General features: G+C 69.7%; 48 protein-coding genes and 1 pseudogene. 27 read left to right on the top strand and 22 right to left on the bottom strand.

Features of this window, described 5'->3' with window-relative positions; genetic code table 11:
* From ACFU5M_RS19795 to ACFU5M_RS19785, 3 genes are all read right to left on the bottom strand, one after another.
* Positions 1 to 2,497: DUF5682 family protein (locus ACFU5M_RS19795; RefSeq protein WP_379051101.1), on the bottom strand; the 2,497-nt coding region annotated here is incomplete at its 3' end.
* The gene (locus tag ACFU5M_RS19790) at positions 2,494 to 3,594 is read right to left on the bottom strand and encodes an AAA family ATPase (RefSeq protein WP_379051100.1); all 1,101 of its coding nucleotides are present in this window, start codon (positions 3,592 to 3,594) and stop codon (positions 2,494 to 2,496) included. The genes ACFU5M_RS19790 and ACFU5M_RS19795, both read right to left, overlap by 4 nt.
* Positions 3,591 to 6,461: a DUF5691 domain-containing protein gene (locus ACFU5M_RS19785; RefSeq protein ID WP_379051097.1), complete on the bottom strand. Its 2,871-nt coding sequence runs from the start codon at positions 6,459 to 6,461 to the stop codon at positions 3,591 to 3,593. Before ACFU5M_RS19785 ends, ACFU5M_RS19790 begins: the two co-directional genes overlap by 4 nt.
* A gap of 286 nt (positions 6,462 to 6,747) precedes the next feature.
* Here ACFU5M_RS19785 and ACFU5M_RS19780 point away from each other — a divergent pair, with 286 nt between their 5' ends.
* The 4 genes from ACFU5M_RS19780 to ACFU5M_RS19765 all read left to right on the top strand — a co-directional run bounded on the left by ACFU5M_RS19780 (position 6,748) and on the right by ACFU5M_RS19765 (position 10,760).
* Positions 6,748 to 9,339: an AAA family ATPase gene (locus tag ACFU5M_RS19780; protein ID WP_379051095.1), complete on the top strand. Its 2,592-nt coding sequence runs from the start codon at positions 6,748 to 6,750 to the stop codon at positions 9,337 to 9,339.
* A 130-nt stretch (positions 9,340 to 9,469) separates the two neighbouring features.
* Complete coding sequence (locus ACFU5M_RS19775) at positions 9,470 to 9,835, top strand: hypothetical protein (protein WP_379051093.1); 366 nt, start codon at positions 9,470 to 9,472, stop codon at positions 9,833 to 9,835.
* Between the two features lie 241 nt (positions 9,836 to 10,076).
* Positions 10,077 to 10,466: a YchJ family protein gene (locus tag ACFU5M_RS19770; protein ID WP_379051091.1), complete on the top strand. Its 390-nt coding sequence runs from the start codon at positions 10,077 to 10,079 to the stop codon at positions 10,464 to 10,466.
* An 18-nt stretch (positions 10,467 to 10,484) separates the two neighbouring features.
* Positions 10,485 to 10,760, top strand: coding sequence for a SelT/SelW/SelH family protein (locus ACFU5M_RS19765; RefSeq protein ID WP_379051088.1), 276 nt, complete (start codon positions 10,485 to 10,487; stop codon positions 10,758 to 10,760).
* Between the two features lie 15 nt (positions 10,761 to 10,775).
* Here the strand turns inward: ACFU5M_RS19765 and ACFU5M_RS19760 are convergent, their stop codons facing one another.
* A complete protein-coding gene (locus tag ACFU5M_RS19760) occupies positions 10,776 to 11,003 on the bottom strand; it encodes a zinc ribbon domain-containing protein (protein ID WP_379051087.1) in 228 nt (75 codons plus the stop codon).
* A gap of 118 nt (positions 11,004 to 11,121) precedes the next feature.
* Here ACFU5M_RS19760 and ACFU5M_RS19755 point away from each other — a divergent pair.
* The 3 genes and pseudogenes from ACFU5M_RS19755 to ACFU5M_RS19745 form a co-directional block, all read left to right on the top strand.
* Positions 11,122 to 11,256: pseudogene (locus ACFU5M_RS19755) on the top strand (winged helix-turn-helix transcriptional regulator); the annotation flags it as partial.
* A gap of 298 nt (positions 11,257 to 11,554) precedes the next feature.
* The gene (locus tag ACFU5M_RS19750; RefSeq protein ID WP_379051113.1) at positions 11,555 to 11,812 is read left to right on the top strand and encodes a hypothetical protein; all 258 of its coding nucleotides are present in this window, start codon (positions 11,555 to 11,557) and stop codon (positions 11,810 to 11,812) included.
* 91 nt (positions 11,813 to 11,903) lie between these two features.
* Positions 11,904 to 13,499: a carboxylesterase/lipase family protein gene (locus tag ACFU5M_RS19745; RefSeq protein WP_379051086.1), complete on the top strand. Its 1,596-nt coding sequence runs from the start codon at positions 11,904 to 11,906 to the stop codon at positions 13,497 to 13,499.
* Between the two features lie 186 nt (positions 13,500 to 13,685).
* Here the strand turns inward: ACFU5M_RS19745 and ACFU5M_RS19740 are convergent, their stop codons facing one another.
* The 3 genes from ACFU5M_RS19740 to rfbD all read right to left on the bottom strand — a co-directional run bounded on the left by ACFU5M_RS19740 (position 13,686) and on the right by rfbD (position 16,658).
* Positions 13,686 to 14,765, bottom strand: a complete 1,080-nt coding sequence (locus ACFU5M_RS19740; RefSeq protein ID WP_379051083.1) for a sugar phosphate nucleotidyltransferase — start codon at positions 14,763 to 14,765, stop codon at positions 13,686 to 13,688.
* A 45-nt stretch (positions 14,766 to 14,810) separates the two neighbouring features.
* Positions 14,811 to 15,707: a glycosyltransferase family 2 protein gene (locus ACFU5M_RS19735; RefSeq protein WP_379051081.1), complete on the bottom strand. Its 897-nt coding sequence runs from the start codon at positions 15,705 to 15,707 to the stop codon at positions 14,811 to 14,813.
* Positions 15,708 to 15,788: 81 nt separating this feature from the next.
* Positions 15,789 to 16,658, bottom strand: coding sequence for a dTDP-4-dehydrorhamnose reductase (gene rfbD / locus ACFU5M_RS19730; protein WP_379051078.1), 870 nt, complete (start codon positions 16,656 to 16,658; stop codon positions 15,789 to 15,791).
* A gap of 241 nt (positions 16,659 to 16,899) precedes the next feature.
* Between rfbD and ACFU5M_RS19725 the strand changes: the two genes are divergently transcribed.
* The 3 genes from ACFU5M_RS19725 to ACFU5M_RS19715 all read left to right on the top strand — a co-directional run bounded on the left by ACFU5M_RS19725 (position 16,900) and on the right by ACFU5M_RS19715 (position 20,454).
* Positions 16,900 to 18,324: an LCP family protein gene (locus ACFU5M_RS19725; protein ID WP_379051111.1), complete on the top strand. Its 1,425-nt coding sequence runs from the start codon at positions 16,900 to 16,902 to the stop codon at positions 18,322 to 18,324.
* A gap of 3 nt (positions 18,325 to 18,327) precedes the next feature.
* Entirely contained in the window at positions 18,328 to 19,050 is a 723-nt protein-coding gene (locus ACFU5M_RS19720; RefSeq protein WP_379051077.1) for a TIGR03089 family protein, read from the top strand.
* A 102-nt stretch (positions 19,051 to 19,152) separates the two neighbouring features.
* The gene (locus tag ACFU5M_RS19715) at positions 19,153 to 20,454 is read left to right on the top strand and encodes a cytochrome P450 (RefSeq protein WP_379051075.1); all 1,302 of its coding nucleotides are present in this window, start codon (positions 19,153 to 19,155) and stop codon (positions 20,452 to 20,454) included.
* On the opposite strand, the gene ACFU5M_RS19710 is transcribed toward ACFU5M_RS19715, so the two are convergent.
* Together ACFU5M_RS19710 and ACFU5M_RS19705 are read right to left on the bottom strand one after the other, a co-directional pair.
* Positions 20,455 to 21,159 (bottom strand): response regulator, encoded by a 705-nt coding sequence (locus ACFU5M_RS19710; protein WP_379051074.1) that lies wholly within the window; start codon positions 21,157 to 21,159, stop codon positions 20,455 to 20,457.
* Positions 21,156 to 22,661: an ATP-binding protein gene (locus ACFU5M_RS19705; protein ID WP_379051108.1), complete on the bottom strand. Its 1,506-nt coding sequence runs from the start codon at positions 22,659 to 22,661 to the stop codon at positions 21,156 to 21,158. The genes ACFU5M_RS19710 and ACFU5M_RS19705 overlap by 4 nt, the downstream gene beginning before the upstream one ends.
* A 188-nt stretch (positions 22,662 to 22,849) precedes the next feature.
* On the opposite strand from ACFU5M_RS19705, the gene ACFU5M_RS19700 reads away from it, so the two are divergent.
* Positions 22,850 to 24,214 (top strand): cation:dicarboxylate symporter family transporter, encoded by a 1,365-nt coding sequence (locus tag ACFU5M_RS19700; RefSeq protein WP_379051071.1) that lies wholly within the window; start codon positions 22,850 to 22,852, stop codon positions 24,212 to 24,214.
* Between the two features lie 171 nt (positions 24,215 to 24,385).
* Here ACFU5M_RS19700 and ACFU5M_RS19695 read toward each other — a convergent pair whose 3' ends face one another.
* The gene (locus tag ACFU5M_RS19695) at positions 24,386 to 24,622 is read right to left on the bottom strand and encodes a hypothetical protein (protein WP_379051070.1); all 237 of its coding nucleotides are present in this window, start codon (positions 24,620 to 24,622) and stop codon (positions 24,386 to 24,388) included.
* 130 nt (positions 24,623 to 24,752) lie between these two features.
* Positions 24,753 to 25,178 carry a DUF4267 domain-containing protein gene (locus tag ACFU5M_RS19690; protein ID WP_379051067.1) on the bottom strand — a complete coding sequence of 142 codons (426 nt, stop codon included), beginning with the start codon at positions 25,176 to 25,178 and terminating at the stop codon, positions 24,753 to 24,755.
* Positions 25,179 to 25,485: 307 nt separating this feature from the next.
* Between ACFU5M_RS19690 and ACFU5M_RS19685 the strand changes: the two genes are divergently transcribed.
* Positions 25,486 to 26,955 carry a phytoene desaturase family protein gene (locus ACFU5M_RS19685; RefSeq protein ID WP_379051066.1) on the top strand — a complete coding sequence of 490 codons (1,470 nt, stop codon included), beginning with the start codon at positions 25,486 to 25,488 and terminating at the stop codon, positions 26,953 to 26,955.
* Positions 26,956 to 27,020: 65 nt separating this feature from the next.
* On the opposite strand, the gene ACFU5M_RS19680 is transcribed toward ACFU5M_RS19685, so the two are convergent.
* The 7 genes from ACFU5M_RS19680 to ACFU5M_RS19650 all read right to left on the bottom strand — a co-directional run bounded on the left by ACFU5M_RS19680 (position 27,021) and on the right by ACFU5M_RS19650 (position 33,515).
* Positions 27,021 to 27,947 carry a cation diffusion facilitator family transporter gene (locus tag ACFU5M_RS19680; RefSeq protein ID WP_379051063.1) on the bottom strand — a complete coding sequence of 309 codons (927 nt, stop codon included), beginning with the start codon at positions 27,945 to 27,947 and terminating at the stop codon, positions 27,021 to 27,023.
* Positions 27,948 to 28,021: 74 nt separating this feature from the next.
* Entirely contained in the window at positions 28,022 to 29,242 is a 1,221-nt protein-coding gene (manA, locus tag ACFU5M_RS19675) for a mannose-6-phosphate isomerase, class I (protein ID WP_379051060.1), read from the bottom strand.
* Positions 29,242 to 30,444, bottom strand: coding sequence for a tobH protein (locus ACFU5M_RS19670; RefSeq protein ID WP_379051057.1), 1,203 nt, complete (start codon positions 30,442 to 30,444; stop codon positions 29,242 to 29,244). The genes manA and ACFU5M_RS19670 overlap by 1 nt, the downstream gene beginning before the upstream one ends.
* A 118-nt stretch (positions 30,445 to 30,562) precedes the next feature.
* On the bottom strand, positions 30,563 to 31,939 hold the full coding sequence (locus tag ACFU5M_RS19665; RefSeq protein WP_379051055.1) for a phosphomannomutase/phosphoglucomutase: 1,377 nt from the start codon (positions 31,937 to 31,939) through the stop codon (positions 30,563 to 30,565).
* Positions 31,940 to 31,990: 51 nt separating this feature from the next.
* Complete coding sequence (locus ACFU5M_RS19660) at positions 31,991 to 32,371, bottom strand: DUF3499 domain-containing protein (protein ID WP_040869368.1); 381 nt, start codon at positions 32,369 to 32,371, stop codon at positions 31,991 to 31,993.
* Positions 32,372 to 32,678: 307 nt separating this feature from the next.
* On the bottom strand, positions 32,679 to 33,158 hold the full coding sequence (locus ACFU5M_RS19655) for a metallopeptidase family protein (protein ID WP_168434228.1): 480 nt from the start codon (positions 33,156 to 33,158) through the stop codon (positions 32,679 to 32,681).
* 123 nt (positions 33,159 to 33,281) lie between these two features.
* Positions 33,282 to 33,515 (bottom strand): WhiB family transcriptional regulator, encoded by a 234-nt coding sequence (locus tag ACFU5M_RS19650; RefSeq protein WP_029901515.1) that lies wholly within the window; start codon positions 33,513 to 33,515, stop codon positions 33,282 to 33,284.
* A 492-nt stretch (positions 33,516 to 34,007) separates the two neighbouring features.
* On the opposite strand from ACFU5M_RS19650, the gene cofD reads away from it, so the two are divergent.
* The 15 genes from cofD (at position 34,008) to hpf (ending at position 49,832) form a co-directional block, all read left to right on the top strand.
* Entirely contained in the window at positions 34,008 to 35,006 is a 999-nt protein-coding gene (gene cofD, locus ACFU5M_RS19645) for a 2-phospho-L-lactate transferase (protein WP_379051053.1), read from the top strand.
* Positions 35,003 to 36,349, top strand: coding sequence for a coenzyme F420-0:L-glutamate ligase (locus ACFU5M_RS19640; RefSeq protein ID WP_379051050.1), 1,347 nt, complete (start codon positions 35,003 to 35,005; stop codon positions 36,347 to 36,349). The genes cofD and ACFU5M_RS19640 overlap by 4 nt, the downstream gene beginning before the upstream one ends.
* Positions 36,350 to 36,386: 37 nt before the next feature.
* Positions 36,387 to 36,905 (top strand): NUDIX hydrolase, encoded by a 519-nt coding sequence (locus tag ACFU5M_RS19635; RefSeq protein ID WP_379051048.1) that lies wholly within the window; start codon positions 36,387 to 36,389, stop codon positions 36,903 to 36,905.
* A 183-nt stretch (positions 36,906 to 37,088) separates the two neighbouring features.
* Positions 37,089 to 38,336: an alkane 1-monooxygenase gene (locus ACFU5M_RS19630; protein ID WP_379051046.1), complete on the top strand. Its 1,248-nt coding sequence runs from the start codon at positions 37,089 to 37,091 to the stop codon at positions 38,334 to 38,336.
* 70 nt (positions 38,337 to 38,406) lie between these two features.
* Positions 38,407 to 38,580: a rubredoxin gene (locus ACFU5M_RS19625; protein ID WP_379051043.1), complete on the top strand. Its 174-nt coding sequence runs from the start codon at positions 38,407 to 38,409 to the stop codon at positions 38,578 to 38,580.
* A 23-nt stretch (positions 38,581 to 38,603) separates the two neighbouring features.
* On the top strand, positions 38,604 to 38,813 hold the full coding sequence (locus ACFU5M_RS19620; RefSeq protein WP_379051106.1) for a rubredoxin: 210 nt from the start codon (positions 38,604 to 38,606) through the stop codon (positions 38,811 to 38,813).
* Between the two features lie 40 nt (positions 38,814 to 38,853).
* Positions 38,854 to 39,474, top strand: a complete 621-nt coding sequence (locus ACFU5M_RS19615; RefSeq protein ID WP_379051041.1) for a TetR/AcrR family transcriptional regulator — start codon at positions 38,854 to 38,856, stop codon at positions 39,472 to 39,474.
* 170 nt (positions 39,475 to 39,644) lie between these two features.
* Positions 39,645 to 40,802 carry an alkane 1-monooxygenase gene (locus ACFU5M_RS19610; protein WP_379051040.1) on the top strand — a complete coding sequence of 386 codons (1,158 nt, stop codon included), beginning with the start codon at positions 39,645 to 39,647 and terminating at the stop codon, positions 40,800 to 40,802.
* Between the two features lie 117 nt (positions 40,803 to 40,919).
* On the top strand, positions 40,920 to 42,404 hold the full coding sequence (gene ahcY, locus ACFU5M_RS19605; protein ID WP_379051037.1) for an adenosylhomocysteinase: 1,485 nt from the start codon (positions 40,920 to 40,922) through the stop codon (positions 42,402 to 42,404).
* Between the two features lie 323 nt (positions 42,405 to 42,727).
* A complete protein-coding gene (locus tag ACFU5M_RS19600; protein WP_379051034.1) occupies positions 42,728 to 43,375 on the top strand; it encodes a dTMP kinase in 648 nt (215 codons plus the stop codon).
* 78 nt (positions 43,376 to 43,453) lie between these two features.
* Entirely contained in the window at positions 43,454 to 44,131 is a 678-nt protein-coding gene (gene mtrA / locus ACFU5M_RS19595; RefSeq protein ID WP_039800350.1) for an MtrAB system response regulator MtrA, read from the top strand.
* 44 nt (positions 44,132 to 44,175) lie between these two features.
* Positions 44,176 to 46,188 (top strand): MtrAB system histidine kinase MtrB, encoded by a 2,013-nt coding sequence (gene mtrB, locus ACFU5M_RS19590; RefSeq protein WP_379051104.1) that lies wholly within the window; start codon positions 44,176 to 44,178, stop codon positions 46,186 to 46,188.
* Positions 46,185 to 48,008, top strand: coding sequence for an MtrAB system accessory lipoprotein LpqB (gene lpqB, locus ACFU5M_RS19585; RefSeq protein WP_379051031.1), 1,824 nt, complete (start codon positions 46,185 to 46,187; stop codon positions 48,006 to 48,008). Before mtrB ends, lpqB begins: the two co-directional genes overlap by 4 nt.
* Before the next feature lie 264 nt (positions 48,009 to 48,272).
* Positions 48,273 to 48,917: a ComF family protein gene (locus tag ACFU5M_RS19580; RefSeq protein WP_379051028.1), complete on the top strand. Its 645-nt coding sequence runs from the start codon at positions 48,273 to 48,275 to the stop codon at positions 48,915 to 48,917.
* 183 nt (positions 48,918 to 49,100) lie between these two features.
* Positions 49,101 to 49,832, top strand: coding sequence for a ribosome hibernation-promoting factor, HPF/YfiA family (gene hpf / locus ACFU5M_RS19575; RefSeq protein WP_379051025.1), 732 nt, complete (start codon positions 49,101 to 49,103; stop codon positions 49,830 to 49,832).
* Between the two features lie 65 nt (positions 49,833 to 49,897).
* Here the strand turns inward: hpf and ACFU5M_RS19570 are convergent, their stop codons facing one another.
* The 4 genes from ACFU5M_RS19570 to ACFU5M_RS19555 are packed head-to-tail and all read right to left on the bottom strand — an operon-like array spanning position 49,898 to position 52,691.
* The gene (locus tag ACFU5M_RS19570; protein WP_379051022.1) at positions 49,898 to 50,974 is read right to left on the bottom strand and encodes an MAB_1171c family putative transporter; all 1,077 of its coding nucleotides are present in this window, start codon (positions 50,972 to 50,974) and stop codon (positions 49,898 to 49,900) included.
* On the bottom strand, positions 50,971 to 51,495 hold the full coding sequence (locus ACFU5M_RS19565) for a hypothetical protein (protein ID WP_379051019.1): 525 nt from the start codon (positions 51,493 to 51,495) through the stop codon (positions 50,971 to 50,973). Before ACFU5M_RS19565 ends, ACFU5M_RS19570 begins: the two co-directional genes overlap by 4 nt.
* 46 nt (positions 51,496 to 51,541) lie before the next feature.
* Positions 51,542 to 51,979, bottom strand: coding sequence for a hypothetical protein (locus ACFU5M_RS19560; RefSeq protein ID WP_379051016.1), 438 nt, complete (start codon positions 51,977 to 51,979; stop codon positions 51,542 to 51,544).
* A 10-nt stretch (positions 51,980 to 51,989) separates the two neighbouring features.
* Entirely contained in the window at positions 51,990 to 52,691 is a 702-nt protein-coding gene (locus ACFU5M_RS19555) for a multiprotein-bridging factor 1 family protein (RefSeq protein ID WP_379051014.1), read from the bottom strand.
* Positions 52,692 to 52,822: the final 131 nt, after the last annotated feature.

Genomic DNA, 52,822 nt, shown 5'->3' with positions numbered 1-52,822 from the left:
GCCGCAACAGTTCCCGGACGTGCACCACCAACAGACCGCGACCGCCGAGGAACCCGTCGATCCACGCCGCCTTGGCCGCGGCGGTCGCGCCAACCGACAGGGCCGCGGAGAGCCTGCGCGCGGATTCGGCGTCATCGATGCGGCCGGCGTCGGCGAGCAAACGGACGGCACGCCCCACCAGCGCGCCGTGCACGTCGTCGCGGTCGGCGACGCGGCGCAGCGCGGCCAGCCACTCGCCGGTGGCCCAGCCGTCGTCCCTGATGTGGATGGCGGTGTGCGCCGCGTCCAGCAGACCGCGCAGCTCGGTGGCGGCGTCGGTGTCCAATCCGGTGACCGCCGCGGGCAGGCCCGCGCAGATACGCACCAGCAGCCCGTCGGCGACGTGGGCCAGCGCCTTGGTGTCGGTGCCGCGCACGTCGCCGTAACGCAGCGTCCGGATCAGGCCGGGCAGTGCGGACAGCAGATGGGTGACGTCGTGGTCGAGCGCCGCGGTGGATTCCAGCCGCGCGATCAATCCGTCGGTGGCGCCGCCGAGGTCGGCGAGCAGTGCGACTTCCAGCGCGGCGGTAAGTTCGCCGACCGAGCGGTCGGCGTTGCTCGCGGTGTCGAGGATCTTCGCCTCCGCCGCGCCGCGGATGGTGGTGCCCCAGCGGGAGGCCTCGATGATCGAGATCGCGTACTCGGGCTGCCATTGCAGCGTCCAGGTCTCCCGGAAGGTGCCGGTGCTGCGCACCTCGCTGGTGGTGAGCGTGCCCCACGCGATGTCCAGTACCCGCAGCCGGTGCAACAGCCGCGACCGCTCGACCTCGCGTTCCTTGCGCAGATCCAGGTCGACGGTGCGGATCGAGGGCTCCTGCTTCATCCGCAGCGATCGGATGGTGGCGCGTAGGTCCGCGTCCAGCGGCACGGTAGGCGTCTGCTCCGGAACGGCGCCGAGCGCCTCTCCGACCACGAGTTCGCCGATCACCAACCGCAGCATCGTCTCGTCTCCGCCGCACAGCACCGCCCGGGTGGCCTCCGTGACCTCCGACAAACCGGCGAGCGGCCGACCGCGCAGCGCGGCGAGGGTATCGGCGAGCCGGACGGCTTCGATGACGTGTGCGCTGGAAACGGGCAGATCATGGGCGCGCAGCACACCCGCCACCTTGGTCAGCCACCGCGCGATCGGTCGCTCGGTCGCGGTGAACAGGTGGTGATACCAGCCAGGGGACGTGACGCCCGCGCCGTACCCGGAGGACGTGGACAGCCGCGAATGCGTCCACGGCACCCAGGTCAGCCGCGCTTTGGTCTTCGGCAGACCCTTGAGCAACCGGGTGTCCGGCGCGGCGGGACCCAGCGCTCCGGTGAGCGCGGGCGCGTGCCACGCACCGCACACCACCGCCAGCCGCCGCGCTCCGTCCTTGAGCGCCTTGCGCATCGTCTGGCGCATATAGGCTTCACGCCGCAGCGTGTGGGCGTCGACCACGAGTGGCTCGGGGGGTGGTTCGCGCACCGGGGTCGATTCGGCGACAGCCTCCGCGACCGAGTCCAACTCCGGCGCCGAGTCATCCGCGGATCCACCGTGCGCCGGTTGGGTGGCTGCGGGGTAGGCAGGCTCGGATCGACCGCGCCCCGAATCGGCGGCCGCCGATCGGTCGTCAGCGGGTTCCGTCCCTGCGAGTGCGCGTTGGGCTCGCCGGCAATCTGTGGGTTCGGCGAGTGCCGTTGTGTGTTCCGCGGATTCAGGGTCTTCTGGTCCCTGCTGTGCGCGCCGACCGGCCGTGCGTTCGGTGGAAGCCGTTGAGCCGTATGCGTCTCGGTCTTCTGGTTCGAGGTGGGCTCGCCGGTCTCCCGTGTGTTCGCCGGTCACCGGTATGTGTTGTGCGGAGCGGTCCCCGGTGGACTCGGCCGTTGGCGAGTTGTGGACGGTTCCGGCGTCCGTGGGCTCGCCGTTCGACGGGTTCTGGCTCGCGCCTGACGAGCCGGTGCCCGGCGTCATGTCGCCTGTGCGCTCGGCGGACTCGCGCAACGCGCCCATCGCCTCGGTGATCGCCTCGAACGCTTCGGCGTCCGGCACGGTCTCGACGACGGCGTCCCACCAGCGTTCGGCGTCGTCGTAGCCGCCTGCCTCGGCGAGCGCGGCCAGCGGATCGAACCGATCGCCGGGCTCCTCCTCCGCCGCCAGGGTGACGGTCGCGGGCAGATCACAGAACCGGACGGGCACGTCGTTGTCCACGGCGTAGCGCAGCGCCTGCCATTCGGGGGAGAACACCGCGTACGGCCAGAACGCGGCCTTCGCGGGTGCGTCGGGGACGTAGGCCAGCAGCGCGACCGGCGGGGACATCCCCTCGGCGGCGACGAAGCCCACCAGCGGATCGGCGTCCGCGGGCCCCTCGATGAGGATCATGTCGGGCTCGAAGGCCGCCAGCGCCAACCGCAGCGAACGCGCCGACCCCGGACCATGGTGGCGGATGCCGAAAACCTTGGTTACCGCGTCGGTATCGGCGCCGGAGGTCACCCGGTGACCTCACGGCAGGCGCGGTAGAAATCCGCCCAGTCGGGTCGCTCGCGGACCACGGCCTCCAGGTACTCGGTCCACACCACCGCATCGGCCACCGGATCCTTGATCACCGATCCGAGCACCGCGCCCGCGATGTCGGAGGCACGCAGCACGCCGTCGCCGAAGTGCGCCGATAGCGCGATCCCGTTGGTGATCACCGAGATCGCCTCGGCCGTGGACAGTGTTCCGGATGGCGACTTGAGCTTGGTCCGACCGTCGGCGGTGCTGCCGGAGCGCAGCTCGCGGAAGACCCGCACCACCCGCCGCACCTCTTCGGCCGCCGCGGGCACGGCGGGCAGTTCCAATGCGGCGCCGAGTTGCTCGACCCGCCTGCTGACGATGGCGACCTCCTCGTCCTCGCTCGCGGGCAGCGGCAGCACCACCGTGTTGAACCGGCGGCGCAACGCGGAGGACAGCTCGTTCACCCCGCGGTCGCGATCGTTGGCGGTGGCGATGACGTTGAAGCCCTTGGCGGCCTGCACCTCCATGCCGAGTTCGGGCACCGGCAGGGTTTTCTCGGACAGAATGGTGATCAGCGCGTCCTGCACGTCCGAAGGGATGCGGGTGAGTTCTTCGAGCCGGGCGATGGCACCGGCTCGCATGGCGGTGAGCACCGGTGACGGCACCAGTGCCGCCTCGCTGGGCCCCTCCGCGAGCAGCCGCGCGTAGTTCCAGCCGTAGCGGATCGCCTCCTCGGCCGTGCCCGAGGTGCCCTGCACCAGCAGCGTCGACGCACCGCTGATGGCAGCGGAGAGATGTTCCGACACCCAGGTTTTGGCGGTACCCGGCACACCGAGCAGCAGCAATGCCCGGTCGGTGGCCAGCGTCGCGACGGCGACTTCTATGAGCCTGCGCGGTCCGACGTACTTCGGGGTGATCACGGTGCCGTCGGGAAGGGAGCCGCCGAGCAGGTAGGTGACCACCGCCCATGGCGACAGTCGCCAGGACGGCGGTCGGAGCCGGTCGTCGGCGGCGGCGAGGGCGCGCAGCTCGTCGGCGTAAGCCTGTTCGGCATGGGGGCGCAGCAGATCGGGCGCCGGGTCGGTGGTGGTCACTGCAGCTCCTCGAGCATCATCGAGCGGTGGTTGAGGTCGTGGGTGAGCTGGTCGAAGGCCCGCTCCCAGGCGGGATCGTCGCATCGGCGGGCCACCGCGGACAGTGTGCCCGCGGCGGCGACGGGAAGGTGGACCGCGGCCGCGGCGAGCAGCGACCGGTGCGCGTTCGGTGCGGCGCCGTGCGCCTCGGGGCGCCGCGCCGCCGCCCGCGCCCGCTCGAACAGCAGCAGGACCACGTGCTTGGCCAGCGCTTCCGGCCACGGATGGCCCATCGCGGGCAGCAACGCCTCGATCTCGGAGAGCCAGGAGCCGTCCAGTCGCGTCAGGTGCGCGGTCCGATCCGGCAGCGGCAGCAACGCGAACAGCTCTCGCCTGCGCAGCATCGCCAGGTCGGTGGGCACACCAGTTTCGAACAGCGCTCGTGCCCACGCCGAATCACGTTGCGCCAGAGCGGCATCCACCCATCCGTCGAAGATCGGCTGGCGGAACCGGTCTTCGATCGTGGCGCGCACCGCCTGCTGTGGCGTGCCGAGCACACCGGCCCAGTGCGTCAGCGGGGTGGCGGCGACCACCTGCCGGAGCCGGGCCGCGGACACGTCGGGTGCGCCGTTCCAGCGGTAGGCGAATTCGGTCGTGCGGTCGGTGATCCCGTCCCGCTGCGCGGTAGCGTCGAGCGTATCCGGTAATGCGAGCGCCACATTCGTGTGCAGCATCCGGTGCTCGGCGCGGATCCACGCGCTCGCCCGCTCGCGCATCCGCTGGGTGAACGCCGATTCCGGCAGCAGGGCGAGCAGTCCGGCGGCGGTGCGGCGCACATCCGCGCGCCGGTCGTCCAGCGCTGTTTCCAGCAGGGGCTCGTCGTCGGGGCCGAGTCCGTCGGCCAGCACGGCCAGCAGTTCGGCTTTCAGCGGCCCGGTTTCCTTCGGCCACGCCGCGGTGAGCGCCGCCCTGGCCGCGCCCCCGTCACTACGCCGGAGTTCGGCGAGCCAGTCGCGCCGATCGGGTGGCCGGCCGAACAGCCAGGTGTCCGCGGAGTGCTCGGATGCGGCGGACGGCGACCGGACCAGGCCGCGCCAGTCGGGGTGCCGGGCGGCCAGCCAGCTGCCGCGGGCGCCCGCGAGCCGTAGCAGCGGCTCGCGCATGGTGGCATTGATCTCGGCGTGCTCGAGTAGTTGCTCGCAGAGCGCGTCCGGCGCCCGGTAATCGTGCGGCCGCGCCGCCTCGAACCATTCGGGGAGGAATGCCGAACGCTCCCGCAGCATGCGCGACAGGCGTGCCGCCGCGGGGCGCGGCAGCGATGGGCGGGGATCGTCCGCCGCGGGCTCGGGTGCCGCCGCGGTGGCCGGTGTGAACCCGCCACGGAGGAAGAGGTCATGCAGCGCGGCGGTTTCGAGCAGCCGCACCGCGGGATCGCTCGGCAATCGATCCGCCCCGCGCGCGATCGACGGCGCGAGCGCGGCGAGATCCGGCGTACGGCGTGCGGTGCCCAGCAGTGCGACGGACGTGAGGTCCGCACTGCCGGCCGACCCGGCAGGCGGATGCGGCGCTTCGGCTCCGAAGGTCTCGGTGCGCACCAGATCGATGACCTCACCGGCGGTGAACACCGAGATCGGCTCCAGCCCGTCGGCGCTCCACTCGCCGACCACGGTCACCGGATGACCGCCGGAGACGGCCAGCAGCGTCCACGGTTGCTCGCCCGGCCGGATCGGCAGCGCCGTACCGTCGGATTCGGTGACGTACCAGCCTTCTTCGGCCCTGGTGGGCACCACGTCGGCCAGCAGCATCGGCCAGGAACGCAGCCACGGATCGGCGCCGAGCGCCGACGCGTGCTCGGTCAGCGCGGCGGCGATCGTGGCGGGCTTGCCTGCGTCGGCGGGCAGCGTGGTGAAAGGTTCGGCGACGCTGTGCCGTTCCCCCCACAGCGCACGCAGCGGCGCGGCGCCCGGATAGAAATGCAGCTGCGCGTCGGCCAGCTGCCCGAGCGCGGGAACGTCGGCGGGGAAGCCGGGGGAACCGAAGGAATGGTCGACCACCAGCGCCCAGCGCCTGCTTTCGCGCCCGTACAACCAGGTTCGGCGGGTATAGAGGCGCTCGTCCTCGGTGATCCGCGACCCGAACACCATCCATCGGTCGCGCACCGGAGGTTCGCCGCGTACCGCCTCGGCCGGGTTGGGATAGCCGACGTGGGTTCGGATGCAGGCGCGCAGCGCGGGCGTCGCCGTGTCGAGCTGCCGGTGCGCGGCGATCAGCAGATGCATCCGCGCGAACTCGCGCAGCACCACGTCGGGCCAGTCGGTCCTGGTGGCTATGGTGGCCGGGAGCCTGCGCAGGGCGGAGGCGAGGCCGGGGGCCTGCGCGTCGACCATTCTGGCGGCCACGGCCTCGAAGGCGCGATACGAGCGATCGGCCTGTGCGAGCCCGGTGCGAACCTGATCACCGAGCCAGACGTCGAGTTCCTCCAAGCCGGCTGTCACCCGCACCCGCCGTTGTTCGGCGGTGGCCGGGTTCGCGGTGCGCGGCCGGTCCGCGGTCGCGGCGGCCCGCGCCGCACGGCCGCCGATCCACGACACCGCGTAGTCCGCGGTCTCGGGAACGACAGCCACCTCGCCCGCGGCCCAGCGCAGCAACAGCGACAGCGCGTGTTTACAGGGGAACTTGCGGCTCGGGCAGGAGCACCGATACGCAGGCCCGGACAGGTCGATGATCGTCTGATACGGCGTGGCGCCGCTGCCCTCGCACTGCCCCCACAGGGCCGTGCCGTGTTGCCCGCACTCGCGCCAGCGGTTCACCAGCTTGCGCGCCGCCGACAGCGAATTCGCGTCCGGTGCCAGCGCCGTGACCTGGTCTTCCGTCCACGGTGTCGTCATCGAGGGGCTCCAGCTCGGTGGTGGCTCATCGCCTTCCTTCGTTGCTCGGTTGACCGGATTTCTACCGCAGCGCACCGACAAGTGCGGCCACCGGTGCGGCGCCGCGCGCGGAACGGCTTGTCCCCGCGCCGTATTCGACCCAGGGACAAACCTTGCGCCGATCTTGGCGCTCTGGCATTCTGTTCTGTTCGGCTCGACCGAGCCACCCGGAACGGGTGTTGACACCATCGAGCTGCCCGCCGGGGTTGGCGAGGGGTGGACATCGAGACGCGGCGCAGGCGTTTCGATGACCATATCCATCCCCGCGGGCAGATTCGCATGGGCCCGGTGGGCGATCCCGGTGCCATCGGGTAGCGTTTCGCGCAGCTTCGACAAGGCGCCGCTCACGGGGTCGGAGGCGTGTGGCGGCTCGATGGTGGAGGGGATTTTTCGCATGCGCCTGGATCCCGACGCTGTCCAGGCCGACGGATCCGCGGACGCGCCGCCCAGGCTCTCGGAGGTGGTCACCCGGCGCCTCGCCGAGGATCCGGCGGTCACGCCCTCGGTCACGCGGACCGTGCTGCGCGCTCTCGGCACCGCCGAATCGGATGACGCGGCAACGGCATTCGATCACTCCGGGATCTTCCTGAGCGCCATCCGGGTGTGTGGTTTCCGCGGCATCGGTCCCGAGACGACGCTGCGACTGCCGCCCGGTCCCGGTCTCACCCTCGTGGTCGGCCGCAACGGCAGCGGCAAATCCAGTTTCGCCGAGGCCGCGGAAATGGCCCTGACCGGCGGTAACCGCCGGTGGGACGGTCGATCGGCGGCCTGGCGGGAAGGCTGGCGCAACCTGCACGACGGCACCGCGGCCCGCATCGAGCTGGAGTTGCTCACCGCCGGTGACGCGCCCCGGCTCACCATCGCCAAGGAATGGGCGGCCGACGCCGACCTGCCGGACGCGCACTGGACCCAGCGGTATCCGCCCGCGGCGCCGACGGATTTCGACATGGACCGGTGGGCGGCTCAGCTCGAGCTCTACCGCCCCTTCCTGTCCTACAGCGAACTCGGCGCGCTGGTGGACGGAAAGCCGAGTGATCTGTTCGACGCGCTGCACCAGCTGCTGGGCCTGGACGAACTCACCCTGGCACAGGAGCGGATCCGGATGCGCCGCCTGGAACTGGAACGCGCCGTGCGTGATTCGCGCCAGGAACGACTGGAACTGCTGGAACTGCTCGCGTCGGTAGCCGACGACCGCGCGGTCCGGGTGGCCGGGTTGCTGCGGCCCGCCCAGCCGGATCTCGCCGCGGTGGGTCGCGAAGTGCTCGGCGTGGTGGACGATCCGGCCGGAACCGATGGACTGCGCGCGATCGTGCGGCTCGCGCTGCCCGACGACGCCGAAGTCGAGGCGGTGGCCACCCGGCTCGAGGCGTGTGGCGCGGCCCTCGCCGAGGGCGCCACCGACGACGCCGAAGCCGATCTGCGCCTGCTCGAACTGCTGCGGAAAGCGCGCGAGCACCAGGCGGCGAGCGGTGCTTGTCCCTGCCCGGTGTGCGGCCGCGGCGCACTGGACGAGACCTGGGTGCGCGAAACCGATGCCGCGATCGAGCAACTCGCCGCCCGGGTGGACGCGCTCACTACCGCCCGCCTCGAACTCGGCAACGCCGTGCTGGCCGCCCGTGCGCTTCCCGACCTCGTTCCCGCCGAACTGGATTTCGACCCGCGCAACCCTCCGTCGGTCGACACCACGGCGGTGCGCGACGCCTGGGCCGAATGGGCCGCGCTGACCACCACCGAATACACCCCCGACCTGCCCGGCCGGTTGCGCAGCGCGCACACGCGGCTGGTCGAGGAACTCGACCAGCTGCAGAAGGGCACCCGCAAGGAACTCGACCGCTTGGACGAGGTGTGGACGCCGCTGGTGCCGCGGATCGTGGCCTGGCTGGAGGGGGCTCGCGAGGTGGCCGCGCACGCGGCGGAGCTGCGCACGGTGAAGAAGGCCGAGGACTGGCTGAAGTCGGCCACCGCGGGCCTGCGTGGCGAGCGCATGACGCCGCTGGAGACGACGGCCCGGTGGGTGTGGCGCACGCTGCGGCAGCAGAGCAACGTCGAACTGGGCGCGATCCGTTTGCAGGGCAACGCAGGCACCGCGCGCCGTGTGCTGCTCGATGTGACCGTCGACGAGGTGGACGGGGCCGCACTGGGCGTGATGAGCCAAGGCGAGCTGCACGCGCTCGGTCTCTCGCTGTTCCTGCCGCGGGCCACGGTGGAGCAGAGCCCGTTCCGTTTCGTCATGATCGACGACCCGGTGCAGGCGATGGATCCGGCCAAGGTGGACGGCTTGGCCCAAGTGCTCGCCACGGTGGCCTGGACTCGTCAGGTGGTGGTCTTCACCCATGACGAGCGCCTCGCCGAGGCGGTGCGGCGTATGCAACTGGACGCGACTGTGCTCGAAGTGCAGCGGCGCGACCGCTCGGTGGTCGAGGTGCGGGTGTCCAGCGATCCGATCCGCCGCTATCTGGACGACGCCCGCGCCTTGGTGCGCACTCCGCAGTTGCCCGCGGCGATCGCCGACGAACTGGTGGCCACGTGCTGCCGTTCCGCGGTGGAGGCGGCCAGCCTGGCCAGGGCGCGGCGCACCCTGCTCGACGCGGGCATGAATCACCGTGAGGTGGAACGCCATATCGATGCCGCGCAGTCCACCAGGGCGAAGGTGGCGCTGGCGGTCTTCGGGGTCGGCAGCAAGGTCGACGATCTGAACAAGAACCTCATCGCGCTGGAAGGACGGTGGGTGGTGGACGCACTGCGGGACGCCACGGCGGGCGCGCACGTGCCGATCGGGCGCGACATGCGCGAGCTGATCGGTGAGACCGAGAAATTCGTCGCGTGGCTGGCCCGGTGAAGCGCCGATGAGCGGGCGGCGCCGGGCGGTCGGCGCACGCCGCGGCCCCGCGGGTGGCGAGCGCGCGCCCCGGCCCGGGCAGCGTGGGCGGAACAGCAGCGCGCACCGGTCGCGCGCGAATCGGCCGTCGGTGGCCGAGCGACTGGAGACCGTCGATCTGCTGCTCGCCGGATCGGTGACCGACGCCGGCGGCCTGTGGTCCCGGGCGACGGCCTGGATTCTGCGGATCGCCCTCGAACAAGCCGTGGACGAATTGTGGCTGCGGCTGGCGCCCCCGCTGGTCCGGTGTCCGATGCGGGCGCAACTGATCGCGCTGCGCGCCTTCGCTGGTCCGGAGGTGGCGGCGCGCGTGGCCGTGCTCTGGGCGGCGCTGTCGCGCGCCGCCCACCATCACGATTACGAGCTCGCGCCGAGCGTCACCGATCTGCGGCGTTGGCGGGAGCAGACGGTCGCCCTGGCCACCGACCTGTCGGTGGTGGAGGCACGCCGGGACTGACCCGGTGATCGACCGGTACGCCCCGTCTGTGAGACACAGGCGTGGCGGATCGGGGTCGGAAGTGCCCATCAAGGGTGCCGTCGCGGCCGGACGGCCCTCGGTGCGTGCGGGATCGGGATCGGAGATGGCAGTGGGTGTGGAGTGCACCGCTCGGGCGGAAGGGAAACGATATGAGCGGATCGGAAACGGCGGTAGGGCCTGTGGTCGTGCAGGGCGCCGTGCGAGCAGGGAAGGACGCGGCATGAGTGGTGCACGGCGCTGCCCGTGTGGGCGTGGTGACGCCTTCGACGACTGCTGCGGTCCGGTGCTGAGCGGCGAGCGCCCGGCTCCCACCGCCGAAGCGCTGATGCGCTCGCGCTACACCGCCTTCGCGGTGGGCGACGAGGACTATCTGCTGCGTTCCTGGCATCCGCGCACCCGCCCCACCGGCCTGACCCTCGATCCCGCCCAGCGCTGGCTCTTACTGGAGATCACCCGGACCCACCGTGGCGGCCTGTTCGACGACACCGGCACGGTGGAGTTCGTCGCGCACTACCGGGACGCGGGCGGTCGCGGCGCGCTGCACGAGACCAGCCGATTCGCCCGGTCCGATGGCGCCTGGGTCTACCTGGACGGCACACACGCCGACTGACCGGTAGCGTCAGCGGGCATGGCACGCGTCGCGATCGAGTACTGCACTCAATGCCGCTGGTTGCTGCGGGCGAGCTGGATGGCGCAGGAATTGCTCAGCACGTTCGCCACCGACCTGGACGAAGTCGCGCTCCTCCCGGGGTCGGGCGGGGTCTTCCGGATCACCGTCGACGGCGAGCAGATCTGGGAACGCAAGACCGATGGCGGCTTTCCCGACATCGCGGTACTGAAGCAGCGAGTGCGCGACCGGGTCGCGCCGGAGCGCGACCTCGGTCACGTCGACCGGCGCGACTGAAACCGCGCGGGGGAGTCAGCCGCAGCAGCCGCCACCGCAGCAGCCGCCACCCGCCGGAGGCGCCGCCGGGCCAGGCGCGGGCGCGCTCCCGCCGCTCCGGGAGACGGTGGCGAAGGTGGTCAGCAGTTTGACCGTGTCGTCGTGGCCGATCGGGCAGGTCGCCGACGCCGACGATTCGGCCATCGGGCGGGAAACCTCGAACGTGTCGCCGCAGCTGCGGCACCGGTAGCTGTAACTCGGCATCCGCTCAGTTTAAGTGCCGCGCCGCGATGCGTTCGGATCGGACTGCGCCGAAATCTTCGCAGCCGCCCACCGCGTCCGTACCGTGGCTGGGCAGCGCGGCGATGAAGAGGTGACGGCGATGGCGGACGGCAGCGCGGGAGCGGTACTTCGGGCATTGCTCGAGCTGGGACCGGCTCCGCGAAGCTCGATCGCCAGACACGCGGGAATCTCACCCGCCACGGTGACCTGGCAGACCCGCGCGCTGCTGGAGGCCGGCCTGATCGTCGAGCTGCCCGAGACCGCGGGGGCCTCCGGAATCGGGCGGCCACACAGCCCGTTGGCGCTCGACACCGCCGACAACGTGGCCATAGCGGTGCACATCGCCTCCACCCACACCACCATCGCCGTGGTGGATATCGGCGGCACGCTCCGGCACACGACAAAGGTGCCGCACCCCACCCACGCCCCTTACGACATCCTGGCCACCGCCGCCGCCGATGCGGTGACCGCGACCTACCGCACCCAGGACATCCGGTGCACCGCCGAAGCGCCCGTACAACACAGGAGTCGCCATGACCATCGCACTGACTCGTCCCGTGGCGGTGCCGCCGTCGCGGACCGACGGCTTCGTCGAACGCAGGCAGTTGCGCAGGCTGGGGCTACGCAAGTCCGTGCCGTTCGCCCGGATGCTCGGGGTGGTGGTGGTTGACCTGATCGTGGAGAGCTGCTGCGCCGGGAGAACGGAGCGTTCCGCTGGCTATCGGGGCGGCGACCGGCGCAGTGACCGATTCGACACCGCGGTCCGGGACAGGGGCCTGAACAGCGGATGAATCGGAGGCGACGCGGTGATGTCCCGGCAACGCGACGCTGACGTGCTGATCTTCGACGTACCCTCGAAAAATAAGTTCGAGGAGGTCGGCGATGCGTGCTCAATTCTCCGAGGCGGTGCCCGGTGCCGATGGTTCCGCCGAGCCCATCGCGCGAACGGCTTACGGCGACGTGCGTGGCGTGCGCGAGGGTTCGGTATCCGTCTGGCGCAGCATCCCGTATGCCGCGGCACCCGCCGGACCGGCCAGGTTCGCGCCACCCGAGCCCCCGCAGCCCTGGGACGGAGCGCGCGACTGCACCTCTTTCGGGCAGATCGCGCCCCAGACGATGGGCACCATGGTCCCCGTCGACTCCGGCCTGACCATGGGCGAGGACTGTCTGTGGCTCAATGTCTGGTCACCGCGCCCCGAGACCGGTGATCCCGCCCGCGTCCCACAGACCGAACCGCGCCCGGTGCTGGTCTGGCTGCACGGCGGAGCGTACTGCCTCGGCACTGCCGCGCAGCAGATCTACGACGGGCGCAAACTGGCCGCGACCGGCGAGGTCGTAGTCGTGAGCGTCAACTATCGGCTCGGCGCGCTCGGCTTCCTCGATCTGTCCTCGCTCGGTGACGACTTCTCGCCGAATCTGGGGCTGCACGACCAGATCGCCGGGCTGGAGTGGGTGCGCGACAACATCGCCGCGTTCGGCGGCGATCCCGGCAACGTCACGCTGTTCGGCGAGTCCTCCGGCGCGGGTTGCGTCACCGCGCTGCTCACCGCCCCGCGCGCGGCCGGCTTGTTCCACAAGGCGATCGCGCAGAGCCCACCCGCGACCACGGTGTTCGGGCCGGAGCGGGCCGCGACGGTGGCGCAGCGCTTCCTGGAACTGATCGAACTGCCCGCGGCCAGAGCCGAGGAACTGCTGGAATGCCCGATCGACCGGATCGTGGCGGCCGCGGGCGTCCTGCTCGACGAGATACCGCTGAAGGAGCCCGGCAGGCTGGCGGCCGCGCCCGTGGTCGACGGCGATCTGCTGCCGACCTACCCGATCGACCGGTTCCAGCGCGGACGATCGCACCGGGTGCCGTTGATCATCGGCACCAACAAGGACGAGGCGTCGCTGTTCCGGCTGCTGCGCTCGCCGATCATGCCGGTGACGCCGGATGCGGTGAACGCGATGCTGCGTGACGTCGCCGCGGGCCACCCGGAGATGTCCGCGGAGCGTATCGCCGAGATCACCTCGGCCTACCCGGACCTGAACAAGGCGCGCGGGGCACTGGCGATGTCCACCGACGCGGCGTTCCGGATGCCCGCGCACTGGGTGGCCGACGGGCACGCCGAGCACTCGCCCACCTGGATGTACCGCTTCGACTACGCCACCCCGATGCTGCGGGCGGCCCGGGTCGGCGCGGGCCACGCCACCGAATTGCCATATGTCTTCGGCAATTTCGGCACGATCAACCGCGACCCCACCTTCTGGCTCGGTGGCCGCAAAGCGGCTACGGAGGTCTCCGGGCGCATGATGCGCCGCTGGCTGGCCTTCGCCAACCACGGCGTCCCCGCAGCGCTCGACGGCTCCAAACACTGGCCGCCCTACCGCCTCGCGGACCGCGCCACCCTGCTCATCGACAGCGTCGACCGCGTGGTCGAGGACCCCGACCGGGACCTGCACACCGCCTGGGGTCAACAGGCCGTCGGCTTCTCCTGACCGGCGCTTCCCGCACCGCCGCGTGCGGGGAGGCAGGACGGCGTGTGCAGTCCGTGGAAAGCGGGCTGCGAGGTCGTCCTGGTCGCCCCTCGCGAGCCATGCGTTCGGTCGACCGCCGCCTCCCCGGAGCCGCACGCCTGCGGCCCGGATGCGTCGATGACGTGCGCGCGGCGAGCGAAACGCGCCTCAGACGTCGGTGGAGAAGCGGATGCCGCCGTCGGGAATTTGCACGCCGGGCCAGACGCGGGCTCCGCGCAGCAGTTCGCAGCGGGCGCCGATGTGCGCGCCGTCCCCGATCACGCCGTCGCGGACGAGCGCGCGCGGGCCGATGCGCGCCCCGAACCCGATGATGGTGCGCTCGACCGTGGCGCCCGCCTCGATCACCGCGCCGTCGAACACCACAGCGCCGTCCAGGCGCGCGCCCGCGCCGATCTCGGCGCCGCGGCCGACGACCGTCCCGCCGATGAGCACCGCCCCCGGCGCGACGCCCGCGCCGGGATGGACCAGCGATTCGCCGCGCTGACCGGGCAGGGCGGGGGAGGGCGCGATGCCGCGGACCAGGTCGGCGGAGCCGCGGACGAAGTCCTCGGGCGTGCCCATGTCGCGCCAGTAGGAGGCGTCGACGTACCCCTGAAGGCGGGCGCCCTCGGTCAGCAGGGCGGGGAACACCTCGCGCTCCACCGACACCGGGCGCCCGGCCGGGATCTTCTCGATGTACTCGCGGCGGAAGACGTAGCATCCGGCGTTGATCTGGTCGGTCGGCGGATCCTGAGCCTTCTCCAGGAACGCCGTGACCCGGCCGTCCTCGTCGGTGGGCACGCAGCCGAACGCGCGTGGATCGCTGACCCGGACCAGATGCAGCGTCACATCGGCGCGGGTCGACTCGTGGGTGTCGAGCACCGCGCCGAGATCGGTGCCGCCGAGCACGTCGCCGTTGAACACCATCACGTTGTCCGCGCGCAGCTTGGGCAGCACGTTGCGGATGGCGCCGCCGGTGCCGAGCGGCTCGGTCTCGGTGACGTACTCGATCTCCAAGCCGAGGTCGGAGCCGTCGCCGAAGTGCTCCTCGAACACCTCGGCCTTGAACGACGTGCCGAGCACCACATGGGTGATCCCGGCCTCCGCGATGCGGGCGAGCAGGTGGGTCAGGAACGGCAGCCCGGCCGTCGGCAGCATCGGCTTGGGCGCCGAAAGGGTCAGCGGACGCAGCCGCGTGCCCTGCCCGCCGACCAGGATCACCGCGTCGGTGCCTGTATTTCCTGCCATCAAGCTTCCCCTGTTCACAAGGTCGTTTCTCGCGTGCGCCGCCGGTTACCCGGCTTCGCGCGCCTGCTGGCGCAGGGCAGATCGAACCGCAATCCGCGAGCGGATCGCAAGTCCGGCCCGCAACGCCAGCCGCAACGGAGCCTGCCACCAGTGCGGATGCCGGTCGGCCTGGAACCGGTAGGCGCTGGCGTGATGGGCGGGCAGCATGACCTCGGGATGGCGGCCCGCCGCGTGGCCCTTGGCGTGGGTCACCTCGGCGTCCGGCACGAACACGTTGTGCCAGCCCGCCTTGCCCATCCGGTCGCCGAAGTCGACGTCCTCCATGTACATGAAGTAGCGCGAGTCGAAGCCGTCGATCGAGTCGAACGCCGCGCGCCGGACCAGCAGGCATGAGCCCGACAGCCAGCCGACGGCCCGCTCGGAGATCTCCTCGTTCTCCTGCCGGTACCGGCGGGTCCACGGGTTGGACTTCCACACCGTGCCCAGGATCGCGTGTCCGGCGCCGTCGAGCAGGCCGGGCACCCGGCGGGCCGACGGGTACACGCTGCCGTCCGGTTCGAGCACCAGCGGCCCGAGCGCGCCCGCGCGCGGCCAGCGCTTGGCGGCGGCGAGCAGTTTGTCGATGGAATCGGTGCCCCAGCGGATGTCCGGGTTGGCGATCACGATGAACTCGATGCCCGGATCGATCTCCGCGACCGCCCGGTTGATCGCGCCGCCGTAGCCGATGTTGCCGCCGGTGCGCAGCAGTCGCACGTGCGAATTGGCCTCGGCGACCAGCTCCGGTACACCGTCCACCGACCCGTTGTCGGCGAGGATCACCTGCGGTTTGTCCGCGGTGGCCCCGGCTAGGGTGCTGATGAAGTGCTCGAGGTGCTCACCCGGCGAGTAGGTCACCGTGACGACGGCCAGGCCCGCGGGCGCCGCGGAATCGGAATCACTCACGACAGTTCACTCTAGTGGGCGCAGCCGGACCGCGTCCGTCGATGGCCCGTCCCACGTCCGGGGCGACGACGGAGCTACGCCCTAGTCGGCCCGTCGCGCCAGCGCGTCCCCCAGTGCGGTCCGCCAATCCCGCAGCGGCCGCAGCCCGGCATCGTTCCAGGCCCGCGGCGACAACACCGAATACGCCGGGCGCCGTGCGGGTCTGGGAAAAGCGGACGAGTCACACGGGCGGACGCGCCCTGGATCGGCGCCGACACCCTCGAACACCGCGCGGGCGAGTTCGAATCGACTTGCCCGCCCCGCATTGGTGGCGTGCACCACCCGCGGAGCGTCCGGCCGGGCCGCCAATTCCAGTAGCGCGGCGGCCAGATCGGCGGCGTAGGTGGGCGAGCCGACCTCGTCGTCGACCACGTCGACGGTGTCGCGTTCCCGCTCCAACCGCAGCATCGTGGCCACGAAATCGCCACCGCGCCCGGTGTATACCCACGCGGTGCGCACCACGTGCGCGTCCGGGCAGCGGCTGAGCACCGCTTGTTCGCCCGCGAGCTTGGACGCTCCGTATACCGACGTCGGCCCCGTCACATCGGTAGTGTCGTACGGCCGTTCCTGGGTACCTGCAAAGACGTAATCGGTGGACAGATGGATCAGCCGGGCACCGAGGTCGGCGCAGACCTCGGCGAGTACGGCCGGTCCGGTGGCGTTGCCCGCGTACGCCGCTTCGGATTCGGTTTCGGCTCGGTCCACGGCGGTGTAGGCGGCGCAGTTCAGCACCACGTCGCCGGGCGCCAGTACCGCGCGCACGGCGATGGGGTCGGTGATGTCGAGTTCGGCGCGCCCGTAGCCGCGGGCGTCCGGAGCCAGGCGCCGCAGCTCCCGGCCCACCTGTCCGTGCGCCCCCGTGACAACGAGGCGGGCGGAGACGGTGGACGCGGGCGCGGTGGGGTCGGTCACGGGCGCAAGTCTGGCACGCCGCCGGTTGCGCGGTTGCGGCCGTTCGCGATAACCGTTCGATAGCCTTGAGCTATCGGGGGATCCCGAAATCGGGCGGGGCGAGCGGTAACCACGGTGGCGGGTCGGTTGCGCACGCGTCGCCAGGACACCGAGTTCGGCGAGAGGATGGGACTTGTCGCAGCGGAGGGGCACATCGGCGTTGTCTCGGACGACGGGGTCGCGCGACCCGTCCTTCGGGCCGCTGCGCTCGATCGCGGTGGCCGCCGCCGTGATCGTGCTGGCGCTCACCGGTTTCGCTTGGCGCAGCGTCGACGCACTGGTCGCCGACATCGAGCGCCTCGGCGATCTCGGCCTCGGCGGCAACAGTGACGGCGCGGTGGACATCCTGCTGGTCGGCGTGGACAGCCGCACCGACGCGCACGGTAATCCCCTGTCGGCCGCCGAGCGCGCGATGCTGCACGCGGGCGACGAGGTCGGCACCAACACCGACACCATCGTGCTGCTGCGCGTGCCGAACGACGGGCGCTCGGCGACCGCGATCTCGATCCCGCGCGACTCCTACGTCAACATTCCCGGCCTGGGCATGGGCAAGATCAACTCGGCCTACGGCGCGACCAAGGCGATGCAGATCCAGAAGCTCACCGATCAAGGGGTCTCCGATGCCGACGCCGACCGGCAGTCCACGCAGGCGGGCAGGCAGGCGCTGATCAAGACGGTGGCCGGCCTCACCGGCATCACCGTCGACCATTACGCCGAGGTCAGTCTGCTCGGCTTCGCGCTGCTCACCGACGCCGTCGGCGGGGTCGAGGTGTGCCTGAAGAACCCGGTGGACGAATGGATGTCCGGCGCCCGGTTCCCCGCTGGACGTCAACGCCTGGACGGGCCGCGAGCGCTGAGTTTCGTGCGCCAGCGCCACGATCTGCCGCGCGGCGACATCGACCGCATCGTCCGCCAGCAGGTGTTCATGGCGCAACTGGTGCAGCAGTTGCTCAGCGCGAAGACGCTGGCCAATCCGATCAAGCTCCAGCAACTCAGCGACGCGGTGGGGCGCACCATCGTGCTGGACGAGGACTGGGACGTACTGGCGTTCCTGCAGCGATTGAAGGATCTGTCCGGCGGCCGGGTGAAATTCGAGACCATTCCGGTCGCCGACCTCAACGGGGAGACCGGCAATGGCGAATCCGTCGTCAAAGTCGAGCCGAAGGCGGTCCGGTCCTATGTCGCCTCGCTGGTGGGCGACGCCCCGGCCCCGCGGAACGCCGAGCCGGGCTTCGACCCCGCGACGGTGACCGTGAGCGTCTACAACGCGGGCGGCGTCGGCGGACTCGCCGCCGAGGTGGCCCAGACCTTGAACGCCAAGGGATTCCGCCAAGGCGTGGTGTCCAACTACAGCGGCAACCGGGTGACCAGCAGTCGGGTGCTCGCGGCGGACACCTCCAGCCCGAAGGCTCAGGCGGTGGCCAAGGCGCTCGGCGGGCTGGCGGTGCTCGCGGATCCGGCGCTGTCCCCGGATTCGGTGAGCGTCGTGCTGGCGAGCGACTATTCTGGTCCGGGCTCATCGGCGAGCCGGATGTTCGATCTGTCCGGAACGTCGAGCGCGGCCACCCCAGTCCCACCCGCTCCACCGATCGACGCAGGCCAGAACGGACCGAAATGCGTGAACTGAAACATGCGTGACATCGACCAGGCACACACTCTCACCGAAGCGGTACTCGATCCGATCCTGGCCCGCGAACCCGCGGGCCCGCGCGTCACCTACTACGACGACGCCACCGGAGCGCGCATCGAGCTGTCCGGCGCGACGCTGGCGAACTGGGCGGCCAAGACCGCCAACCTGATTCGCGACGAGTTCGGCCTGAGTCCCGGCGCCCGGGTCGCCGTCCTGCTCCCGGCGCACTGGCAGACCGCGGCGGTGCTGCTCGGCTGCTGGTGGGCGGGTACCGAGGTGGTGTTGCGCCCGGACGAGGACGCCGATCTAGCCCTGGTCACCCTGGATCGTCTGGACGACGCCGACGGGACGGGCGAGGCCGCGGCGCTGTCGCTGGACGCCATGGGCTCTCCGGTGCGTGACCTGCCGGTGGGCGTCACCGACTTCGCTACCTCGGTACGAGTGCACGGCGATCAGTTCCTGCCCCGCGGCGCCGGTGTCGCGCTGGACGGCATGCCGGTCGCCGAGGTGCTCGCCGAAGCGCGGAAATCGGCGTTGCGCCAGGGCTTCGCCGAAGGGGACCGGGTGCTGTCCAGCACGCCATGGGACACGCCGGCCGAACTGATCGACGGATACCTCGCGGTGCTCGCCGCGGGCGCCTCGCTGGTGCAGGTGGTCAACCCCGATCCGGCGTTGCGCGACCGGCGCATCGCAGCGGAGCGGGTCACCGCGCAGCGCGGCTGAGCGGCTCCTACCACGGTATAAGCGTCGAATCCGACCTGAGGACGTTCCACAACCCGGTGGCGTTCCGTACGGTGGAGTCATCGCACGACGAAGGGGTCGACTGTGAAGCCACACTATTGGTTCCGCTGGCTGTCCGTGCAGGGCGCGCCTCGGCTCGTCCTACGCCTGCAGGCGCGCCGCGGTGACCCGTTCGCCGAATTGATGGGCGGACCCGCCGGCTTCGACGACCCCTATCCGCTGATCGAGCGGTTGCGTGGGCAGCACAGGTTGCTGCGCACCTCGATCGCCTGGGCGACCTTCGACCACGAGCTGTGCCGTTCCATCCTGCGCGACAGCCGTTTCGGGGTGCGCACCACGGAGAGTTTCAACATTCCCAAGCCGCTGCAGAAACTGGCCGAGCGCTTCCCGCTGCCGCCGAATCCGGTGGAGCCGCCGTCGATGCTGGTGATCGATCCGCCGGAACACACCGCGATGCGCAAGCCGGTCGCCTCCGCGTTCACCCCGCGCGCGATCCGCAGGCTGCGCGACCGCGTCGAGACGGTCACCGAGGAACTGCTGGACGCGCTGCCCGAGCACGGTTCGGCGGACTTGATCCGGTCGTTCGCCGCCCAGGTGCCGATCGCGATCATCTCCGAGATGCTCGGCTTCCCCGACGAGGACAAGGCGCGGTTCCTCGACTGGGGCGATCAGATGACGCCGTTGCTGGACGTCGGCATCCCGTGGCGCGCCCACCGCAAAGCGCTGCTGGCCATGGAGGTGATGAACGACTACCTCGACCGGCACATCGAACGGTTGCGCCGCGAGCCGGGCGAGGACATCCTCTCCAGCCTGGTCACCGCGGGCGAGCTGGACTCCGCCGCGCTCAAGGCCACCGCCAGCCTGCTCATGGGCGCGGGTTTCGAGACGACGGTCAACCTGATCGGCAACGGTGCCGCGCAGCTGCTGTCCCACCCGGATCAGCTGGCGCGGCTGCGCGACGAGCCGGAGCTGTGGCCCAACGCCGTCGAGGAGATCCTGCGCTTCGACTCCCCGGTGCAGACCACCGCGCGGACCGCGCTGACCGATGTGGAGATCGACGGGATGACGGTGCGCGAGGGCAACACGGTAGTGCTGTCGCTGGCCGGCGCCAATCGCGACCCCGCGGTGTTCGCCGAGCCCGGCCGGTTCGACGTCGGCCGCGCCAACGCGAAGGAGCATCTGTCCTTCAGCACCGGCGTGCACGTCTGTCTCGGGGCCAGTTTGGCCAGGATGGAAGGCGTCTACGCGCTGCAAGCCCTGTTCGAGCGTTTTCCCGACCTGCGCCTGGACGGTCCGCCCAAGCGGCGGGCGCTGTTCACCCTGCACGGCTACGAGCGGATGCCGGTGGGTCTCGGTCAGCGCGCGCAGGCGCCGGAGCCGGTCTGATCAGGCGGTCGTGGCCTTCCAAACGTAGCGGGTCTTCGGGCGACCGGCCCTGCCGTAGTCCGAGCGGCGCACGACCAGCCCGTCATCGGCCAATTTCTCCAGGTAACGCCAAGCGGTGATGCGCGAGACACCGATCGAGGTCGCGGTGTCCGCGGCCGTCACACCCTCGGCTTCGGCGGCCCGCACGGTGCGGGAGATCTCGTCGAGGGTCTGCGGCGCGACGCCTTTGGGGGTCGCTGCGCGCTGGTCGGGGGTGCGCAGCGCGCTCAGCGCCCGATCGATGTCGTGCTGGGAGATGGCGCTCTCACCGGCCGGAAGCGCGGTGCGGAACTCGCGATACCGCTCCAGCTTGTCGCGGAACGCGGCGAAGGTGAACGGCTTCAGCAGATACAGCACGACGCCGTGCGACACGGCGGTGCGCACCATGGCCAGGTCCCGGGCGGAGGTGATGGCGATGACGTCCGGGCGCGGCGCCAGGCCGGTCAGCGCGGCGGCGACGTCGAGACCGCTCGCGTCCGGCAGGCCGATGTCCATCAGCACCAGATCGATCGGCGAGCCCTCGGCCGCGGCGTCGGCCGCCGCGCGCATCGCCTCGCGCCCGGTGTGGACGACGCCGACGGGCGTGAATCCGGCGATGCGCTCCACGTAGGCGCGGTGCGCCTCGGCGATCAGCGGCTCGTCCTCGACGATCAGCACACGAATCATCGTGCTTCCTTCCGTGGAATCGTCACGGTCACCGCGCTTTCGGGATCCCGTTGCGTGCGGATGTTTCCCCCGTGGCGGGCCACCAGCCGGTGGACCAGCGCGAGTCCGAGCCCGTGGTGGTCGGTCTTGGTCGAATAACCTCGCTGGGACGCGCGCGCGAACATCTCCGCCGACATGCCGGGGCCGCTGTCGGCCACCCGGACGTAGAGCAGCGACTCGTCCGCGGTGTCCGCGCGCTGGTGCCGCAGGGTGACCTCCACCCAGCCGGACGTACTGTCCGCCGCGGCATCGATGGCGTTGTCGACGAGATTGCCCACCAGCGTGACGGTCTCGTGCGGGGACAGCGGGTCCACCGAGTCGAGCGCGGTGTCGTCGGTGATCGTCAGCTCGATACCGCGTTCGGCGGCCTGATTCACCTTGCCGAGCAGCAAGGCGGCCAGGGCGGGTGCGCCCACCGCGGCGAACAGCCGATCGATCAGCGACTGCGACAGTTCGAGTTCCGCGGTGGCGAACTCGACGGCCTCCCGGTGGTGGCCCAGCTCGACCATGGTGACCACCGTGTGCAACCGGTTCGCGGATTCGTGCGCCTGTGCCTGCAACGAGGCCGCGAAGCTGCGCACGGAATCGAGTTCGCCCATCACCGACTGCAATTCGGTGTGGTCGCGGATGGTCATCACCGTGCCGATCGCCCGGCCGTCCCACTCCACGGTGTCCTGGTTGACCAGCAGGATCCGGTCGGTGGTCACGTGCATCTCGTCACGAACGGTGCCCCAGCTCATGCGCTGCAACGACAGCGGGAGGTCGCTGCGCCGGACGTCGCCCGGGGGCAGGTCGAGCAGGCGGCGCGCCTCGTCGTTGACCACCTCGGCGTCCTCCCCGGACGCCCCGAACACCACCAGGCCCTCGTGCACCGAGTGCAGGACCGCGTCGTGGTGCTCGTACATCGCGCGCAGCTCGTCGGGCGCCAGGCCGTGGGTCTGCCGCCGTAGCCTGCGGCTGAGCAGGAACGATCCACCGGCGGCCAGCGCCAGGCCCGCACCCGCGACGCCGAGGATCACCGGGAGCTGGGTGGCGACCTGATCGCCGATCTTCGCCCGTGTCACGCCCGCGGAGACCAAGGCGACGATCCGCCCGTCCTCGTGCACCGGAGTCACCGCCCGGATGGAGGGGCCGAGCGTGCCGGTGAAGGTCTCGGTGAAGGTCTCGCCGGCCAGCGCGCGATCGATGGTGCCGCTGAACGGCAGTCCGATCATGGCGGGGTTGGGATGCGTGTAGCGCGTGCGGTCCGGCGCCATGACCACGATGAAGTCCATGCCGGTCTCGTGCCGGATCTCCTCGGTCACCGGCTGCAACAGCGCCGTCGGATCCGCGCCGCGCAGCGCCTCGATGGTGGAGGGCGAGTCGGCCACGCTCACCGCGACACCGGTGACCTCCCTGGCGGTGGTGACATCGCTGTCGTGCCTGGCGTCCAGGACCGCGAGCACCACACCTATCGCGATCATCACCGCGAGGACGACCAACTGGAAGACGAACGCCTGCCCGGCGAGGGAGAGCCGACCGCGTCTCACAAGCTCTGCCTCCGCTGAACGTAATGCACCAAACAGTGACCGGGATCACCCGGCCGACCATCATTCTGCCTGGAAGGCGTGAGTCAGTTCGCGTCGGTACCTTTCGAGAGGAAATCCTCGCTATGAGCGACTCGACGAGAACGCGGCGTGACCGCACCCATTGGTTGTATCTGGCCGTCATCGTGGCGGTGGTGGCGGGCGTCCTCGTCGGCTGGCAGGCGCCAGGCACCGCGCAGTCGTTCGCCCCGCTGGGGACCATCTTCGTCAACCTCATCAAGATGATGATCGCTCCCGTCATCTTCTGCACCATCGTGCTCGGGATCGGCTCGGTGCGCGCGGCGGCCACCGTCGGCAAGGTCGGCGGGCTGGCCATCGGCTACTTCCTGGTCATGTCGACGATCGCGCTCGGGATCGGCCTGGTCGTCGGCAATCTTCTGCAACCAGGTACCGGACTGAATATCGCCAAATCGACCAAAGCCGGTCACGACCTGGCCAACACCGCGCACAGTGCGGGCGGCACCTGGGAATTCATCCAGAACATCGTCCCGTCCACGTTGGTGTCCTCGCTCACCACCGGCAGTGTGCTGCAGGCGCTCTTCGTCGCGCTGCTGGTCGGTTTCGCGGTGCAGGCCATGGGCACGGCGGGCGAGCCGATCCTGCGCGGCGTGGCGCTGCTGCAGAAACTGGTGTTCCGGATCCTGGTGATGATCCTGTGGCTGGCGCCGATCGGCGCGTTCGGCGCGATCGCCAACGTGGTGGGCAAGACCGGCCTGGACGCCGTGGTGAAGCTGGGCACGCTGATGCTGGCCTTCTACCTCACCTGCGTGGTCTTCGTCTTCGGTGTGCTCGGGGTGCTGCTGTGGAGCGTCTCGCGGGTGTCGATCTTCAAGCTGGTCCGCTACCTCGCGCGGGAGTACCTGCTGATCGTCGCGACCTCGTCGTCGGAATCGGCGCTGCCACGGCTGATCGCGAAGATGGATCACATGGGCGTGGAACGCACCACCGTGGGCGTCGTCGTGCCGACCGGCTATTCGTTCAATCTCGACGGCACCGCCATCTACCTGACCATGGCATCGCTGTTCATCGCCGAGGCGATGGGCAAGCCGCTGTCCATCGGCGAGCAACTCGGCCTGCTGCTGTTCATGATCGTCGCGTCCAAGGGCGCGGCGGGTGTCACCGGCGCGGGGCTGGCCACGCTGGCGGGCGGATTGCAGAGCCATCGGCCCGAACTCCTCGACGGCGTCGGCCTGATCGTCGGGATCGACCGCTTCATGTCCGAGGCACGCGCGCTGACCAACTTCTCCGGCAACGCGGTGGCCACGGTGCTGATCGGCACCTGGACCAAGACCGTGGACGTGGACCGGGTACGCGAGGTGCTCGATCGCAAGGTGCCTTTCGACGAGCGGACCATGGTCGACGACGACCACGGTGCGCCGGGAGCGCCGCTCACGCAAGAAGCCGAGGCCGTAGACCTGGTCAAGGCATAGGGGCACGGCAGGCGCAAAGCCTGTCCGGAGGCGCCGGACCGTGCGAAGGCGTGGCAGCCCAGCCGCACGGTGCACGAAGGGCCCGCAGGATTTGCGGGCCCTTCACGCCGTCCGGGTTACGCACGCGCGGTTCTCTCGCCGCGCCACAGCCGGTTCGGGTCTACGACGTCATCAGCCCGCCGGCCGGTTGATGAACGCCGCATAGGGAATCGTGTCACCGACACAGGCGCCCGTGATCTGCGTGCCGGGTACGAAGCCGGGCACCGCCACCGGGGCGCCGGCGGCGGCGGGGGCGATCTGCCACGGTCCCCAGAGCAGGCAGTTCCAGTTCTCCGGGGGTCCGGCGACCCCGACAGTGACTTCGCCGGGAGCAGAGGGCACGATTACCGGCCCCGCTGATGCGACCATGCGTTCGATGGTGAAGACGGGGCGGGCTTCGGAAAGTCGTCGGCGGTCCCGCGGAAGTGGCCCGGATCACCGACAGGAACGGATTCGCCACGGCGTAGGCACATTCGAGAGTAGGCCCGGGCCGGTCGCCTCAGGCGATCACGGCGGCCGAATCGGTCGCGCTGCGCTTGTTCAGACCGTGCTCGCGGAGCAGGAGGCCACCGGTCAGCGCCACCAGGACGGCGGTCAGGCCGTGGATGCCGAACGCCGCCGCCGCGGAACCGTTCCAGCTCAGCACGGTGAGCATGTCGCCGACCGGCACCAGTGCGACCACCAAGGTCACGATGCCCAGCGCATACCGCTGCCGCAGGCCGAGCAGGGCCAGGATCAACAGGCCGAAGACGGTGTCTCGCACGCCTTTGAGGGTCATGAACGCCGCCGCGTCACCCTCCGGCCACGCGGGCAGGCCGAAGCCGGGAGCGATGGTGTCCGGCGCGAACAGGTAGCTGATCCCGATGTAGAGGATGAACGCGGCGCCGATCAGGGACAGGACGGTGGTGATGCGGGAGAGGGTCATGGCGGTACTCCTGGGGTGGTTTCTCTGCCTAGAAAATCTAGCGTCGCTATAACTTATGGTGATGTTAAATGAGCGAAGTCAAGTTGTCTAGCGTCGCTAGAATTCGGTGGTCCGTACCTTCCGGCTTTCCTCGGCGCGCGGGGCCATCCGGAGCGGGCCGAGCGTCCGGCCTGGCCGAACGGGTGGTGGGGTTCGTCACCGAGTTCGCGAGCCTCGGTGCCCGGACTGCCGGGTGGGTCGGTGTGCGGGTGGCGCAGGGCGGTGTCGGCAAGCGCTTCGAAAGTCGGTCGGCCGGTAGCGTGGGGGGATGGCTGATGTGGTAGTGGTCGGTTCCGGACCGAACGGGCTCGCCGCCGCGGTGATCCTGGCCCGGGCGGGGCTCGCCGTGGAGGTGTACGAGGCCGAGACGACGGCCGGGGGTGGTTCCCGCACAGCGGAACTGACCTTGCCCGGCTACCGGCATGATGTCTGCGCCGGCGCGCATCCGATGGCGGCGGCCTCCCCGTTCTTCCGGGCGTTCGATCTGACCGCGCACGGTGTGGAGCTGCTCGCGCCTGAGGTCTCCTACGCGCATCCGCTCGACGGCGGCGTGGCCGGACTGGCCTGGCGAGACCTGGAGCGCACGGTCGAGGATCTCGGCCCCGACGGCCCGACCTGGCGCAAGCTGTTCGCCCCGTTGGTGCGGCACTGGCCGGACGTGGTCGACCTCGCGATGTCGGATCTGCGCCGTATTCCCTCCGGGCTCGCCACCGCGATCCGTTTCGGCCTGCGCACCGTGGAGCAGGGCTCGCCGCTGTGGGACATCAGATTCCGCGAACAGGTCGCACCCGCCCTGCTGACCGGCATCGCCACCCACGCGATCATCCCGCCGCGCGCCATCACGGCCGCGGGCGCGGCGCTGCTGCTCGGCACCCTGGCGCATGTCGGAGGCTGGGTGATTCCGCGCGGCGGCAGTCAGGCCATCCCCGACGCGCTGATCGCCGAACTCGAACGTCTCGGCGGCCGGGTGCACACCGGCCACCGGGTCGACTCCATCGACGAGTTCGCCGATGCTCGCGCGGTTCTGCTCGATCTCGCCCCTGCCGAACTACTGCGGATCGCCGAGCACCGGTTGCCCGCGCGGTATGCGAAGCGATTACGGCGTTTCCGGTACGGCGGCGCGGCGTGCAAGATCGACTTCGCGCTCTCCGGGCCGGTGCCGTGGCAGGCCGAGGGCTGCGCGCTGGCCGGAACGGTGCACGTCATCGGCACCCGCGCCGAGGCCATGGCCGCCGAGCACGCCGTGGCGATGGGACGGCACGCCGAACGGCCCTATGTGCTGTCCATCCAGCCCGGCGTGGTCGATTCCACCCGCGCCCCCGCCGGCGGCCAAACCTTCTACACCTATGCCCACGTGCCCAACGGCTCCACCCGCGACGTCAGCGAGGACGTGATCGCACAGGTCGAGCGGTTCGCGCCGGGCTTCCGCGATTCGATCGTCGCCAGGAACGTGATCACCGCCGCGGAAATGCCCTCGCACAACGCCAACTACATCGGCGGCGACATCTCCGCGGGCGCGATGACGCTGCGTCAGTTCGCGTTCCGCCCCGCCCCGCGCTGGAATCCGTACGCCACACCGATCCCCGGCGTCTATCTGTGCTCGTCCGCCACTCCGCCGGGCCCCGGGGTGCACGGCATGAGCGGGCTGCACGCCGCCCGCCACGCCCTGCGCGAACGCTTCGCCATCCGCACCGATCCGCTCGAGCTCCTACGCACTCCCGCGTTCCAGCGCCGCTGAAAACGGCCGGTCGGCGTCGGTCCCCCGCACGTGCCGTGCGAGGAACCGTCCCGATCCGGGAGGACCTATCCCGTGGCGAGTTCGGTGCGGTAGAGATCGGGTTCGAGGTAGATGACGCGCGCCGCCGGGACCGCGGCCCGGACGCGGGACTCGGCGTCATCGATGGCGTCGGCGATCGCGGCGACGTCGAGACCGGGCACCACGCCGATCTTGGCGGCCACGAGCAATTCCTCCGGGCCGAGATACTGCGTCTTGAGGTGGATCACCCGGTCGATGCGCGTCTCGTCGACCAGGCTCGTCCGGATTCGACGGTTCTCCTCCGGCGTGGCGCCCTCACCGATCAGCAAGCTCTGCATCTCCACGATGAGCACCACCGCGATGACGCCGAGCAGGCCACCGATGGCCAGTGTGCCGATGCCGTCCCAGATCGGATCGTGGGTGAGCATGGTCAGGCCGACGCCCGCGAACGCGAAGACCAGACCGATCAACGCGCCGGTGTCCTCCAGCAGCACCACCGGCAGCTCCGGGCTGCGCGAATTGCGGATGAACCGCCACCAGCTCGCGTCGCCTTTGAGCGGCGCGGACTCGCGCACCGCGGTGGCGAAACTGTAGGACTCCAGTGCGATCGCGAGCAACAGGATGACGACCGCCACGATCGGCGAACTCAGCTCCTCGGGGTGCTGGATCTTGTGGATGCCCTCGTAGATGGCGTAGCCGGACCCGAGGGTGAACAGCACCAGCGCCACGATGAACGAGTAGAAGTAGCGGTTTCGCGCGTAGCCGAACGGGTGCAACTCGTCGGCTTCCTTCGCGGCGCGCTGCTGCCCCAGCAGCAACAGCCCCTGGTTGCCCGTGTCGGCGACGGAGTGCACGGCCTCGGCGAGCATCGACCCCGATCCCGTGATCGCCGCACCGACGAATTTCGCCACGGCGATCCCCGCGTTCGCGGTCAACGCCGCGATGATCGCCTTCTTGCCACCGCCAGCCGACATGGAAGCATGTCCTCTCTGTTTTCGAGATACCCGCGATCAGCCTAGGGCACCTGGGGGCAGGCGTTCCGGATCGGTCAGCCGGTCGCACCGACGCACGCGCAGAACAGCTGGACGTGACCGTCCACCGCCTGCGCGCGGATATCGGTGTCGGCGGCGGAGATCCACGCCGCGCCGCCGCGAGTGAGTTCCAGCGACGAGCCGTTTCGGAACAGGCGTACCGTTCCCGCCGTGCACAGCACGATGCCGGGCCCCGCCGCGGTCAGCGGCACCCGCGCGGACCCGGCGACCAGGTCGAAGCGGCGCAGCGCGAACTCCGGGGCGGGCGTGCGATAGCGCACCGATCCGTCACCGGCCGGCTCGGGCAGCACGACCGGCAGGCCGATGGGCTCGAAATCCAGCACGCGCAACAGTTCCGGCACGTCGACGTGTTTGGGGGTGAGGCCGCCGCGCAGCACGTTGTCGGAGTTGGCCATGATCTCCACCCCCACCCCGCGCAGGTAGGCGTGCAGATTCCCGGCCGCGAGGAACAAGCCCTGGCCCGGCTCCAACGTCACCCGGTTCAGCAGCAGCGCCGCCAGCACACCGGCGTCGCCGGGGTATGCCTCGGCCAGTTCGAGCGTCGTGCGCGCCTCGGCCGTGAACTCGCGCGCGCCCTTGCCGGACAGATATCGCACGCAGCCGTCCAGCACTTCGGGCAGCAACGTGGCGAGCACATGCTGCGGCAGCGTGATCCAGGTGGTGAACAGGGTGCGCAGGCCCGCGGAATCCGGCTGCGCCGCAAGGAGTTCGCAATAGGAGCGCAAACCGTCCACCGCAAGCGCGCGCAGCAATGCGACGGTGCGGTGCGGCTCGCGGAAACCGGCCAATGCCTCGAACCGCTCCAGCGCGACGACCAGCTCGGGTTTGTGATTCTCGTCGCGGTAGTTGCGCAGGGGCGAATCCAACGGCACCTTGGCCAGATTCTCCCGGCCGAAGCCGGCCCGCGCCTGCTCCGTGCTCGGGTGCGCCTGCAGCGACAGCGGCTCCTCCGCGGCCAGGACCTTGAGCAGGAACGGCAGTTTCTCGCCGAATCGGGTTGCGGCCGAGCCGAGCTCCCGGTCCGGGTCGGCGGCGATCAGCTCCAGCAGCGAGGTGGAGCGTTCCCCGATCCGGACGTACGCCGGGTCGGCCGGGTGGGCGCCGAACCACAATTCGGCTTCCGGATGCGCCGACGGCACCGGCCTGCCGCACAGCTGAGCGAGCGCGGTGCGCGAGCCCCAGGCATACGAGCGCAGCGCACCAACGAGTTCGTGCACTAGTAGCTGCCCCCGTACTGCCCCTGGCCGTCGGTCGCGGCGGTCCGCGCGCCGATCAGCCGCAGGTAGGCGGCGGCCATCTCCAGTCGCACCGCGAGCACCGCGAGCTGCTCGAGTTCGGTGCCGTTCGCCTGCGCGGGCTCATCGGGCCGGGCCTGCGCGGGAGCGGCCGGGTCGGTCATCTCGGTGTGCAGCAGATCGACGTCGGCGTTCACCAGATCGGCGTCCACCAGGTTGGGTCCACCGCCGCCGAAGATCGCGACGCGGCGGCGCGCGGCCGCGCGATCGCGATCGGCGCTGAGCACGAACACCCGGATGCGCTCCACGGGCGCGGGGCCGTCCAGCTCCTCGTCGTGGAACATCGGGTCGAAGCCGGGCGCGGATTCGCCTGCCGCCTCGGCGATCCGGGGCCGCGCCGTCACGGCCTCGGCCAGATCCACCGCGGTGGCCACCTTGCCCGCGGTCTGCAGCAGCACCTCGGCGCCGTGCTCGGCCAGTTCGGCGGCGGCGGGCGAATCGCCCGCGAGCACGATGCCCCGCTGCTGCATCCGGGCGGCCAGCGTCTTGGCGGGGTTGCGGAAGACCTCGTTGTGCGGGCTGTCGCGCAGCGCCTCCGCGTCCAGCACGTCGGCCAGCTCGGCGAGTTCGGGCACGGCGGGTCCGGTGCGCTGGGGGTCGACCGCGCGCAGGACCGCGATTCCGGCCGCCAGGAAGCGCAACAGGCGGTTGTGCCCGAGCACCTGCACCCTGGGTTCCAGAACGGCGGCGCGACCGGCCGCGGCGGCACGCAGCGGCCCCTCGTGCGGCGCGGCGACGACCACCTCGGCGCCGCGGCGCAGCGCCCGGTCGACGGCCTCGATCAGGCGGGGATCACCCGCGTCGTCACCGGAGACCAGGACGACGTCGAGCGGCCCCACCCACGGTGGGAGGGCGGTGGCGGGCACGACGGGCAGGCCCGCGCGGTCCCCGAGTGCGGCCACGAGCAGTCCGGCGGCACGCGCGGCACGTCCGGAACCGGAGACCAGCACCACGCTGCGCGGCCGCAGATCGGCCAATCGGGCGAGCGCCTGCTCACCAACGGCGGCCGCGGTGGCGCGCACCTGGGCGCCACCGGAAGCGGCCGAGCGAAGGGCGCCGCCTGCGTCGGCGGCCTCGAGTGAAGCGGCATCGTCGAGGTCGAGCACCGGTGTTCCAGCGATCATCGGGCGTCCCACCTCCCCTCATCGCGCTGTATCTTTTCCGCCCCCGCGCCCACCCGGTCCAGCTGCCACACCGAGACCGAGCCGGGCGAATCCAAGGCCTGTGATTCCACTATTCCAGTCAGGAGCGCACGATGCTCAAGATCTCGGTCACGAGTGCGTCTACTTCCTCCGCCGATCGGGCCTCGACGTTCAGCCGGAGCAGCGGCTCGGTGTTCGACGCGCGCAGGTTGAACCAGGCGTTGTCGGCCAGCTGCACGGTCACCCCGTCCAGCCGGTCCACCGAGTGCGCCCGGTCCGCGAAGGCGTCCACCACGGCCGACGTCCGCGCCGCGGCGTCGGCCACGGTGGAGTTGATCTCGCCGGAGGCCGCGTAGGTCGCGTAGGACGCCATCAGTTCCGAGACCGGCCGGTCCGTCTCGCCGAGCGCGGCCAGCACGTGCAGCGCCGCGAGCATTCCGGAGTCGGCGCCCCAGAAGTCGCGGAAGTAGTAGTGCGCGGAGTGCTCGCCGCCGAACACCGCTCCGGTGGCGGCCATCTCCTGCTTGATGAACGAGTGGCCGACCCGGGTGCGCACCGGCGTGCCGCCCAGCTCGTGCACCAGCTCCGGCACCGCGCGGGAGGTGATCAGGTTGTGGATGATCGCCGCGCCGGGCTCCTTGGCCAGTTCGCGTTCGGCGACCAGGGCGGTGATCGCCGACGGCGACACCGGCTGGCCGTTCTCGTCGACCACGAAGCAGCGGTCGGCGTCGCCGTCGAAGGCCAAGCCGATGTCCGCGCCGCATTCGCCGACCAGCTTCTGCAGGTCCACCAGGTTCGCCGGGTCGAGCGGGTTGGCCTCGTGGTTCGGGAAGCTGCCGTCCAGCTCGAAGTACAGCGGCACGACCTTCACCTGGGGCAGCGCGCCCAGCACCGCGGGCACCGTGTGCCCGCCCATGCCGTTGCCCGCGTCCACCGCGATGGTGAGGGGCCGGATGCCGCCGAGCTCCACCAGGCCGCGCAGGAACTCCGCGTACTCGGCCAGCAGGTCCAGTTCGGTCGCGGCGCCGCGCTCGCGCGCGTACCCGGGCACGCCCTCGATCAACTCGTTCTTGATGGTGGCCAGGCCGGTGTCCTGCCCGACCGGAAGGGCTTTCGCGCGGCACAGTTTGATGCCGTTGTACCGGGCCGGGTTGTGACTGGCGGTGAACATGGCGCCCGGGCAGTCCAAGCGTCCGGAAGCGAAGTACAGCTGATCGGTCGACGCGAGGCCGATGTGCACCACGTCCAGGCCCTGGCCGAGCGCGCCGTCGGCGAAGGCGGCCGACAGCGCGGGCGAGGAGTCCCGCATGTCGTGTCCGATGACGATCCGGTGCGCGCCCTCGGCGCGCATCAGCCGGGCGAAGGAGGCGCCGACGTCCTTGACGAATTCCGCGTCGATCTGTTCACCGACCACGCCGCGAACGTCGTAAGCCTTGATCACCGCGTTCACGAATTCGGCAGAGCGGGCGACTGTCATGCCCAACACCCTAGTGGTTGCGCCGGACCGGTCCGACACCGTCCTCGTCGATCAGGACGGCGGGTCGGGCAGGACGCGCAGATGGCCACGGCGCCCCGTTCGCGTGGTGCGCGGCGGCGGGGGGGAGTAGTCGTGGTACCCGCGCTGCTCGCGCTCCGGCGGGCGGCGGCGGAGCCCGGCTTCCCGCACCGCCTCGGCGAGCGCGGTCAGATCGTCGTCGTCCGGTGTGCTGGAGGAGAATCCGCCTTCGTGGCGAACCAGTTCCCAGCCTTTCGGAGCGGTGATGCGTGAGCCGTGCGTTTCGCAGAGATCCCAGGAGTGCGGTTCGGCGACCGTCGCGAGTGGTCCGACCACCGCCGTCGAATCCGAGTACACATAGGTGAGCGTCGCAACGGCCGGATTCTTGCAGCCTGGTCGGCAGCAACGACGCATGGGAATCACGCCGATGAGAGTAACCCCCCTGGCGCGTCGATGGGGACAGACACGCTTGAAGAATCTCGGTCCGCACGCTGCGAAACGAAGGCAGCACGGCGTCCCGCAGTGCGCGCGACGCGCGCTGCGGCGTCTGGTCGACATCTTCCGGACGCGCGAACGTCGGTGTCCCGTACGCGCACGTGAGTGGCCTGTCGCGGAGTGGATGTCCAGGGATACCCAGCGGCCGACCGGCCTACCCGTGCTCGTGCCCCGCGCCTGCCCCGCAACGACATTCGAGGACCGCCGTCGCGTGGATGGGTGCGACTCACTCGGCTTCCGGATCGATCACGTCCGGGTCGACGCCGAGGTAGGTCGCGACCTGCTGGACCAGCACTTCGCGCAGCAGATCCACCAGATCGTCGGGGTCGCTGGCGCGCAGTTCGAGCGGCTTGCGGAACAGCACCACCCGCGCCCTGGTCGCCGCGCCGTGCCGGTCGACGCCGGCCGGGATGAGCCGGGAGAGGGGTACCGGGCCGTCGGCGACGACCTCGTCCGGCCAGGTGACCGAATCGGGGTGCAGTGGACGAATTTTCGGGACATCATCGACCGCGATGTCGAGTTTGGTGAGCCGGTCGTGCCAGCGGGAGTCCAAGGGGGCGAACGCCTCCAGCACCAGCCGGTCGAACTTCTGGCCGCGGGTTCGCCAAGCGGGAACGGTGGGTGGCAGCATCGGCCCGCGTACTCCGCGGCCACGGCGGATCACCGACCGCGCGGTCGGCGGTCGACGCTTACGGGAACGTGCCATGAGACAAAACTTAGGCCAGCGGGGTGCGGCCGTCCGCACCGAGGCGGTGCGAATTCTCCGTTCGTGTCGCGCGCGCCCGGAGCGCCCTGGTGGGCGGGCGGCTCCGGGCGCCGCGTACGTCTGTCAGCCGATGCCGCGCTTGAGGCGGCGGCGCTCCCGCTCGGAGAGGCCGCCCCAGATGCCGAAGCGCTCATCGTGCGCGAGCGCGTACTCCAGGCACTCGTCGCGTACCTCGCAGCCCATGCAGATCCGTTTGGCCTCACGGGTGGAGCCGCCCTTCTCGGGGAAGAACGCCTCCGGATCGGTCTGCGCGCACAGGGCGCGCTCCTGCCACTGCTCCTCGATGGATTCGAACATCTCGTCGAAGCCGGTCACGACCAGGCTGAGCCGGGGCGTCGTGACTCCGTCACCCCCCTCTTGGTCCTTCCAGCCGCCGTTGTCTGCGCAGACGCCACGTGCTGCGCCTGCTGTGGAATCGGTCGGCGAGACCATCTCATTGGCCATCGCTCCGCCTCCTCACTGTGTGTTAGCGCAGAATGATTCTTTCCGTCGGACCAACACATGCACCGACGGCCATACCCCGCGACGTTGTCCCGCGGACGTCCCCGAGCTTGTCACACCGATGCGAACATGTGTTCGAAATATCGTTCGCGCGTTCATCTCTCGCGCGAACCCGGAATGACATGACTGTGATTAGACACGCCGGACGCGTCGATGGTCAAGCCGCCGTCGCTATTCCGTTACTATCCGCAGCCGCATTCCGAGACGATCTTGTGATCTGCAATAGCAAATAAACAGCAAATTTGCCGCGAACGGGAGCCGCCACGCCAGCGCATAGGCTGTGCGGATGTGACTGGACAACAAGCGGACGCCACGCCCGCGAACGGACCCCGGGTCGCCGTGCTGGTCGGCGGCGTCGGTGGCGCGCGTTTCCTTCAGGGCGTCCGGGAGCTGCTGCCCGAGGCGGACGTCTCCGCGATCGTGAACGTCGGCGACGACGTCTGGATGCACGGCCTTCGGATCTGCCCCGACCTCGACACCTGCATGTATACCCTCGGCGAAGGTATCGATACCGACCGCGGCTGGGGTCGCGTCGGCGAGACCTGGCATGCCAAGGAGGAGCTCGCGAAGTATCACGCCCAGCCGGACTGGTTCGGCTTGGGGGACCGCGATATCGCCACGCACTTGATCCGGACCGAAATGTTGCGCGCCGGATACCGGCTCTCGACGGTGACCGATGCGCTGTGTAACCGGTGGCAGCCCGGCGTGAAACTGATCCCGGCAACCGACGATCGCTGCGAAACGCATGTCGTGGTGACCGATCCGGACAACCCTGGCGAACGGCGCGCGATCCATTTTCAAGAGTGGTGGGTTCGCTACCGCGCGAACATCGACACCCATGGATTCGCCACAATTGGCGCCGATGAAGCCAAACCTGCCCCAAATGTGATCGAAATCATAGAATCCGCCGACGTGGTTCTCCTCGCGCCGTCGAACCCGGTTGTGAGCATCGGCGCCATCCTCGCCGTGCCCGGTATCCGCGGCGCGCTGCGCACCACCGCGGCCAAGGTCATCGGCGTGTCCGGCGTGATCGACGGGAAGCCGTTGCGCGGTATGGCCGACGAGTGCCTCTCGGTGATCGGGGTGGAGACCACGGCCGAGGCGATCGGCCGGTACTACGGCGCCCGCTCGGCCACCGGAATCCTGGACGGCTGGCTTATCCACAGCACCGACACCGCCGAGGTGCCGGGGGTGGAGGTGCGCAGCGTGCCCTTGTTGATGACCGACCCGCCGACCACCGCCGAAATGGTGCGTCAGGCGCTGGATCTCGCTGGAGTCGCCCTGTGAGCACACCGAACGACCACGCGGCCGGAGAGTTGCGCATCCTGCCCATCACCGGGCTGCCCGAATTCCGGCCCGGTGACGACCTCGCCGAGCAGATCGCCCGCTGCGCGCCCTGGCTGGCCGACGGTGACGTGCTTGTGGTCACCAGCAAGATCGTCGCCAAAGTGGAGGGGCGCATCGTGGAAGCGCCGCTGGACCCGGAGGAGCGCGACGCCGTCCGGCGCGGGCTCGTCGACCAGGAGGCGGTGCGGGTGCTCGCGCGCAAGGGCCGCACCTTGATCACCGAGAACAAGCTGGGCATCGTGCAGGCGGCCTCCGGCGTCGACGGCTCGAACGTCGAACAGGGCGAGCTCGTGCTGCTGCCCACCGACCCGGACGCCAGCGCCAAGGCGCTGCGTGCCGCGCTCGCCGCACGGCTGGGCGTGACCGTCGCGGTGGTCGTCACCGACACGATGGGCCGGGCCTGGCGCAACGGGCAGACCGACGCGGCCATCGGCGCCGCGGGCCTGCGGGTGCTGCACGACTACGCGGGTGCGGTCGACGGCCAGGGCAACGAGTTGTTCGTCACCCAGGTGGCCGTGGCCGACGAGCTGGCCGCGGCCGCTGACCTGGTCAAGGGCAAGCTCGGCGGTGTCCCGGTAGCCGTGGTGCGCGGGCTGCCGATCGTCGACGACGGATCCGCCGCCACCGATCTGCTGCGCGGCGGCAGCGACGACCTGTTCTGGCTGGGCACCGCGGAGGCGATCGAACGCGGTCGCAAGGAGGCGATCCTCCTGCGTCGCTCGATCCGCCAGTTCTCCGACGCGCCCGTCGATCCCGAGCGCATCCGCTCCGCGGTGTCGGTCGCGCTGACCGCGCCCGCTCCCCACCACACGCGGCCCGTGCGATTCGTGTGGCTGCGCACGCCGGAACTGCGCACTCGGCTGCTCCAGGCGATGGCGGAGAAGTGGCGCGCGGATCTGACCGCGGACGGCGTGGCGCCGGAGCGGATCGAGCGCAGGGTCGCGCGCGGGCGCATCCTGTTCGACGCACCCGAGGTGATCATCCCGTTCTGCGTGCCCGACGGTGCGCACGATTACCCGGACGAGCGCAGGCGGGCCGACGAGCGCACCATGTTCACCGTCGCGGTGGGCGCCGCGGTGCAGGGACTGCTGGTCGCCTTGGCCACCGAGGGAATCGGCAGCTGCTGGATCGGGTCGACGATCTTCGCGCCGGAGGTCGCCCGTGAAGTTCTGGGCCTGGCCGGGGACTGGAGTCCGCTGGGCGCCGTCGCCATCGGTCATCCGCTCGAGGAGCTGACCCCGCGGCAGGCGCCGAGCGCGGGCTCCGGGCTGGTCGAGCTGTGAGCGGACGGATCGCTTCCGGTGTCGGCGCGGGTCACCGGTGAGCGCGGAATCGCTGCACGCCTCGGCGATCGAACTGCTCGAGACCTGGTGTCCCGCGACCGATCCGGAGCGATCGCTGCGTGAGGCGATGCTGGCCTTCCTCGGCTCCGCGCCGCGTGGCTGCCTGCGCGAGCACGCGCCGGGCCACATCACCGCCTCCGCGGTCGTCTTCTCCCACGACGCTCGCGAGGTGCTGCTCACCCTGCATCCGCGGGTCGGGCGCTGGATCCAGCTCGGCGGCCACTGCGAGGAGCGGGACGAGACGGTCGCGGGCGCCGCGCTGCGCGAAGCGACCGAGGAGTCCGGCATCGCGGACCTGCGCCTGCATCCAGGCCTCTACGGCGCGCAGGCACATCCCATCACCTGTTCGCTCGGCACGCCCACCAGGCACCTGGACCTCTTGTTCCGCATCACCGCCCCCGCGAACGCGATCCCGGTCCGCAGCCACGAATCCACCGACCTGCGCTGGTGGCCGGTAGACGCCCTACCCGCCGACGCCGACGTTCTGCTGCGGTGAGCCAGCCGCGTCCCCTTCGAAAGCCCAGCCCCGGTCGCAGAGATACCCGACCGGGGCTCGCGGCACTCGTACCCGGTTTACAAATTGACCCATTTGTCTAGACAAGCGACAAATGTCCGTCTATCGTCCATTAGCGAAGTAATGCACGTCACAGCTGACGTGCCGTTCGGAATGGAGACGACGATGTCGACGCACGCCGACATGTCCGCGCAGCCGGTCGAGGTGCCGGCCTGGCGGGACCGCAAGCGCTATATGTGGCTGTGGGGGTTGTTCGCCCCGACCGGCCTGTTCACCCTCGGTCTGCCGGTGATCTGGGCATTGAACGAGTTCGGCTGGCATCGCCTCGCGCAGGTGCCGTTCTGGCTCGGGCCGATCCTGGTCTACGTGCTGATCCCGATCGCGGACGTCTTCTTCGGCCCGGACGGCGACAACCCGCCCGACGAGGTGATGGAGTACCTGGAGAACGACAAGTACTACCGCTACCTCACCTACCTGTACCTGCCGTTCCAGTACGCCACGCTGGTGATGGCGGCCTACCTGATCACCGCCGACGACGTGAGCTGGCTCGGCATCGACGGTGGGCTGCACGTGGTGGACAAGATCGGCCTGGCGATCACCGTCGGCATGATCGGCGGCATCGGCATCAACACCGCACACGAACTCGGCCACAAGAAGGTCGACCTGGAGCGCTGGCTGTCGCGTATCGCGCTGGCCCAGTCCTGTTACGGGCACTTCTACATCGAGCACAATCGCGGCCACCACGTGCGCGTCGCGACGCCGGAGGATCCGGCTAGTTCCCGGCTGGGGGAGACGTTCTGGGCTTTCTGGCCGCGCACCGTGTGGGGCAGCCTGAAGTCGTCCTGGCATCTGGAGAAGGCCCGGCTGGACCGGCTCGGCAAGAAGCCGTGGAGCCTGCGCAACGAAGTGTTCAGCGCTTGGCTGATGTCGGCGGCGCTGTTCGCGGTCTTGATCGCGGTGTTCGGCATCGAACTGCTGCCGTACCTGATCCTGCAGGCGGTGGTGGGTTTCAGCCTGCTGGAGGCGGTCAACTATCTGGAGCACTACGGCCTGGTGCGGCAGCGCACGGCCAGTGGCCGATACGAGCGGCCCGCCCCCGTGCACAGCTGGAACAGCGACCACATCGTCACCAACATCTTCCTGTACCACCTGCAGCGGCACAGCGACCACCACGCCTACCCGACCCGGCGCTACCAGACGTTGCGCAGCTGGGACGGCGCGCCGAATCTACCGAGCGGCTACGCCAGCATGATCCTGCTCGCCTACTTCCCGCCGCTGTGGCGTCGTGTCATGGACAAGCGGGTACTCGCGCACTACGACGGCGACATCACCCGCGCCAACATCGATCCGGGCAAGCGGGACAAGGTGTTGGCGCGTTACGGCGTCGATCAGACGGGAAAGGCCACGGCATGAGCGTCCGAGACCGGAGGCGGCGGCGGAGCGTGACCGCGACGGCCTCCGCCGATGCCTCGAAGGAGGCCGCGTGAGCGCGTATCGCTGCCCCGTCTGCGACTACGTCTTCGATGAGGCAAAAGGCGCTCCACATGAGGGCTTTGCGCCGGGCACCCGGTGGGACGCGGTGCCGGACGACTGGTGCTGTCCGGACTGCGGTGTGCGGGAGAAGATCGATTTCGAGCCGATAGGGGCCACGCAATGAGTACAGCATCACAGAGCGATTCCATGAGGGGCGGCGGCCGGGAGGCGGATGCGCCCGAGTACAAGCTCTATCAATGCATCCAGTGCGGCTTCGAATACGACGAAGCCGAGGGCTGGCCGGAGGACGGCATCGCGCCGGGGACCCGCTGGGACGACATCCCCGACGACTGGACCTGTCCGGACTGCGGCGCCGCCAAGGCGGATTTCTACATGGTCGAAATCGAACGGTCGTGAGATTTTGACTGCGGCAGGCGCCCGTGACAGTGTCGCGGGTATGCCGCGCAACGGAACCAGGATTCCCTACCAGGAGGCCGCGCGGGACCTGCTGCGGACGTCGGTCCTGGACGCCATGCGCGAGCTGCTCACCGAGCGGGATTGGTCCAAGATCACGCTCGGTGACGTCGCGGCCAGGGCCGGCGTGAGCAGGCAGACGCTGTACAACGAATTCGGCTCGCGCAGTGGCCTGACCCAGGCCTACGCCCTGCGCCTGGCCGACTTCCTGGTCGATCATGTCGACGCCGCCATCAACGGCAATGTCGGTGACGTCCGCGCGGCGTTCCGCGACGGGATGGCGAACTTCTTCTTCGACGCGGCGTCCGACCCGCTGGTGCAGTCGCTGGTCGCGGGCGAGGTCAAGCTGGATCTGCTGCGCCTGATCACTCTCGATGCGGCACCGTTGCAGGAGCATGCCACCGAGCGGCTGTCGCGCGCCTTTCAGCACAGCTGGGTGGCGTCGACGGCGGCCGAATCCGACGTCATCGCGCACGCGCTGGTGCGAATCGCCCTCAGCTACATTCCCACTCCGCCCGGTCCGGGGCGGGACGCGCCCGCGGAGCTGAGCGCGCTGCTGAGTCCCTACGTCGAAGCGATCCTCGCCGCGCGAGTACGAAGTTGAGCCCTTGCGGGCAACCGGCTCGCGACTCGGCGCATATGCAGCACATTGAAAACAGACTGCCCGGCTTGTAATAGCGATCACGTCTCAACCGACGGCATCGTTGTAACGGACCACAAGTCAACAAGTATTCTCAGGCGACGGTGTTCGGGTCTTCTCTGAGTGGAGCAAAAGTGCAAACGGTTGGCAAACCGGCGGGATCGCCCGATCCCAAACGCCATCTGTGGGTTCTCGGCTTGCTCGCGCCGTCGTCGGCACTGCTGCCGTCACAACTGGTGCTGCACACCGGCGCCGAGGTCTTCTGGTGGATCGGCCCGATCATCGTGCTGATCGTCATCCCGGTGCTGGACTGGGCGATCGGCGTGGACGGGAGCAATCCGCGGGACGAGGACTACGAGCTGCTGTCCAACGACCGGTACTACCGGTGGTGCACCTATCTGATGCTCCCGGTCCAGCTGATCGGCTTGGTCATCGCGAGCTCTATGTGGGCCGGGGACGAACTGAGCGCGGTCGACAAGTTCGGTTTGGCCGCCACCCTCGGGTTCGTCAGTGGCATCGGCATCAATGCCGCACACGAACTCGGGCATCGGGTCGAACACCTGGAGCGCTGGCTGGCCAAGATCGCGCTCGCCCAGTCCGGTTACGGGCACTTCTTCGTCGAGCACAACCGCGGCCATCACGTGCGAGTGGCGACTCCGGAGGATCCGGCCAGCGCCCGGCTGGGCGAGTCGCTGTGGGAGTTCCTGCCCCGCAGCGTATCCGGCAGTTTCCGCTCGGCGATCACGCTCGAGCGCGACCGGCTCGCGCGCAAGGACAAGGGCTGGTGGAGCGTGCACAACCACATCCTGCAGGCCTGGTCGATGACGCTCGTGCTGTTCGGCTCCCTGATCGCGGTGTTCGGTTACCAGGTGCTGCCCTGGCTGTTGTTGCAGGCCGTGATCGGCTTCGGTCTGCTGGAGACGGTGAACTACGTCGAGCACTACGGCCTCCTGCGGGCGCGCCGCCCGAACGGCATGTACGCCCGCTGCTCACCGCGCGACAGCTGGAACAGCGACCATCTGGTCACCAACATCTTCCTGTTCCACCTGCAGCGCCACAGCGATCACCACGCCAACCCGGGCCGTCGCTACCAGACCCTGCGCACCTCCGAACAGGCCCCGCAACTGCCCGCCGGCTATGCCGCCATGATCGTGCTGGCCGCCATTCCGCCACTGTGGCGCTGGATGATGGACGACCGGGTCCTCGCCCACTACGGCGGCGACGTCACCCTGGCGAACATCCAGCCGCGCAAGCGCCGCCGCATCCTGGCGGCTCGCGGGGCCACCGCGTGACAGGAGCGTCGGCGCCCCGGTTCACGCCGGGCCGAGCCGGCAGGGACGGCCGCGTGGTCCGCACCCGGCCGTGAGCGACTAGCCTTGCCTCGGTACCTGCCGAACCAGGAGAGGCTGATGACCACCTCAGAACTTCCCGCACGCACGTCGTTGACCGCCGATGTCCGCAACGGCATCGACTACAAGGTGGCGGATCTGTCGCTGGCCGATTTCGGCCGCAAAGAGATCCGTCTGGCCGAACACGAGATGCCCGGTCTGATGGCGCTGCGCCGTGAGTACGCCGAGGTGCGGCCGCTGCAGGGCGCGCGCATCTCCGGCTCGCTGCACATGACCGTGCAGACCGCGGTGCTGATCGAGACCTTGACCAGCCTCGGTGCCGAGGTCCGCTGGGCCTCCTGCAACATCTTCTCCACCCAGGACCACGCGGCCGCCGCCGTGGTCGTCGGCCCGAACGGCACCGTCGAGGAGCCCAAGGGCACCCCGGTGTTCGCCTGGAAGGGCGAGACGCTGGAGGAGTACTGGTGGGCCGCCGAGCAGATGCTCACCTGGCCGGGTGAGCCGGCCAACATGATCCTCGACGACGGCGGCGACGCCACCATGCTCGTGCTGCGCGGCGCGCAGTTCGAGAAGGCGGGCGTGGTGCCGCCGGAGGACGAGGACCACTCGGCCGAGTACAAGGTCTTCCTGAACCTGCTGCGTGAGCGGTTCGAGACCGACCGGGGCAAGTGGAGCAAGATCGCCGAGTCCGTGCGCGGCGTCACCGAGGAGACCACCACCGGCGTGCTGCGGCTCTACCAGTTCGCTGCGGCGGGCGAGCTGGTGTTCCCGGCGATCAACGTCAACGACTCGGTCACCAAGAGCAAGTTCGACAACAAGTACGGCACCCGCCACTCGCTGATCGATGGCATCAACCGTGGCACCGACGTGCTCATCGGCGGCAAGAAGATATTGATCTGCGGCTACGGCGATGTCGGCAAGGGTTGCGCGGAATCGCTTGCCGGACAGGGCGCTCGGGTGCAGGTCACCGAGATCGACCCGATCAACGCGCTGCAGGCGCTGATGGACGGCTACGACGTGGTGACCGTGGAGAAGGCGATCGGCGAGGCCGACATCGTCATCACCGCGACCGGCAACAAGGACATCATCACCCTCGAGCACATGAAGGCGATGAAGGACCAGGCCATCCTGGGCAATATCGGCCATTTCGACAACGAGATCGACATGGCGGCGCTGGAGCGTTCCGGCGCAACGAAACTGACCATCAAGCCGCAGGTCGACCTGTGGACCTTCAAGGAGAGCGGCCGCTCGATCCTGGTGCTGTCGGAGGGGCGTCTGCTCAACCTCGGCAACGCGACCGGCCATCCGTCGTTCGTGATGTCGAACAGCTTCTCCAACCAGGTGATCGCGCAGATCGAGCTGTGGACCAAGCCCGAGCAGTACGACAACGAGGTCTACCGGCTGCCGAAGCATCTGGACGAGAAGGTCGCCCGCATCCACGTCGAAGCGCTCGGCGGCGAGCTGACCAAGCTCACCAAGGACCAGGCCGAGTACATCGGCGTCGACACCGAGGGCCCGTACAAGCCGGACCACTACCGCTACTGATCCGCGGAACTCCTGGAGGCCGCCTGCACCGTACGGTGTCGGCGGCCTCTTACTGCCAGAGGACGGTGGACACGAGGCTTCGCCGTAATCCCCCTGGCAATGGTGGAGGAGGCTGGTGCCGACCCATCTCGCTGAGGCCGTCTACAAGTCGGGGAGGTTGGTGGGGCCGGGGTGATCCGGATCGGCGAGTACGGGCTGACAGCGGTCGGGCCGGGCTGAGCCGCGGGTCGAGACGATGGGCGTGGCGGTCGGCCGAGTAGCCGGCATATGTGCTGGTGAGGCGATGTCAGCAAGGTGTAGGCGGCGGGGTAGTCTGCCTGGTCATGGGAGTGCTGATAGCCGTCGAGGGCCTCGACGGCGCGGGCAAGCGGACGCTGATCGAGCGGGTTGTCGCCGATCTGCGTGGGCGCGGGCTGCGCGTCGCGACGATGGCCTTCCCGCGCTACCGCGTCTCGGTGCACGCCGATCTGGCCGCCGAGGCGCTGCGTGGCGCGCACGGCGACCTCGCAGGCTCGGTCAGCGGCATGGCCCTGCTGTTCGCGCTGGACCGCGCGGACGCGCGGGACGAGCTGTCGAAGCTGTTGGCCGACAATGATGTTGTGCTCCTGGACCGCTATGTCGCCTCCAACGCCGCCTACTCGGCCGCCCGGCTCGGGCAGTCGGCCGACGGTGAAATCGTGGATTGGGTGGGCGAATTGGAGTTCGGTAGATTCGCCCTGCCCGCGCCTGCCCTGCAGGTGTTGCTGGACGTGTCCACCGAGCTCGCGGCCGAGCGTGCCCGCAGGCGTGGCGAACTCGACGCCGAGCGCGCCCTCGACGCCTACGAGCGCGACGGCGGTCTGCAGCACCGGACCGGCGCGGTGTACCGTGAGCTGGCCGAACGCGACTGGCGCGGACCCTGGTGGACTTATCGATCCGATGACGGCCCGGCCGAGCTGGCCGCGCGGATCACCGAAATCGTTGGTCGATAAGGTTGGCTGTGCCTCGGGTTCGCACCAGTGTTGGCGTGGCGGCCCGATCCTGGCCTGGGAGATGACAACATAGTAGTTATGAAGCCGAAGATTCTGGTCGTCGACGACGATATGGCACTCGCTGAGATGCTCACGATCGTCTTGCGCGGGGAAGGGTTCGACCCGCACGTGGTCGGCGACGGCACACAGGCCCTGGCGGCGGTTCGCGAGATCCGCCCCGATCTGGTGTTGCTGGACCTGATGCTGCCCGGCATGAACGGCATCGACGTGTGCCGTGTGCTGCGGGCCGATTCCGGGGTTCCGATCGTGATGCTCACGGCGAAGACCGACACGGTCGATGTCGTGCTGGGTCTGGAATCGGGCGCCGACGATTACATCGTCAAGCCCTTCAAGCCGAAGGAGCTCGTCGCCCGGGTGCGGGCGCGCCTGCGCCGTACCGAGGAGGAGCCCGCCGAGCTGCTGTCGATCGCCGATATCGTGATCGACGTGCCCGCGCACAAGGTCAGCCGCGGCGGCGCGCAGATCTCGCTGACGCCGTTGGAGTTCGACCTGCTCGTCGCCCTGGCTCGCAAGCCGCGCCAGGTGTTCACCCGTGAGGTCCTGCTCGAGCAGGTCTGGGGCTACCGGCATGCCGCCGACACCCGCCTGGTGAACGTCCACGTGCAGCGGTTGCGGGCGAAGGTCGAGAAGGATCCGGAGAACCCGGAGATCGTGCTGACCGTCCGCGGTGTCGGTTACAAGGCCGGACCGCCGTGATCCATGGCGTGATCACGCGTCTCGAACGATCGCTGGCTCCGGTGGTGGCCTGGTTCCAAGCGGTCGGCATTGCCTTAGGCCACCTGTGGCGCCGTTCGCTGCAGTTGCGCGTCATCGTGTCCACGCTGACGCTGTCGCTGATCGTCATCACGATCCTGGGTGTGGTGCTGACCAGTCAGATCACCGACCGGTTGTTGGACGCGAAGATCAACGCCGCGGTCGAGGAGATGGACCGTGCGCGCAACACGGTGGAGAGCCAGCTGGCGGGCGTGCACGACATCGGCGCTCAACCGCAGCGATTGGAAGAGGCCCGCAACGCACTGTCCAATCGCGGCGGCACCGGCCAGTCCACCGGCGCCGCGGGCAGCTTCGATTCGGCGCTGAGCGTCATCGGCGGGATGCCGCCGCAGCAGATCCCGCGCGGACCGATCCAGGAGGTGCCCGACGAACTGCGCCGGTTCGTCCAGCGCAACCAGGTCAGTTACCAGTTCGCCACGGTCGACGACGCGGATGGCTACCGCGGTCGCGCGCTGATCATCGGCAGCCCGAGCGCGGAGATCCCGACCCTGGAGATCTATCTGATCTTCCCGCTGGCCAACGAGGAACGCAGCCTGTCGCTGATGCGCGGCACCATGCTGGTCGGCGGCATCGTGCTGCTGGTGTTGCTGGCCGCGATCACCGCGCTGGTCACCAGGCAGGTGGTCCTGCCGATCCGTTCCGCCGCCCGGATCGCGGGCCGGTTCGCCGACGGCAGGCTCAAGGAACGCATGCTGGTGCGCGGCGAGGACGACATGGCGCGGCTGGCCCAGGCGTTCAACGAGATGGCCGAGAGCTTGTCCAACCAGATCACCCAGCTGGAGGAATTCGGCAATCTGCAGCGCCGGTTCACCTCCGACGTCAGCCACGAGTTGCGCACCCCGCTGACCACCGTGCGCATGGCCGCCGACCTGATCCACGGCAGCAGCGACGACCTCGACCCCGCTTTGGCCCGCAGCGCCGAGTTGCTGGTCAACGAGCTGGATCGGTTCGAGGGCCTGCTCAACGACCTGCTGGAGATCAGCAGGCACGACGCGGGCGTCGCCGAACTTCAGGTCGAATCGCTGGACGTGCGGATGTGCGCGCGGGCCGCGATCTCCACCGTGCGGCACCTGGCCAAGGACGCCGGGGTCGAGGTGATCAGTGATATGCCGGAGGACCCGCTGGTCGCCGAGGTCGATCCGCGCCGGGTGGAGCGGGTGCTGCGCAATCTGCTCGCCAACGCGATCGACCACAGCGAGGGCAAGCCGGTGCTGATCCGGATGCGCGGCGACGTCGAGGCCAACGCCGTCGCCGTCGTCGTGCGGGATCAGGGCGTCGGCCTGCGGCCGGGCGAGGAGAAGCTGGTGTTCAACCGGTTCTGGCGCTCGGATCCGTCCCGCATGCGCCGCTCCGGCGGCACGGGTCTCGGTCTGTCGATCAGCGTGGAGGACGCGAACCTGCACGAGGGCAAGCTCGAGGCCTGGGGCGAGGCCGGGCTCGGCGCGAGCTTCCGCCTGACGCTGCCGCTGGTACGCGGCAAGAAGCTCGGCCAGAGCCCGCTTCCGCTGGAACCGGCGCGCAAATCGATGCGCGTGGTCGAGCCGGAACCGCCCGCCGAACCGGAGACGGCGCCACCGGTCGCCGGACCGGACGCTGCGGCCGCGCGGCGCCACGACCCGACCGTTTCGGGGGCCGCGCAGGTGACGAATGCCGTGCCGCATGGCGCGGAGCCGGCCACATCCGATCCGATCGGTGCGCGGCACGGTGACTCCGAGACAGCGCCCGGCGGCGAGCGTTCGGAACACGAGATCGAGCCGGACGGCTACGAGCCGGGCGGCGATGAAGGAGACAGCAGGGGCGGGGAAGGCGGGCCGGAGGCTCGTGCGAGTGAACCGCACGCCCCCGCCGACAGCACGCCGCCCACCGACACCGCCTCGACCGAAGAGGCGCGCGGGTCCGGAACGAACGGCTCATCGGCATCGGAGTCGGCGCAGTCCGGGCGCGGCGGGGCGCGGGAGCCGGGGGACATACAGTCATGAGAATGCGTGTCAGATCTGCGCGAAGGCGGCGACTGACAGTGCTGGTGGCGACGGTCCTCGCGGTCGTGGTGCCGCTCACCGCCTGCGCCAGCCTGCCCGAGTCCTCCGCTCCGGAGGCGCTGGGCACCATCAACCGGGAGCCCACCTCCGAGGGACCGCCGCCACCGGTCGCCAATCGCGATCCCGATCTGCTGCTGCGCGATTTCCTCCAGGCCACCGCCGATCCCGCCAACCGGCATCTGGCCGCCCGGCAGTACATGACTCCCGCGGCCTCCACCCAGTGGGACGACGCGGCGGGCACCGTCATCGTCGAGAAGCCCGACACCCTGCGGGAGTCGCGCTCCGGGGACAAGGCCAACTATCTGATCCGCGCGCGCAAGGTGGGGGAGCTGTCCGCCGACGGTGGCTACCGCCCCAACGACGACATCCCCTTCGTCGAGAACAAGATCGAGCTGACCAAGATCAACGGCGAGTGGCGCATCGATGAATTGCCCGACGGTGTCGTCATGGACTCCACCGCGTTCTTCAAGTCCTACCGCCGCTACGTGCTGTACTTCATCGATCCGAGCGGCAATATGGCCGTCCCGGATCTGCGCTGGCTCTCGGTGCCGAAAGCCCAGCTGGCCCAGCGGTTGCTCGCCTCGTTGCTCGAGGGGCCGCAGCCCGCGCTCGCATCGGTGCTGCGCAGCCAGCTGACGCCGCCGATCGCGCTACGCGGGGCGATCACCAAGGCCAACGGTGACCCCGACGGCGTCGGCATCGGTCTCGGCGGCGTCAAGATCGACTTTACCGGCGCGTCGGCGTTGAACCCGCGCGAGCGCGAACTCCTGGCCGCGCAAGTGGTGCTCACGTTGTCCAGCGCCGACATCCTCGGGCCGTACGTGCTGCTCGCCGACGGCAAGCCGTTGGACGAGCGGTTCGCCGCGAACGGATGGAGCGTGGCCGACGTACAGCAGTTCAATCCGGCCGCCTTCGCGCGCAATCAGACCGGCTTGCACGCCCTGCGCGGCGGCGGGCTGGTGCAGATCGCCGAGAACGGTGGCATCAACCCCGCCCCCGGTTACTTCGGCGGGGTGAACAACCTGCAGTCGGCGACGTTGTCTCCGGACGGTCAGTTCGTCGCCGCGGTCGCGGAAGCCGGAAGACCCCCGGGCGTGCCGTCGCGCACCCTGATGGTCGGCACATACGGCGGCAACGCCTTTCCGGTGGCCGAGGGCTTCACCATCACCCGGCCGTCCTGGACCGCGGACGGCAGCGCGGCATGGGCGGTGGTCGACGGTGACCGGGTGATCCGCGCGGTCACCGACCGCGGTACCGGGAACGTATCGGTCCAGAACGTCGACATCTCGGGGCTGACGGCGGCCTCCTCGGCCACGGCGCCCCGGCTGCCGATCACGGAACTGCGGATCTCCCGGACCGGCGTGCGGGCGGCGATGATCGCGGACGGCCGGGTGTATGTCGCCGTCGTGGTGCCGCAACCGGGCGGAAAGCTGGCCCTGACCTCGGCTCTCCCGGTGGGCGTCGGGCTCAGCACGGCCGCGGTGTCGGTGGACTGGCTCGACGCGGACACGATCATCATCGCGCGCGAGGGCAATGTGGACCCGGTCAGCACGGTCTCGGTCGACGGTTCGGAGCCGACCCCGCTGACGTCGCAGAATCTGACCGCGCCGGTGCGTTCGGTGAGCGCGAGCGTGGACCACCAGTACGTCGCAGACTCGCGTGCGGTGCTGGAGCTGACCTCCGCTCCGGACCAAGGGCAGCCGTACTGGCGTGAGGTCCCGGGTCTGGGCGCGAACGCCATCCCCGTGCTGCCCGGCTGAGGGTTCCTCCGGCCCCGAAAACGTGATGCGGATCCGCGAATCCGGCCGGAGGCCTCCACGGATGCGGGCGATCCAGGACGGGTCGGTGGTTGCGTAATGCACGGTGCGAACGTCCGAGACCATCCTCGGACTTCCTCACGGGTCGGCGGCTTCCGGGGTCGGGGCATCGGCGACGGTGCGCGTAATCGTCCTCGCCCAGTGGCATACCGCCATCGTCGTCCACATGAGCGAGAACTTGTCGGGGGATGGGCGCACACTCGGTCGATGCGAACCCTGCTCGATCTGGTGCTGCCGGCCGCCTGCGCGGGCTGCGGACGGTCCGGAGCCGATTGGTGTGCCGACTGCGCCGTCACGCTGGCCGGCCCGCCGGTGCGGGTGTGGCCGCGCACCGATCCGGGCGTCCCGTGCTGGGCGCTCGGGCCGTACGCCGGGCCCGCGCGCCGGGCGGTGCTCGCGGTCAAGGAACGAGGTAGGCGAGATCTGGCGAAGCCACTCGGGGCCGCGCTCGCGGGCGCGCTCGCCGAGTTGCGTTCGCCGCGACGTCCTTTGGTGCTGGTCCCCGCGCCGAGCCGAGGCATGGCGGCGCGGCGCCGAGGCGGCGATCCGGTGCTGCGGTCGGCGTCGGTAGCTGCGCAATGGCTACCGGACAGCCGTGTGGTGCCACTGTTGCGAGTGGGGCGGGGGGTGCGAGATTCGGTCGGCTTGACACCCGCCGAGCGGGCTCGCAACCTGGAGGGGCGGGTGCGCACCGCCCCCGGTCCTGTCGCCGACTGGGGGATACCGGCGAATGCCGAGATGGTGCTGGTCGACGACGTGCTGACCACCGGTGCCACGGCCTGTGAATCGGTGCGTGCTCTGCGCCGCGCCGGATTGCCGACACATGGCGTTCTGGTTACTTGTGTTGCTTGACTCCGGGAAATTTGCGTGAACACTGGCGATCAGCGCGTCGGCGGACTAGCGTCGCGGACACACACCCGAACCGCAAGTTTGGAGGTGGCGCCTCGGACAACTTGTGCCGAGTAATTGTCGATCGGCACGGCTCAATCCCGCCGCACTGGAATCGGTCGGTGCGGCCAGATCCGGGAGGTACGCGTGACGACTTCTTCACGACCTTCAGTGAAAGATCCCGCTCCTTCGGTGCTGGACTCCGGCACCCAGGAAGCACCGGAGCAACCCACGGCGGAACGACCACGGGCGCCACGCGGCGACATCGTGGTGAAGGGACGCAACGTCGAGGTGCCCGACCATTTTCGTATTTACGTCGCGGAAAAACTCTCCCGATTAGAACGCTTCGATCCATCGATCTTCCTCTTCGACGTGGAGTTGTTCCACGAACGCAACCGTCGTCAGCGCAAGAACTGTCAGCGCGTCGAAATCACCGCGCGCGGAAAGGGTCCCGTCGTGCGGGCCGAGGCCTGCGCGGACAGCTTCTACGCCGCCTTCGAGTCGGTGACCGCGAAGCTGGAGAGCAGGCTGCGTCGCACCAAGGATCGGCGCCGCGTGCACTACGGCGACAAGACGCCGCTGTCGGTCGCCCAGGCCACCGCCGATCTGGTGGATGACACGCTGTTCGAGCGGCTCACCGAGTCCGATGCCGCGCACACCCACCTGGAGCAGGGGCGCGAGCCGGACTACGAGGCGGGCCCCGGCCACATCGTGCGCACGAAAGAACACCCAGCGATACCGATGTCCGTCGACGACGCGCTGTATCAGATGGAACTCGTCGGCCACGACTTCTTTTTGTTCCACGACAAGGAGACCGACCGGCCTTCGGTGGTCTACCGCCGTCACGCCTTCGACTACGGCTTGATCCGCCTGGCCTGACGGAACGGAAACCACCCGTCCCCACTTCTCCGGGCATTCAGCTCACCGGCTGGGTGCCCGGAGAATCATGTCGAGACGTCTTTCGCGCCCTGCGGCCACTCGCGTGCCATCGCGAGCAACAGCCGCAGATCCGAATCGATATCGCCGACGGGCGGCCCCGCGGTATGGCCCGACCGCCGCGTCCGCACCGCCGCGCCGCTCGATCTCGCGGCGATGGCGCGCTGGATCTGTTCGACGTGATCGGCGCCGGCCGCTTCCTCGGGCAGATAGTGCCGCAGGTGCATCAGGGCGTCGCGGATCTCGACCGTCATGCGGATCAGCCGCGCGTCGGATCCGGCCGCCTGCGGACCCGGCTCGAGCACGACCTCCGGTACCGCCGCGGTCAGGTCACGCCACAGTGGCCGCAGGCGCCGGCAGTATCGTCCGGCGCGGTCCAAGCCCACGCGGGCCCGCAACCACGCGATCAGCGGCACGGCCAGCAGCGCCGCGCCGAGCGCGGAGACGGCGAAAGTCGGTGCGGCCCACCGCGCCAACGCGGGGTCGGCCGTCGCACCGGGCCCTGCTAGCTGTATCGCGGAGATGACCAGGCCTCCGGACCCGACGACGAGCGTGGCCAGCAGGGTGCCGTAGACGATCCGTTCCGCGATGCCCGATTCGTCCGAGCGCAGCTCGCGCACCGCCGCGCGCCAGGACAGCCGGCCGGCGGCGAACAGCGGAATCCACAGGATCGACCACACCACTACCGTTGGCCAGTCCAGCGATTGCCCCACCAGCCGTCCATCCTGGCGCGCCGCGGTCCCGACGGCCAGGATGATGGCCGCTCCGGCCAGCCCGGCGAGGTCGTAGACCCGCTGCCGGGCGAAGGCGGAGGCGGGGTCGGCGCCGGACCACAGCCGGGCCGCGCCGTACAGACCGGCCACCTCCATCAAGAGCGTGCCCATCGAAAGCTGGTGCAGCAGACTGCCGATCTGCGGTGCGATGCCGCGTTCGAGCAGGATCAGCGTGGCGACACCCCACAGCATGGCCCGGTTCAGGAGTCGATCGACCGTGGCATGGTGCAGCACGACTCGCCGCAGGAGTACGACCACCGCGACGAACACGATCAGCGGAATCGCGATCTGCGCCGGGACCGGCGAGGTCACCGTCGCCGATCGCGGAAGAACGTGCGGTGCAGCAGTGAGTCGCGGCGCGGCGGACGCATGGCGTGCAGCATCACCATGTCGGCGAAAGTCTCGGCGTCCCGTTCGCGCCGGGTGCCGTAGTCGGTGCGGCCGAGGACGTGGGCGATCGACTCGGGCGAGATCGAGGGCAGCAGGTCGGCGACCGCCGCCACGGTCGGCGTGCTCGTGGATGGCTCACCGGACTCGGACTGCTCCGGCCCGTGTCCGAGCAGCATGTGCCCGAGTTCGTGCACGATGATGTGCTCGGCGTGCCATTCGGTGGTGTCGGCGCCGTAGGCGATGACATCGCTGTCCTGCTTCGCGATCCACAAGCCGCTGCCCGTGCCGCATCCGGTCCCCGCGAGCAGCGCGGTATCGATCGGTAACAGGCTGATGCTGCGGCCCCGGTATGCCGCGACATCATCGAGGTAGGTCTGCAAGTCCCATGGGTGGGGTATCGGGAGGTCCCGGGTCAAGCTCCGGAACCGGGCCTGGATGGCCATGTGATCGGTCTCCTACAAAAGCTCAGTGGCCCTGTAGGGAAGCATGCTACCGACTCGGCGGCATCGACCCTTCCGTGCTCTGGATGATCTTGGCGAGCATGGCCCGATCGATGTTCGAACCGCGCAGTGCGATGCTGGCGACGTTGGCGTCGCGCATGGTGGCGAGCAATTCGAGTTCCCGGTCGATCGCGTCGGCGGCGGGGCCACGGGTGAGCAGATAGTCGGCGGCCACGCCGAAGCTACGCGCCACCGCGGCGAGGATCTGGGCGTCGACTGCGGCGCCCGCGTTCTCGTCGTCGAATTCGCCGTCGCGCAGGCGCGCCAGGTAGCCGGGCGGCACCGGGCGGCCGAGGAGTTCGCCCGCCTGTAGGGCGACGGATTCGACGCTGCGTTCCGGCGCGTCGCGCGGATGCACGACAGCGAACAGCCGATTGATCTTGCGGCTCAGCGCGAGTGCCAAGCGGTCGGGTGCGTTGTCGGTCATGGCTGCCTCGTCACTCGCCGTTTCGATCCGTTGTCGTCGCCATGTTTGCCGCCAGCCAGCGTGCGCGGAATCGGGCTTCGGTCGCCGCATCGACATCCTCCGATCGACCGGCCAGCCAACGGCGGTACCGGCGTTCCTGTAGCTCGCCGGGCTCGCTGGCCTCCGCTGGGATCGCGAGCAGGTGCGCGAAGGCCATCTCCACCAGCGGATGCACTTGCCTGCCCGGTCCGCCATTGCGTTCGAGCATGGCGGTCGCGTACCGCGCGGACAGCTTGGAGACCACCCGGTTGAGTTCGGCGATCGCCGCGACCACCTGCGGGTCGGTGGTGCGACCGTTCTCGACGGCGTCGGTGAGCCTGCCCGAAGCGGCGAGAAGACCGGTGAGATCGGAGATTTCGAAGCGGATCGCGTCCGGGCCCGCCACCACCGAGTCGCCCGCCCCGCGCGGAGCGTTCAGGGGTTCGTCGGCAGCGGGGACGCCGCCCGCGTAGGTTCGGGCGGCGCTGCCCGGCAGCCATCGCAGTGGGGCGTCGAGCTTGTTCAGCGTCTGCATGCTGATGGTCGCCTCGCCGTCCTCGATCTTCCGGATGGTCGGCGCCGAAGGTCCCCCGAGGTCACCGATCTGTAGTTGGGTGAGGCCGAGCTCGTCCCGGCGTTCTTTGATGATTCGCCCGAATCTCTTCTGCCGCGACAGCTCCGAAGGGCTATGCATAGTGAGTTCATGGTAAGCCGCTGCGAGGCCTTAGGCAAATCAATAGAAACTATTTGGAAAATCATTCGAAAGTTTGTTACGGTTATTTGCGTCGGCAGGCCCCGGGGAGGGTCCTGCGGCAGGTTCCGGAA

The sequence above is a fragment of the Nocardia sp. NPDC057455 genome (assembly GCF_042802775.1).
GTDB lineage: Bacteria > Actinomycetota > Actinomycetes > Mycobacteriales > Mycobacteriaceae > Nocardia.
This window is presented reverse-complemented; position numbering and strand designations above follow the sequence as displayed.

Coding starts and splice junctions, on each gene's coding strand:
- ACFU5M_RS19785 (WP_379051097.1), bottom strand. CDS start 6,461: ATGACGACACCGTGGACGGAAGACCAGGTCACGGCGCTGGCACCGGAC.
- ACFU5M_RS19780 (WP_379051095.1), top strand. CDS start 6,748: ATGACCATATCCATCCCCGCGGGCAGATTCGCATGGGCCCGGTGGGCG.
- ACFU5M_RS19770 (WP_379051091.1), top strand. CDS start 10,077: ATGAGTGGTGCACGGCGCTGCCCGTGTGGGCGTGGTGACGCCTTCGAC.
- ACFU5M_RS19765 (WP_379051088.1), top strand. CDS start 10,485: ATGGCACGCGTCGCGATCGAGTACTGCACTCAATGCCGCTGGTTGCTG.
- ACFU5M_RS19760 (WP_379051087.1), bottom strand. CDS start 11,003: ATGCCGAGTTACAGCTACCGGTGCCGCAGCTGCGGCGACACGTTCGAG.
- ACFU5M_RS19750 (WP_379051113.1), top strand. CDS start 11,555: ATGACCATCGCACTGACTCGTCCCGTGGCGGTGCCGCCGTCGCGGACC.
- ACFU5M_RS19745 (WP_379051086.1), top strand. CDS start 11,904: ATGCGTGCTCAATTCTCCGAGGCGGTGCCCGGTGCCGATGGTTCCGCC.
- ACFU5M_RS19740 (WP_379051083.1), bottom strand. CDS start 14,765: ATGGCAGGAAATACAGGCACCGACGCGGTGATCCTGGTCGGCGGGCAG.
- ACFU5M_RS19720 (WP_379051077.1), top strand. CDS start 18,328: ATGCGTGACATCGACCAGGCACACACTCTCACCGAAGCGGTACTCGAT.
- ACFU5M_RS19710 (WP_379051074.1), bottom strand. CDS start 21,159: ATGATTCGTGTGCTGATCGTCGAGGACGAGCCGCTGATCGCCGAGGCG.
- ACFU5M_RS19705 (WP_379051108.1), bottom strand. CDS start 22,661: ATGATCGCGATAGGTGTGGTGCTCGCGGTCCTGGACGCCAGGCACGAC.
- ACFU5M_RS19700 (WP_379051071.1), top strand. CDS start 22,850: ATGAGCGACTCGACGAGAACGCGGCGTGACCGCACCCATTGGTTGTAT.
- ACFU5M_RS19695 (WP_379051070.1), bottom strand. CDS start 24,622: ATGGTCGCATCAGCGGGGCCGGTAATCGTGCCCTCTGCTCCCGGCGAA.
- ACFU5M_RS19690 (WP_379051067.1), bottom strand. CDS start 25,178: ATGACCCTCTCCCGCATCACCACCGTCCTGTCCCTGATCGGCGCCGCG.
- ACFU5M_RS19685 (WP_379051066.1), top strand. CDS start 25,486: ATGGCTGATGTGGTAGTGGTCGGTTCCGGACCGAACGGGCTCGCCGCC.
- ACFU5M_RS19680 (WP_379051063.1), bottom strand. CDS start 27,947: ATGTCGGCTGGCGGTGGCAAGAAGGCGATCATCGCGGCGTTGACCGCG.
- ACFU5M_RS19670 (WP_379051057.1), bottom strand. CDS start 30,444: ATGATCGCTGGAACACCGGTGCTCGACCTCGACGATGCCGCTTCACTC.
- ACFU5M_RS19665 (WP_379051055.1), bottom strand. CDS start 31,939: ATGACAGTCGCCCGCTCTGCCGAATTCGTGAACGCGGTGATCAAGGCT.
- ACFU5M_RS19660 (WP_040869368.1), bottom strand. CDS start 32,371: ATGCGTCGTTGCTGCCGACCAGGCTGCAAGAATCCGGCCGTTGCGACG.
- ACFU5M_RS19655 (WP_168434228.1), bottom strand. CDS start 33,158: ATGGCACGTTCCCGTAAGCGTCGACCGCCGACCGCGCGGTCGGTGATC.
- ACFU5M_RS19650 (WP_029901515.1), bottom strand. CDS start 33,515: ATGTTCGAATCCATCGAGGAGCAGTGGCAGGAGCGCGCCCTGTGCGCG.
- ACFU5M_RS19630 (WP_379051046.1), top strand. CDS start 37,089: ATGTCGACGCACGCCGACATGTCCGCGCAGCCGGTCGAGGTGCCGGCC.
- ACFU5M_RS19620 (WP_379051106.1), top strand. CDS start 38,604: ATGAGGGGCGGCGGCCGGGAGGCGGATGCGCCCGAGTACAAGCTCTAT.
- ACFU5M_RS19615 (WP_379051041.1), top strand. CDS start 38,854: ATGCCGCGCAACGGAACCAGGATTCCCTACCAGGAGGCCGCGCGGGAC.
- ahcY (WP_379051037.1), top strand. CDS start 40,920: ATGACCACCTCAGAACTTCCCGCACGCACGTCGTTGACCGCCGATGTC.
- ACFU5M_RS19600 (WP_379051034.1), top strand. CDS start 42,728: ATGGGAGTGCTGATAGCCGTCGAGGGCCTCGACGGCGCGGGCAAGCGG.
- mtrA (WP_039800350.1), top strand. CDS start 43,454: ATGAAGCCGAAGATTCTGGTCGTCGACGACGATATGGCACTCGCTGAG.
- lpqB (WP_379051031.1), top strand. CDS start 46,185: ATGAGAATGCGTGTCAGATCTGCGCGAAGGCGGCGACTGACAGTGCTG.
- ACFU5M_RS19580 (WP_379051028.1), top strand. CDS start 48,273: ATGCGAACCCTGCTCGATCTGGTGCTGCCGGCCGCCTGCGCGGGCTGC.
- ACFU5M_RS19565 (WP_379051019.1), bottom strand. CDS start 51,495: ATGGCCATCCAGGCCCGGTTCCGGAGCTTGACCCGGGACCTCCCGATA.
- ACFU5M_RS19560 (WP_379051016.1), bottom strand. CDS start 51,979: ATGACCGACAACGCACCCGACCGCTTGGCACTCGCGCTGAGCCGCAAG.
- ACFU5M_RS19555 (WP_379051014.1), bottom strand. CDS start 52,691: ATGCATAGCCCTTCGGAGCTGTCGCGGCAGAAGAGATTCGGGCGAATC.